The 52,230-nt window shown below is 65.1% G+C and carries 39 protein-coding genes and 1 tRNA gene; 20 read left to right on the top strand and 20 right to left on the bottom strand.

The genetic code is table 11. From position 1 onward, the window contains the following. Nucleotides 1–32 precede the first annotated feature (32 nt). Nucleotides 33–926: a DMT family transporter gene (locus GXB81_RS14695; RefSeq protein WP_167040423.1), complete on the bottom strand. Its 894-nt coding sequence runs from the start codon at nt 924–926 to the stop codon at nt 33–35. Between the two features lie 498 nt (nt 927–1,424). Between GXB81_RS14695 and acs the strand changes: the two genes are divergently transcribed. The 4 genes from acs to GXB81_RS14675 all read left to right on the top strand — a co-directional run bounded on the left by acs (nt 1,425) and on the right by GXB81_RS14675 (nt 6,215). After that, nucleotides 1,425–3,407: an acetate--CoA ligase gene (gene acs / locus GXB81_RS14690; RefSeq protein WP_205989572.1), complete on the top strand. Its 1,983-nt coding sequence runs from the start codon at nt 1,425–1,427 to the stop codon at nt 3,405–3,407. 219 nt (nt 3,408–3,626) lie between these two features. Continuing rightward, entirely contained in the window at nt 3,627–4,031 is a 405-nt protein-coding gene (locus tag GXB81_RS14685) for a DUF4212 domain-containing protein (RefSeq protein ID WP_205192726.1), read from the top strand. A gap of 4 nt (nt 4,032–4,035) precedes the next feature. Then, on the top strand, nt 4,036–6,054 hold the full coding sequence (locus GXB81_RS14680; protein ID WP_205989570.1) for a sodium:solute symporter family protein: 2,019 nt from the start codon (nt 4,036–4,038) through the stop codon (nt 6,052–6,054). A 70-nt stretch (nt 6,055–6,124) separates the two neighbouring features. Then, nucleotides 6,125–6,215, top strand: a tRNA-Ser gene (locus tag GXB81_RS14675). Nucleotides 6,216–6,371: 156 nt separating this feature from the next. On the opposite strand, the gene GXB81_RS14670 is transcribed toward GXB81_RS14675, so the two are convergent. Further along, nucleotides 6,372–7,304, bottom strand: coding sequence for a hypothetical protein (locus GXB81_RS14670; protein WP_167040417.1), 933 nt, complete (start codon nt 7,302–7,304; stop codon nt 6,372–6,374). 1,081 nt (nt 7,305–8,385) lie between these two features. Here GXB81_RS14670 and GXB81_RS14665 point away from each other — a divergent pair. Continuing rightward, on the top strand, nt 8,386–8,610 hold the full coding sequence (locus tag GXB81_RS14665; RefSeq protein WP_167040413.1) for a hypothetical protein: 225 nt from the start codon (nt 8,386–8,388) through the stop codon (nt 8,608–8,610). Here the strand turns inward: GXB81_RS14665 and GXB81_RS14660 are convergent. Next, nucleotides 8,600–9,820 (bottom strand): transglycosylase SLT domain-containing protein, encoded by a 1,221-nt coding sequence (locus tag GXB81_RS14660; RefSeq protein WP_167040411.1) that lies wholly within the window; start codon nt 9,818–9,820, stop codon nt 8,600–8,602. The two genes, GXB81_RS14665 and GXB81_RS14660, sit on opposite strands and share 11 nt — an antisense overlap. Nucleotides 9,821–11,082: 1,262 nt before the next feature. On the opposite strand from GXB81_RS14660, the gene GXB81_RS14655 reads away from it, so the two are divergent. Beyond that, complete coding sequence (locus tag GXB81_RS14655) at nt 11,083–12,690, top strand: hypothetical protein (protein ID WP_205989568.1); 1,608 nt, start codon at nt 11,083–11,085, stop codon at nt 12,688–12,690. Nucleotides 12,691–12,921: 231 nt separating this feature from the next. After that, nucleotides 12,922–13,950, top strand: coding sequence for an XdhC family protein (locus GXB81_RS14650; RefSeq protein ID WP_205989566.1), 1,029 nt, complete (start codon nt 12,922–12,924; stop codon nt 13,948–13,950). Nucleotides 13,951–14,067: 117 nt separating this feature from the next. Here GXB81_RS14650 and GXB81_RS14645 read toward each other — a convergent pair whose 3' ends face one another. The 12 genes from GXB81_RS14645 to GXB81_RS14590 form a co-directional block, all read right to left on the bottom strand. Further along, entirely contained in the window at nt 14,068–15,003 is a 936-nt protein-coding gene (locus GXB81_RS14645; RefSeq protein WP_167040405.1) for a LysR family transcriptional regulator, read from the bottom strand. A gap of 211 nt (nt 15,004–15,214) precedes the next feature. Next, nucleotides 15,215–16,780, bottom strand: coding sequence for a UbiD family decarboxylase (locus GXB81_RS14640; RefSeq protein WP_205989564.1), 1,566 nt, complete (start codon nt 16,778–16,780; stop codon nt 15,215–15,217). Nucleotides 16,781–16,835: 55 nt separating this feature from the next. After that, nucleotides 16,836–17,561 carry an enoyl-CoA hydratase/isomerase family protein gene (locus tag GXB81_RS14635; protein WP_205989562.1) on the bottom strand — a complete coding sequence of 242 codons (726 nt, stop codon included), beginning with the start codon at nt 17,559–17,561 and terminating at the stop codon, nt 16,836–16,838. Continuing rightward, nucleotides 17,551–19,902, bottom strand: coding sequence for a xanthine dehydrogenase family protein molybdopterin-binding subunit (locus GXB81_RS14630; RefSeq protein ID WP_205989560.1), 2,352 nt, complete (start codon nt 19,900–19,902; stop codon nt 17,551–17,553). Before GXB81_RS14630 ends, GXB81_RS14635 begins: the two co-directional genes overlap by 11 nt. Continuing rightward, nucleotides 19,899–20,408 carry a (2Fe-2S)-binding protein gene (locus GXB81_RS14625; RefSeq protein ID WP_205989558.1) on the bottom strand — a complete coding sequence of 170 codons (510 nt, stop codon included), beginning with the start codon at nt 20,406–20,408 and terminating at the stop codon, nt 19,899–19,901. Before GXB81_RS14625 ends, GXB81_RS14630 begins: the two co-directional genes overlap by 4 nt. Nucleotides 20,409–20,441: 33 nt before the next feature. Further along, nucleotides 20,442–20,903, bottom strand: coding sequence for a carbon monoxide dehydrogenase subunit G (locus GXB81_RS14620; RefSeq protein ID WP_167040397.1), 462 nt, complete (start codon nt 20,901–20,903; stop codon nt 20,442–20,444). 27 nt (nt 20,904–20,930) lie between these two features. Beyond that, nucleotides 20,931–21,734 (bottom strand): xanthine dehydrogenase family protein subunit M, encoded by an 804-nt coding sequence (locus GXB81_RS14615; RefSeq protein ID WP_205989556.1) that lies wholly within the window; start codon nt 21,732–21,734, stop codon nt 20,931–20,933. 111 nt (nt 21,735–21,845) lie between these two features. Beyond that, nucleotides 21,846–22,610, bottom strand: a complete 765-nt coding sequence (locus GXB81_RS14610; protein ID WP_205989554.1) for an alpha/beta hydrolase — start codon at nt 22,608–22,610, stop codon at nt 21,846–21,848. A 3-nt stretch (nt 22,611–22,613) separates the two neighbouring features. Continuing rightward, nucleotides 22,614–23,969: a fumarylacetoacetase gene (gene fahA / locus GXB81_RS14605; RefSeq protein ID WP_205989552.1), complete on the bottom strand. Its 1,356-nt coding sequence runs from the start codon at nt 23,967–23,969 to the stop codon at nt 22,614–22,616. Next, nucleotides 23,966–24,502, bottom strand: a complete 537-nt coding sequence (locus GXB81_RS14600) for a VOC family protein (protein ID WP_167040482.1) — start codon at nt 24,500–24,502, stop codon at nt 23,966–23,968. Before GXB81_RS14600 ends, fahA begins: the two co-directional genes overlap by 4 nt. Nucleotides 24,503–24,567: 65 nt before the next feature. Beyond that, nucleotides 24,568–25,755: an FAD-dependent monooxygenase gene (locus GXB81_RS14595; protein ID WP_167040389.1), complete on the bottom strand. Its 1,188-nt coding sequence runs from the start codon at nt 25,753–25,755 to the stop codon at nt 24,568–24,570. Nucleotides 25,756–25,957: 202 nt separating this feature from the next. After that, nucleotides 25,958–26,536, bottom strand: a complete 579-nt coding sequence (locus tag GXB81_RS14590) for a UbiX family flavin prenyltransferase (protein ID WP_167040387.1) — start codon at nt 26,534–26,536, stop codon at nt 25,958–25,960. Between the two features lie 79 nt (nt 26,537–26,615). On the opposite strand from GXB81_RS14590, the gene GXB81_RS14585 reads away from it, so the two are divergent. The 4 genes from GXB81_RS14585 (at nt 26,616) to GXB81_RS14570 (ending at nt 30,922) form a co-directional block, all read left to right on the top strand. Next, complete coding sequence (locus tag GXB81_RS14585; protein ID WP_205989551.1) at nt 26,616–26,873, top strand: hypothetical protein; 258 nt, start codon at nt 26,616–26,618, stop codon at nt 26,871–26,873. Next, nucleotides 26,870–27,961: a porin gene (locus tag GXB81_RS14580; RefSeq protein ID WP_167040383.1), complete on the top strand. Its 1,092-nt coding sequence runs from the start codon at nt 26,870–26,872 to the stop codon at nt 27,959–27,961. The genes GXB81_RS14585 and GXB81_RS14580 overlap by 4 nt, the downstream gene beginning before the upstream one ends. 205 nt (nt 27,962–28,166) lie before the next feature. Beyond that, the gene (locus GXB81_RS14575; RefSeq protein ID WP_167040381.1) at nt 28,167–29,555 is read left to right on the top strand and encodes an MFS transporter; all 1,389 of its coding nucleotides are present in this window, start codon (nt 28,167–28,169) and stop codon (nt 29,553–29,555) included. Further along, nucleotides 29,552–30,922: an MFS transporter gene (locus GXB81_RS14570; protein ID WP_205989549.1), complete on the top strand. Its 1,371-nt coding sequence runs from the start codon at nt 29,552–29,554 to the stop codon at nt 30,920–30,922. Before GXB81_RS14575 ends, GXB81_RS14570 begins: the two co-directional genes overlap by 4 nt. A 95-nt stretch (nt 30,923–31,017) precedes the next feature. Here the strand turns inward: GXB81_RS14570 and GXB81_RS14565 are convergent, their stop codons facing one another. Both GXB81_RS14565 and GXB81_RS14560 read right to left on the bottom strand, forming a co-directional pair. Next, complete coding sequence (locus GXB81_RS14565; RefSeq protein WP_205989547.1) at nt 31,018–31,914, bottom strand: SDR family oxidoreductase; 897 nt, start codon at nt 31,912–31,914, stop codon at nt 31,018–31,020. A 60-nt stretch (nt 31,915–31,974) separates the two neighbouring features. After that, complete coding sequence (locus tag GXB81_RS14560; RefSeq protein ID WP_205192724.1) at nt 31,975–32,718, bottom strand: SDR family oxidoreductase; 744 nt, start codon at nt 32,716–32,718, stop codon at nt 31,975–31,977. 117 nt (nt 32,719–32,835) lie between these two features. Between GXB81_RS14560 and GXB81_RS14555 the strand changes: the two genes are divergently transcribed. Further along, nucleotides 32,836–33,765 (top strand): LysR family transcriptional regulator, encoded by a 930-nt coding sequence (locus GXB81_RS14555; protein WP_167040373.1) that lies wholly within the window; start codon nt 32,836–32,838, stop codon nt 33,763–33,765. 122 nt (nt 33,766–33,887) lie between these two features. On the opposite strand, the gene GXB81_RS14550 is transcribed toward GXB81_RS14555, so the two are convergent. Further along, on the bottom strand, nt 33,888–34,820 hold the full coding sequence (locus GXB81_RS14550) for a hypothetical protein (protein ID WP_205989546.1): 933 nt from the start codon (nt 34,818–34,820) through the stop codon (nt 33,888–33,890). A 364-nt stretch (nt 34,821–35,184) separates the two neighbouring features. Between GXB81_RS14550 and GXB81_RS14545 the strand changes: the two genes are divergently transcribed. Then, a complete protein-coding gene (locus GXB81_RS14545; protein WP_167284779.1) occupies nt 35,185–36,447 on the top strand; it encodes an MFS transporter in 1,263 nt (420 codons plus the stop codon). A gap of 142 nt (nt 36,448–36,589) precedes the next feature. Then, nucleotides 36,590–37,708 carry an asparaginase gene (locus GXB81_RS14540; protein ID WP_205989544.1) on the top strand — a complete coding sequence of 373 codons (1,119 nt, stop codon included), beginning with the start codon at nt 36,590–36,592 and terminating at the stop codon, nt 37,706–37,708. Between the two features lie 39 nt (nt 37,709–37,747). Here GXB81_RS14540 and GXB81_RS14535 read toward each other — a convergent pair whose 3' ends face one another. Then, the gene (locus GXB81_RS14535; protein ID WP_167040365.1) at nt 37,748–38,737 is read right to left on the bottom strand and encodes a chemotaxis protein; all 990 of its coding nucleotides are present in this window, start codon (nt 38,735–38,737) and stop codon (nt 37,748–37,750) included. 212 nt (nt 38,738–38,949) lie between these two features. Between GXB81_RS14535 and GXB81_RS14530 the strand changes: the two genes are divergently transcribed. Together GXB81_RS14530 and GXB81_RS14525 are read left to right on the top strand one after the other, a co-directional pair. Beyond that, the gene (locus tag GXB81_RS14530; RefSeq protein WP_205989542.1) at nt 38,950–40,698 is read left to right on the top strand and encodes a tetratricopeptide repeat-containing glycosyltransferase family protein; all 1,749 of its coding nucleotides are present in this window, start codon (nt 38,950–38,952) and stop codon (nt 40,696–40,698) included. 90 nt (nt 40,699–40,788) lie between these two features. Then, a complete protein-coding gene (locus GXB81_RS14525; protein ID WP_205989540.1) occupies nt 40,789–41,814 on the top strand; it encodes an aldo/keto reductase in 1,026 nt (341 codons plus the stop codon). Nucleotides 41,815–41,890: 76 nt separating this feature from the next. On the opposite strand, the gene GXB81_RS14520 is transcribed toward GXB81_RS14525, so the two are convergent. Further along, entirely contained in the window at nt 41,891–42,634 is a 744-nt protein-coding gene (locus tag GXB81_RS14520; RefSeq protein WP_167040359.1) for an SDR family oxidoreductase, read from the bottom strand. Nucleotides 42,635–42,755: 121 nt separating this feature from the next. Here GXB81_RS14520 and GXB81_RS14515 point away from each other — a divergent pair, with 121 nt between their 5' ends. The 4 genes from GXB81_RS14515 to GXB81_RS14500 all read left to right on the top strand — a co-directional run. Then, complete coding sequence (locus tag GXB81_RS14515) at nt 42,756–43,646, top strand: LysR family transcriptional regulator (protein WP_167040357.1); 891 nt, start codon at nt 42,756–42,758, stop codon at nt 43,644–43,646. 50 nt (nt 43,647–43,696) lie between these two features. Further along, nucleotides 43,697–44,614 (top strand): LysR family transcriptional regulator, encoded by a 918-nt coding sequence (locus GXB81_RS14510; protein ID WP_167040355.1) that lies wholly within the window; start codon nt 43,697–43,699, stop codon nt 44,612–44,614. Between the two features lie 451 nt (nt 44,615–45,065). Next, nucleotides 45,066–50,951: an excinuclease ABC subunit UvrA gene (gene uvrA, locus GXB81_RS14505; RefSeq protein WP_205989573.1), complete on the top strand. Its 5,886-nt coding sequence runs from the start codon at nt 45,066–45,068 to the stop codon at nt 50,949–50,951. A gap of 834 nt (nt 50,952–51,785) precedes the next feature. Then, the coding region (locus tag GXB81_RS14500; RefSeq protein ID WP_205989538.1) for a DJ-1/PfpI family protein at nt 51,786–52,230 on the top strand (445 nt) is incomplete at its 3' end.

Here is a 52,230-nt window from a genome sequence, read left to right as displayed (position 1 = left end):
TGAGCGGCGCCGGGGCCGCCGGGCGGGCGGCGCTACGAGGCGACCGGCGGCACGCGCTTCGCCTTGAGGCTCGCGAGCCCGATGCCGGTGATCACGCAGGCGAGCGCGATGCCGTGCGCGAGCGTGGGCCGCTCGCCGAGAAACACGATGCCGTAGAGCGCCGCCGCCACCGGCAGCACCGCGCTGAAGACGCCCGCGAGACTGCCGGGCACGTGGCGGATGCCTTTCATCCAGAGCCAGAACGAGAAGATGCTGGCCGACAGCCCGTACCACAGCACCAGCATCCAGATGCTCGCCGGCACCGCGCGATAGTCGAAATGCGCGAACGTGCCGATGCCGAGCGGCAGCATCAGCAGCAGGCCGAACAGGTGGGTGTAGGCGCAGATGTCGAGCGGCGCGAGCGTTTGCGTGAGACGGCGCGACAGGATGATATAGACCGATTCGCAGCACACCGCGCCGAGCACCATCAGGTTGCCCGCGAACGAACCCGGGCTGCCCGCGCCCTTGTCGGCGTGCGCGAGATTGATCACGACGACGCCGGCGATCGCCAGCGCGATCGACGCGAGCGCGCGGCCATTGGGCCGCTCCTTGAGAATCAGCCACGACAGCAGCGCGACGACCGCCGGAATCGTGCTCGTGATGACCCCGGCCGCGACCGCGCTCGTGCGCGCGACGCCGTTGAGCATCAACAGCGTAAACCCGAAGGTGCCGAACAGTGCCTGCAAAAACAGGTTGATCCATTCATCGCGCTTGACGCGGCGCAGTTTGGCGACGCGCAGCAGCGGCCCCAGCACGGCCATTGCGATGACGAAACGCAGCAGCGCGAACAGGGGAACAGGGACGAAGGCGACGATCGATTTGCCGATACCGACATTGCTGCCGACGAGCAGCATCGAGGTAATGAGAAGCAGGGCGTAGCGATTCAAGCTGGAATCCGGGCGGCTAGTTCAGTTAGCATTGTAAGAGACCGTGCGAGCGAGCGTAAAGGGAAGGACGGGCAACCACGAGCAACTGCGGCGGGGCGCTGCGGCGGCGTGGCGGGTGCCCGGCCAAAGCGTTGCATGCCTGCGGGGCCGCGGTATGCCGCGTGCTCGTCGCATACCGCACTCGATGCGCTAACGCAGCATGCCGCGTCCGGCGTCTAAGGGTTTTCGCCTGTGTGCCGAAGCCGCGCGCGTAAGTGGCCGGTAAGTTGCAGCGCTTATGTTTGAACATCAGCGTTCAGGCGCAACGGCCGGCCTGCATGGCGCGCATGAATGCTGCGTTGCCGCACGGGTACGCGTGACGGCATCGCGGCATGGCATCGCAGCATGGCAATGCGGCATGGCAACGCAGCACACGGTCGTTCGTTGCGGCTTCAACAGGATAGGGCGCATCCGCGCGCCGGTCAGGGTTTTACGTTTATTTTCACCAAGGGGCTGTCGATGTCTGCGATTGAATCGGTTCTTCAGGAAAGCCGCGTTTTTCCGCCCTCAGCCGAAACGGCGAAGGGCGCCACGATCTCCGGCATGGATGCGTACCGGGCGCTCGCCGCCGAAGCGGAGCGCGATTACGAAGGCTTCTGGGGGCGTCTCGCGAAGGAGACGCTGAGCTGGCACAAGCCGTTCACGAAGGTGCTCGACGAATCGAAGGCACCGTTCTACGCGTGGTTCGAAGACGGCCAGCTGAACGCGTCGTACAACAGCCTCGACCGTCACGTCGAGGCTGGCCATGGCGAGCGCGTCGCGATCGTGTTCGAGGCCGACGACGGCGCCGTCACCAACGTCACCTATCGGGACCTGCTGCAACGCGTATCGCGCTTTGCGAATGCGCTGAAAAAACGCGGCGTGAAGAAAGGCGATCCGGTCGTCATCTATATGCCGATGTCGATCGAGGGCATCGTCGCGATGCAGGCCTGCGCGCGCATTGGCGCGACGCACTCGGTGGTGTTCGGCGGCTTCTCGTCGAAGTCGCTCAACGAACGGCTCGTCGATGTCGGCGCCGTCGCGCTCATCACGTCCGACGAACAGATGCGCGGCGGCAAGGCCTTGCCGCTCAAGAACATCGCCGACGAAGCGCTCGCGCTCGGCGGCTGCGAGAAGGTCACGAGCGTGATCGTGTACAGGCGCACCGGCGGCAAGGTCGCGTGGAACGAAGGGCGTGACCTGTGGATGCACGAACTCGCGCAGGCCGAGTCGGATCAGTGCGCGCCCGAGTGGGTCGACGCCGAGCATCCGCTTTTCATCCTCTATACGTCGGGCTCGACCGGCAAGCCGAAGGGCGTGCAGCACAGCACCGGCGGCTATCTGCTGTGGGCCGCGCAGACGCTGAAGTGGACCTTCGACTGGAAGCCGTCCGACGTGTTCTGGTGTACCGCCGACATCGGCTGGATCACGGGCCATAGCTACATCACGTACGGACCGCTCACGCTCGGCGGCACCCAGGTCGTGTTCGAAGGCGTGCCGACGTATCCGGACGCCGGTCGTTTCTGGCAGATGATCGCGAAGCACAAGGTCACGCTGTTCTATACGGCGCCGACCGCGATCCGTTCGCTCATCAAGTTCTCCGAGGCCGATGCGAAAGTGCATCCGAAGAGCTACGACCTGTCGACCTTGCGCATCATCGGCACGGTCGGCGAGCCGATCAATCCGGAAGCGTGGGTGTGGTACTACGAGAACGTCGGCGGTGGCCGCTGCCCGATCGTCGATACGTGGTGGCAGACCGAGACCGGCGGCCACATGATTACGCCGCTGCCGGGCGCGACGCCGCTCGTGCCGGGTTCGTGCACGCTGCCGCTGCCGGGCATCATGGCGGCGGTCGTCGACGAAACCGGCCAGGACGTGCCGAACGGGCAGGGCGGCATTCTGGTCGTGAAGCGTCCGTGGCCCTCGATGCTGCGCAACGTGTGGGGCGACCCGGACCGCTACAAGAAGAGCTATTTCCCCGAGGAACTCGGCGGCAAGCTCTACCTCGCCGGCGACGGCGCGGTGCGCGACAAGGAAACCGGCTACTTCACGATCATGGGCCGCATCGACGACGTGCTGAACGTGTCGGGCCACCGGCTCGGCACGATGGAGATCGAGTCGGCGCTCGTGTCGAATCCGCTCGTCGCCGAGGCTGCCGTGGTGGGGCGTCCCGATGCGACGACCGGCGAAGCGGTGTGCGCGTTCGTCGTGCTGAAGGGCGCGCGTCCGCAAGGCGAAGAGGCCACGAAGCTCGCCAACGAACTGCGCAACTGGGTCGGCAAGGAGATCGGTCCGATCGCGAAACCGAAGGACATCCGCTTCGGCGAGAACCTGCCGAAGACGCGCTCGGGCAAGATCATGCGCCGTCTGCTGCGCTCGCTCGCGAAGGGCGAGGCGATTACGCAGGACGTGTCGACGCTCGAGAATCCGGCGATTCTCGATCAGCTCGGCGAGTCGCTTTGACGCGGCGTTGAGGATGTCATGAGCGGGGCCGCGCAAGCGAGCGGCGGGCGGATTGTCGGTTTGCCGGTCGATCCGCTTGCGCATGCGATGCGCGGCCCCGTTCGCTGCTGATTCGAATAGCCGGGGTCAAGCGAGCCGGAGCGAACCAACCCGCTTGACCGGCATCCTCGCGCGGACAATCCCGATTGCCTCGCCGATACCTTTTTGATACATAGGCGCATGGCCGCGCCGCACCGTCCCTCTCACGCCACGCTGAACCCCGCGCCCGAACCGCCACCGGTCTCGGCGGCGATGGCGCTTGCGCATCGCAAGTACTGGCGTTTCAATCTCGCGCTGATCGCCGCGCTGATGACGCTCGGCTTCATCGTGTCGTTCGTCGTGCCGCTGCTCGCGCCCGCGCTCGAACAGGTGCGCGTCGAGGGCTTCAGGCTGCCGTTCTATTTCGGCGCGCAGGGCGCGATCCTGATCTACCTTGCGCTGATCGTCGTGTACATCGTGCTGATGCAGCGCGCCGATCGCCAGTTGCAGCGCGCGTTCGAAGCGGACGCGACGCAGCGGGCCGCCGCAGATTCCGCCGCAAACACCACGGCGGGCGCGAGCGCGCCGGCCGCGCGCGGACGCTGAGCCAATGAATCTCACGCATCGACTGATCCGCTCGTACGCGTTCTATACGCTCGGCTTCCTGCTGTTCGTCTACGTGATGTGGCGCATCGAGCGCCGCACGGGGCCCGGCGTGTGGATCGGCTATGTGTTCCTGTTCGTGCCGATCGCGGTGTATGCGGTGATCGGCGTGCTGTCGCGCACGTCCGATCTGGTCGAATACTACGTGGCGGGGCGGCGCGTGCCGTCGGCGTTCAACGGCATGGCGACCGCGGCCGACTGGCTCTCGGCCGCGTCGTTCATCGGCCTCGCCGGCTCGATCTACGCGACCGGCTACGACGGCCTCGCGTATCTGATGGGCTGGACCGGCGGCTACTGCCTCGTCGCGTTCCTGCTCGCGCCGTATGTGCGCAAGCTCGCGCGCTACACGATTCCCGATTTTCTCGGCACACGTTTTTCGAGCAACGCGGTGCGCGGCCTCGCGGCGCTCGCCGCGATCCTGTGCTCGTTCGTTTATCTGGTCGCGCAGATTCAGGGCGTGGGTTTGATCGCGACGCGCTTTATCGGCGTCGATTTCGCGGTCGGCATTTTCTGCGGACTCGCGGGCATTCTCGTGTGCTCGTTTCTCGGCGGTATGCGCGCGGTCACGTGGACCCAGGTCGCGCAGTACATCATCCTGATCGCGGCGATCCTGATCCCGGTATCGATGATCGCGCACAAGGACGGCCTCGGCTGGGTGCCGCAAGTCAGCTACGGACGCTTGATGGAGCGCATGGAAGGGCTCGAGAAACAGGTGCGCGACGCGCCGCTCGAACAGCGCGTGCGCGACGACTATCGACGCCGCGCCGCGCTGATGCAACTGCGGCTCGATATGCTGCCGCAATCGTTCGTCGACGAGAAGCAGCGGCTCACGCAGGAAGTCGCGGATCTCCGCCGCCACAATGGTCCGCTGCGCGAGATCAAGGAGCGCGAGCGCGCGCTCGAACAGTTTCCGCGCGATGCGGCGGCTGCGCAGATCGTCTGGACCCAGCAGCGCGACGACATGCTGATGCGTGCGGCCGCGCCGGTGCCGATGCACGAACCGTTTCCCGCTGTCGGCGACGAAGACCGCAGCACGCATGCGCGTAATTTTCTGTCGCTGCTGCTGTGTCTGTCGCTCGGCACGGCGAGCCTGCCGCATATTCTCACGCGCTACAACACGACGACGTCGGTTGCGTCGGCGCGCCGCTCGGTCGGCTGGACGCTCTTTTTTGTGGCGCTGTTCTATCTGACCGTGCCGGTGCTGGCCGTGCTGATCAAGTACGAGATTCTGACCAGTCTCATCGGCCATCACTTTGCCGATCTGCCGCAATGGCTTACGCAATGGCGCAAGGTCGAGCCGAGCCTGATCAGCCTCGCCGATACGAACGGCGACGGCATCGTGCGCTGGAGCGAGATTCAGATGCAGCCGGACATGGTCGTGCTGGCGGCGCCCGAGATCGCGGGGTTGCCGTATGTGATGTCGGGCTTGATCGCGGCGGGGGCGCTGGCGGCGGCGCTGTCGACCGCCGACGGTTTGCTGCTGACGATCGCGAACGCGCTGTCGCACGACGTGTACTACCACATGGTCGATCCGAATGCGTCGAGCCAGCGGCGCGTGACGATCTCGAAGATTCTGCTGCTCGGGGTGGCGCTGTTTGCGTCGTACGTGGCGTCGTTGAATACGGGGAACATCCTGTTCCTCGTCGGCGCGGCGTTTTCGCTGGCGGCGTCGAGCCTGTTCCCGGTGCTCGTGCTCGGCGTGTTCTGGAAACGCACGACGCGGCTCGGCGCGGTGGCGGGCATGGTGGCGGGGCTCGTCGTGTGCATCTACTACATCGTCTCGACCTACCCGTTCTTCACGCAGATGACGGGCTTCACGGGTGCGCGCTGGTTCGGCATCGAGCCGATCAGCTCAGGTGTGTTCGGCGTGCCGGCGGGGTTTCTGGTGGCGATCGGGGTGAGTCTGATCGATCGCAAAGCGGATGCTTATACGATCGCGCTAGTGGACTATATTCGCCATCCTTAGGCGGTTTGCGAGGACGTGGGGCGGGGGTGTAGCGGAAGGCGCGAAGTTTGCTATAATTCGGCTCCCCGCCGGAGAGATGGATGAGTGGTTTAAGTCGCACGCCTGGAAAGCGTGTATAGGTTAATAGCCTATCGGGGGTTCGAATCCCCCTCTCTCCGCCAGGAATGAATTTAAGCCCCTGATTTCAGGGGCTTTTTCATTACCACCTCTGCTTTACCCACATTTCCCCCACTTTGAATCAAAAAAACTCCACCAGTCTTTCTGATGGAGTCTGTGGCCGCATTGGCAAGAAATCGATCAAGCAGTCGGCCTCTCTACTACGTATCGCTCTCGGTAGCCGGGGACGTCGATGAATTAGTTCGCAAGGTCTTGCGCTGGAACTGCTTTATCCGGAGTTGGACGTAGTCTGCTAGAAACTCATACGTCTCTTGAGTAGGCTCTCCGCCGAAGGATAAGGTCACGTCCATGCCGTCAGGATCAATGATCTTTTCGCTTCGCGTCGAGGACGTTTGTTGCGAAGCAGAGACGGCCGGTTGCGCAGGGAAATCGTGCGTCGTCAACGCTAGCGTAGTGTTTACACCGCGATGGGGGTCAACCAATACGTGGTGATGCTGGTGTGGGTTCACGAGTGACTGGTTTGGATTCGTGAGTGCCTGGTAAGCCTCCATTCGCTCCATCATTGCACTGGCTTGCTCTGACATGCTTGGGACAACCGTACCAACAGCCGCGGTTGCTGCTGGCATATCATCGTCGAATTCATTCCGCGAAATTTTCGCAAAATGATCATTCAACCGCAAAATTTTTACGACGCGCGTCGCAGCGTCTTCTTGAAATCCGCGGTCAAACATCAAGAAGTGAGCGAGTGTATGTTCCGACGGGAGCCCAGTTGGCCACCGCTGAAAAATTTCGCTTGCTATCGGCGGGTTCAGCGCCGCTTGTCGGATAAGGCTATCTCGCTCGATTGAGTCGGGCCTTGAATCGAGCAAAATTCTCAAGGCTGACTCTGTCAGGCGCATTCGCCCCCCGTCGTCTACAAGTAATCCATAGCTTTTGAGTGCCCCGAGAGTTTGCTTGAACGCACTACTAGTCTCCGAGTATCCCCAGTGCCGCGCCGCTGACACCGGGGGGGCAGCACCACGTCGCTCATGCGAATAGAACATTTGCGCTCTCTGGAGGGCAACCTCCACGGGGATGAACGGGAAGTTAGGGCTTCGCTCTTTGTTTTTCTTGAGTTCAATAGGCTCGTTCACAGGCTCCTCCATAGGGTTCACTGAATTATACATGAGCATGTCATGAATCGAAATCACAAATTCAGTCACTTGTTCATGACTAATTCTATGACCGACTGATTGACGGGTGGCAGTGGGGTCGGGTACAGTACGTGAACTGTTAGGAATTGGGTGTGCGAAAGCACAAAACAAAAAGCCCAAGTTCACCTTTGGCGAGGCGAACTTGGGCTTTCTGAAAGCAGCACCTGTGTTGGCGCACAGGTTTTCGGCAAGGGTGATAAGGACACACCGGATGCCGCACGGCTATGCGAGACGCTATTGTATCAATAGATGGCGTGCTGTGACGACAATTGTCCTGACTTCCTTTTAGGGAGGATCGGAATGATTCCGTCCAACATCCTGAAGGACGTCTTCGTGACGGCATATACTCGTATCCGGTTCGGCCGGGTCGAGTTTGTTTGCCAGCACTGGCGTTCCTCGCCTATCCGCTAACAAGTGGCCCAAGCAGTGCGCGGCGTCTGAGGACGTCGCGCTCTACACCTATCTCGCGATAGCGGGCTAACCCGCCTCGCGTCACGCGATCCACTTCGCGCCTCTCCCCTTTTGTTAGGCGACGCGATCCAATTTCGCAACGAGGATTTCGTAAGTAAAGCCATCGATCGCTTCGTTGTGGGCCGTACAGCTTTCATCACGTTCAGCTGCCGGAACGTCTGCTTTTCAGATATTTCGTAATGAGAATCGCAGCCAATAGTCGGTGCGGTCAGAGAGCCGACTTTGCGCTAGATTTGCGATTGCTTCGCCGAGGTAAATTTTTCCCCAATGCCAAGTGCGTCTTGATGTTCGTTCAATCGACTACGGATGACTTTAGTGATAGGCGTTATCAGCGTGGCCGGTGCCTCGCCGCGCTCGATTCGCCCCCACAATTGGTCCAGTTCGTCCATTGAATGCGTTGGGTTTACGCGAGCATTGATAATATCTCGCTTCTGTTCATAGTACCCTGATACTTCCGGCATCCAGGCCAGCGCGAAACGCAACACGGGATATAAACCGAATCGACGTGATTTTCCCCATTACGTTACCGCTCGGCTAACGCCAATCGCGCATGGAACCATTCAGCGACGTTTGCCATCTCCCGCCTGCGGCGCAGCAGATCAGCCGCAGCTTGGCTCAGATTCAGGCGCACGCCAGTTTGCTGCTCGACGTGCTGCTGGTGCTGCTTGATGTGCGCCAGTGGAGTTGCTCCTGTAACCCGGGTCACGCGAACGCCGTTAGGCCGATGGCACCGCAGCACATCCGCGTTTCCGCGCTGCGGAAGGTCACTTTGTGACATACCACAGGGCGCTGGTCCCGGGAGCGGTTACTTGTGGCTTGGATGCCGGCATATGGCTGGCGTCCGTCCTTTGTGCTGCTTGCGGCGCCGTTTGCTGTGCGCTCATCGGCAAAGCCTGGGGCGTCCCCATGGTGGCCTGCGGCGCAGGCAAAGTCGCGGCAGGTATTGGGGCTGTCTTGGCCGTTGACGACGTGGTGATGTACCAGAGTGCATCCGTCGACGCCCCGGCTGCCCCGCGCGCCGCAGCGGTCTTCGAAGCAGCAACCACGCCGGCTGCCGATGCCGCCATGGCCTGCGCCTGCGCAGTCGCCGTTCCAGTTGCTGCGCCAACGGCTGTCCGTTGTGCAATAGCTTCGGCTGAGCCGATCTGGAAGATCAGCTTGCGCTCCGGCGACGAAATGATCGCGTAGGGCGGTTGCGCTTCCCAGCGCAGCACGACACGTCCGCGTGGCGTATCCGCGAAGATGGCCGGCACGTGTTTCAGGTCGCCGAACTGGACGTAGACCTTGGTTCCGTCGTCGAAAACCTGCACGGGTTTCGCCGCATCCGCTCCGGTTATGGTCCAGCCGAAGTTATAGGAGCCGGGCGTAGCCGGCGCAACGGCAGACGCCGCCGTTGCCGGAGCCGGTGCGGCTTGCACACCTCGCGGCGCGCTCATCTTGACCTGGTTGACCTCCAGGGGCGCGAAAGGGTTATAGGTTTCGGGCGGAACATAGGACGGCGGAAGAATGGGCATGGGCGAGTCCGGCGAGCTGGCGATGGATTGCGCGGTGGCGTACACCTTGCGGGCATAGGCGAGCCGCTTCTCGGGCGACGATGCGTTATAGGCGCCAATCGCGCTCCACGTCGGGCCGTACTGCCGGATATTCTCCGCGAGTATCCATGCGCCCACATACGCATTCGTACACGGATCGAACAGGCTCTGCTCCGAAATGCCCTCGCGAGCGAGCCGCGGCAGCCACGAGCTGTTGATCTGCATGAGTCCGATATCGAACGTTCCATCGCTGTTGCGGTTAATGACGTGGGTTTGCGTACCCGATTCGACCTGGGCAATGGCACGCATGAGACCCACGTTGACGTGTTGAAACGATGCCGCATCGTCTATGCAATCGGCATGGGTAATGGCGGGTATCGCATACAACATCGCGATCTGAATCAGACGCGAGCGCAGACATGGGGTGAGAAAGGCAAATTTTCGATGCTGCATGATTTTATTGGCCGGTGCGAGTGGAATAGTTCGCGATATTCACTGCGTCCATCACGTTCTATTCGCTTGAATTCTTCATCTCGCACCTGATTTCCGCAGTGGGATTTTATCGAAGAATTGAGGCACTGAATCGTGCTGGACAATAGGGATTGTTAAATGGCGGAGTATGTGCCGCGCATATCTGGCATTGAGTGCTGGAATTTCCGTCAGCGCGTTGCCGAGACGCGCCGACCACATTAACCGAATTCCGTCATGGCAATGTCGCCATTCTTTACTGCTTTCCCGATCGTCCTTATGACGGCATTTCACGACATTGCACAACTGACTAGCTGGGAGCTCGTGTGGCCGGACGAAATTCGGCTCGCTTGCGAGAGCGCTCAGGCGCCTGCGACCGTTGTTGCGAAAGTTCGTTTTAAAGCATGACAAGACCGGCCACGATGGCGTGGTGATAGACGGTATAAGGGCGCGTCATTCCGCGGACGACTTATGGCTTGTCCCGGTGCTTCGCCGATGTGTCATAGGTGCAATTTTCAGGGTGTCATCGAGGCGGACGGCGGCCCGAACCAGTGCGAGCACCTGACAGGAAGCCGAGAGAACATCGCAGGCCATGCGAGAGCTATTCTATGAATGACCTCTTCCACCGGCAGCGAATTTCTTTCACTCATTTCAATTCAATTCGATTACGAATTTCGCTGCCGCACCTACCCATCCGCCACACAAATACATTGAATAGGCCATAACAGACCGATCCTCAATTTGCATCCGCGCTGTCCGCCGCCGACTATACAGGGTCGAAGTCCGAAAGTTTCGCGCGTATCAGACTTCTGATCCTCTGTTGATAGTACGAATCTTTGCGAGCTCTTTCATTCTGAGCAAGATATAACCTTTTTGGGATGCAACTGTCGTTTTTTCTAGGCTGCTCGGCATGTTCGGGGTACGATTTACGCCGGTTGCAGCGTTTATGGGAATATTTTTCCGTAAAATGACACTTTTACTTTGTAATCGGTAAAGTTTTCGCGAGTTTGTAGTCGCGAGCACTTGCGCACCAGCACCTGTCAATCTGGACCATCGCGAAAAGCGGTTTTCGCGAGCCCCGGTCCAATCGGACATCAGAGATGTGCGTTCCCAGCACTTCAGGACAGCGCGCTTTCAAGGGTTGACGAGTTATTTCCTCAAGCCTTTTTGCACTGTCGGTCCGAATCTCAGCAAATACATTTCAGCCTTTTTATCGGGATTTTTCCCGACCTTGGACATTACTCCACATGGTAAAACGACGTCAATTTATCGGCGGCCTGACGGCACTCAGTGCAAGCTATCTTTTGAGCGCATGTGGCGGTGGCGGCGCATCCGGAGACGGTAACGGCAAGACTTCGGATGCCTCGGCTTCTCCTGGCTCATCGGGTTCTTCCAGTTCTCCCGGCACCGCGGCTAATCCGGCGACACGCGCGAACGCGGACGCCGCGAGCAGCATATCCATTCCGCCCGCCACGTCGATCACGGACAACACCGGCGCCGTCTGGACGCTGTCGCAGGGATCGGTCTATCGCAACGGCGAGAAAGCTCAGGACACCTATAACGTCACGCTCGTCCTGTGGTATGGCAGCAGTATCTATCACGAGGGAACCGGTGGTCAGTTCTACCAATGGACTGGCTCGAACTGGGTGGCCTGCAACGATCCGCGCCTTGGCGGCACCTCGGCCGACGGCACCACGCTGCCGGCGTCGCCGTACATCATCGACAAGGCGGGCGCGATCTGGACGCTCGTCAACGGTTCTATCTACCGGAACGGCTCGCCGGTCGGCAACACGTACAACGTGTCGCTCGTCCTGTGGTACGGCGGCAAGGTTTGGCATTGCGGAACCGGCGGCCAGTACTACGTCAATGCGGACGTCGCCGCCCAATGGCTGGCTTGCAGCGATCCGCGCCTCGCGGTCACGCAGTCCCCCGGCATGTTCTATGGCATGAACGGTCACCCCGACTACGCCTACACGCCGCAACAACTGGTGTCGATTCTGAAGGGCATGGGCTGCACCAGCTATCGCGTCGGCTGCAGCAGCGATCTGACCCAGTTGAATGCGGTGGTCAATCTCGCGCAGGCTTTTCAGTCGGCCGGCATCACGTTGCTCGTGATGATCAATCAGGGGGTGTACGACGCCAACAACAATCTGCTGAATGGCGAGTCGGCGGCTTATAGCCAGGGCTACACGGTGGCCCGGACGATCGCCAGCGCACTGAAGCCGTATGGCGTGACCCTCTACGAATGCGGCAACGAGCTGACGAGACAGAACGCGACCGTGGTCAGCTTCACCTATGCCGGGACGAAAGCATCCGACTTCAACAACGCGAACTGGCCGGTGATGCGCGGCGTGATGCGCGGCATGATCGACGGCGTGAAGTCGGTGCAGCCGTCCGCGCAATGCGCCATCAACTTTTGCGTGGCCGATGTCGGCGCCGCGGATGCGTTGTGGGACGGCATGCAGCCCGATGGCAGCGGCGGCTATCCGACCGTGCGCTGGGACATCACCACGTGGCACAACTACGAGGTGTACGGCGATGCGTTTTCCATCGGCACGGACGGCGCGGGTCCGGGCTTCGATCTGCCGATCTACTGCAAGGCCCGCTATGGCGTGCCGTTCATCATCAGCGAATGGAACACGGGGCCGGAGCAAACCGAGACTTATCGTGCGAACTACATCACGACGCAGCTCGGCGAGTTCTATCAGAACCGCAAGACGCACAATATCCAGGCCGTGATGTACTACGTGCTCGATAGCGGCGACGAGACGTACGGCATCATGCTCAACGGTTCTCCGCTGAATCCGGCCTACAGTGCATTTACGAGCTTCACGGCGAATCATCCGGACAACTGATCGGCGCGTGCAGGTGCAGGCAGTGTGCCCCATTCGCAGCCGATGCTGCCCGGTGTCAAGGGCAGGGCGGCTGCGTCTGGGGTGAGTGCCGGCTTGCCTGGCCGCGATCGGCAAATAGCCGGCGCCACTCTTCAGCATTTTCGATCGCCTGATCGATATTCCCCGTTTCTCCTTGCTGAAACCGACCATTAAACTACCTGTCGTCGATTCACGACGATTCAGGTATCGCTAGTGGACAGTGTCAATCTCGAAGTATTGAAATCGAGCGCGCGATGGCTCGAACAGGGGCATCGCGCGTTGCTCGTGACGGTGGTCAGGACGTGGGGGTCGTCACCGCGGCCCGAGGGGGCGATGCTCGTGGTGCGCGACGACGGCACCGTGGTGGGCTCCGTGTCCGGCGGCTGCATCGAGGACGATCTGATCGATCGCGTGCGCCGGCGCGGCATTGAGAAGACGAAGCCCGAGGTCGTCAAATATGGCATCACGGCCGACGAAGCGCATCGTTTCGGCCTGCCGTGCGGCGGGACGATTCAACTGGTGCTCGAACCGCTGACGGAGGCGAGCGGTATCGCCGAGCTGTGCTATGCCGTCGAGTCGGGGCGTCTCGTGGCGCGCACGCTCGACATGGCAACGGGCGCCGCGCGTCTCGGCCCCGCGCGGATGACCGACGGCGTGGACTGCAACGACCAGCGTCTCGTGACGATACACGGACCGCGCTACCGGATGCTCGTGATCGGCGCGGGGCAACTGTCGCGCTACCTGTGCAACATCGCGGTCGGCCTCGATTATCAGGTGACGGTGTGCGATCCGCGCGAAGAGTACACGGAAGCATGGAATCTGCCCGGCACCACGCTGATCCGTTCGATGCCCGACGATGCCGTGCTCGACATGAAGCTCGACGAACGTTGTGCGGTGATCGCGCTCACGCATGATCCGAAGCTCGACGATCTCGCGCTGATGGAAGCGTTGAAAACGCGTGCTTTCTACGTCGGCGCATTGGGCTCGCGACGCAACAACGCGGCACGGCGCGAAAGACTCGGGGAGTTCGATCTCGACGCGACGGAACTGGCGCGGCTGCGCGGGCCGGTTGGGATTTATATCGGCAGCAGGACACCACCCGAGATCGCCGTATCGATTCTGGCGGAAGTGACGGCGGTGAAGAACGGCGTAGACATGCCACCCTCGTCGCAGGTCGCGGTGGCGAAAGCGGCGCGAGGCATGGCATCGCCTGCCGAAACGGGGCCAGCGTGTTTCGCATAGGGATGCGAAGCGTCTGAGTCATGCGCGGCTCGCCGGGCGTGAGCCGCATTGTCCGGAGCACCGAGCCGGAACACCGAGCCGGAGAATCGGGTCGAAGAACCGGGTCGGCGCTCCGCGTCAATGAACCGGATCGGTGAACTGGGCTAGCGGACTCAACTGGGCCGCCGCCGCGAACATCTGCGTGAATTGATCGAGAGCGGGGAGCGTATCGCGGCCGCTGCGCGTGATCCGATAGAACGAAAATTCCACTTCCGGCCGGATCGCGTCGATACGCACCTGATAGTGACGGCAGATATGTTCGCAGAACGAAGGCATGATCGCCACGCCGAGTCCTTCGTGTGCCATGGCGATGGCGGTCTGCAAATGGCCGACGACCGTGCGCCGTCCTGTCGTCACGTCCTCTTTCGACAGCGATGCTTCGATCAGCCGTTGCAGCGGGTTGTCCTTCGGCAGCGTGATGAGCGGCAACCCTTCGAGCGCGCGCCACGGCACGCCATCGCGCGGCACGTTGCCGATGCCGTTCGCACCATGAAGCGCCGACGACACGACGACGAGCCGGGTCGGAAAAATCGGCACGCGATCGATGCCGGACAGTTGCGAGAAGAAGATCCCGAACGCTGCGTCGAGATCGCCTTCCTCGACCATCTTCAGCAACTCGCTGGGCGGCCGGTCGACGAGTTCGATCTGCGCGTGCGGCTCGATCTCGGCGAAACGCGCCAGCACTTGCGGCATCAGGCTCGCGCCGATCATCGGCGTGCAGCCGAGCAGCAGCGATGCCTTCTTTTGCCGGCCCAGCTCGTTGAGTTCGACCACGGACTTCTCGAGCGTCTCGACGATTTTCATCGCCGTCGGATAGAACAGCCGGCCCGCTTCCGTCAATGCGACAGTGCGCGTGGTGCGCTCGAACAACCGGCAATTGAGCTGCGTTTCGAGCTCGCGGATGATCGCGCTCAGCGCTGCCTGACTCAGGTGCATGCTTTGCGCGGTCTTCGTGAAGCTCGATGCGTTCGCCACGCCGAGAAAGACCTTGAGTTGTTTGAGGGAGAGATTCATCTGCGGCGATCCTTGAAGCAGGGCACGATAGGGCTGCCTGGATTTTATCGCCGCGCAGGGTTATCCGCGACCGGGACAACACCCGACTCGCGGCAGGCGTGTCTCGCGACGTGGCGCTCGGGTGTGGCGCGAACGCCGCCGCGTCGCGGTGCCGGGCGAGCCGGGTCATGAGCCACGAGTCATGACCCGGCTCCCGCAGACTCACCCCCGCTCACGCAAACGCATACCGCCCTTCCTCGTCGCGGACGATCGCGCGCGTCGCGCCGGTATCTTCGAGCCAGCGCACGACTTCGCGGCCGTCGCGGGTTCCCGTCGCCGACATCAGTTCGGTGAAGCGCTTGGGGCCGTGTTCCAGCGCGGCTTCGAGCGAATCGAAGCGCGTGCCCGTGAGCGCGGGCGGCGTCGGCACGCGATGTTCGAGATTGCGCTGTTCGCCCGGGCGCAGCAGCGGCAGCGTCAGATCGAAGCCGACTTTGGCCGTCACCGCGGCACCGGCCAGCGACGGATCGAGCGGCATCGCGCGCATGCCGCTGTGCAGCACGAGATCGCGATCGGCCTGGAAGCGCGTGGCGAGCGCCCAATCCATCTGTTCGTCGGAAAAGATATCGATGTCGGGATCGACCACGAAGACGTGCTTGACGTTGGCGAGCGACGCGAACACGGCGGCGATCGCGTTGTGCGCTTCGCCGGGCACGCGCTGCTGCATCGCGACGCGCACGTTGAACATGCCGCCCGTGGCCGGGCTCGCATACACCGCCCGGATTTCGCGCACGGCCGTTTCGAGTGCGCGCCATACCGTCACTTCGGTGCGCAGCGCGGCCAGTTGCGCCGTATCGGTGCGCGCCATCGTGCGTCCGCCGATCGTGCAGGTCTGGAACACCGCGTCCTGGCGATGCGTGATGGCCGTCAGATGAAAGACCGGGTTCGTCTTGATGCCGCCGTAGTAGCCGAGAAACTCGCCATACGGTCCTTCGGGTTCCGCGTGGCCGCGCTCGTCGAGATAGCCTTCGAGAATGAATTCCGCGTCGGCCGGCACGAGCAGATCGTTGGTCACGCATTTCACGACGCCGAGCGGCGCGCCGCGCAATGCCGCGACGAGTTCCAGTTCGTCGGCGGGAATGCGCATGGTCGCGCCGACGTGGTCGATCGGGTGTGTGCCGACCGCGAAGGCGATCGGCAGGCGCTCGCCGCGCTTCGAATGGGCCATCGAGATCGCGCGCAGATCGGACGGCGCCACGAGGTCGATGCCCGCGGTACGGCGCCCGCGCAGCATCAGCCGGCGAATGCCGACATTGGTCCAGCCCGTGTCGGGATCGACGGCGAAATCGATCGACGCCGAAATATACGGCGCGCCGTCCAGATCGTGTTGCAGATGCACGGGCAGCGCCGTGAAATCGCAGTCGTCGCCGGTCAGCACGATCTGCTGCACGGGCGCCTGCGCGCGGCTTACCTCGACGAGCTTGCCTTTGGTGCGCAGACGGTCGCGCACGGTTTCGAGCAGCCGCCCGGGCGTCGTGTCGAATGCCTGGGCGAGGCGCGAACGGCTCGCGGCCACGCTGCCCGCGAGCGAGACAGCGCCGCCCGACGGTCGTGCGAACCAGACCGCGCGCGGATTGCCTTCCATGATGCCGGCGACGTCGGCGAGATCGACCGGTTCGTCATGGCGTTCGAGTTCCGTCGCGTCGAGCGATTCGAGAAAACGCCGCAGCCGGAAGCGTTCGAGGTCGGGCAGCTCCGCGCCTTGCGCGGTTGAAGCGATGAGGGTCTTGGGTCTCAATGTCGTGTCCTTGTGCGCGAGAGGGCGCGTGGAGATCGGCAGCGATCGGCAGCGCTCAGAAGCGTGCCGACAGCGCGGTGGCCGCCAGGTGGGCGGCAAAGCCGCTCGAACCCGCGTCGGACATGTCCGGCGCGAGCTGCAGGAACTGCTTGACGGCGCGCAGCGTGACCGCGCTGCAGCCGAGCAGCGTTTCGGTCAGCGCGGTGGCTTCGGCGTCGAGCGCGGCGGCCGCGACGACGCGGCTCACGAGCCCCGCCGTCAGTGCTTCCTGCGCGGAGAGCCGCGCGCGGCTCAACACCATGTGCGCCACCGTCTTGACGGGCACGCGGCCGATCAGCGCCGACATCACGAGCGTCGGCGGAATGTCGCGTTCCATTTCGGGAATCTGGAAGACCGCGTCGTCGGCGGCGAGCGCGACGTCGCAGACCCCCGCGAGCGCGCAGCCCACGCCGATCGCCTCGCCGCGCACGACGGCCACGACCGGCACGCGCACGGCCTTCAGCGCGTCGTAGAGCGCGAGCGGCGGAGCCGCGACCACGCGGCGCAAGGTTTCCGCCGACGGCTTCGCGCCGGCGGGCGGCATCGGCGACTGGCGTCCCTTGCAGAAGTCCTTGCCGCTGCTGACGATGCGCACGAGCTTCGTCTCGTCGTCGAGCGTGGTGACGGCGGCGATGATCGCCTCGCTCATCGCCTGGTCGATCAGGTTGCCGTTCCCGGGCCTGTCGAGCACCACTTCGAGCAGCGCCCCTTCACGGCGAATAGCGATGGATTCAGTCGACATGAGCGCCTCCTTGTGCGCGATGAATGTATTCCCAGATGACCTTCGGCGTGGCCGGCATCGCGAGTTCGTCGCTGCCGTGCTCGCTGAGCGCGTCGGCCAGCGCGTTGAAGATCGTCGCCGTGGCCGGCGTGATGCCGCTTTCTCCGCCGCCTTTGACACGCAGCGGATTGCCGTGGGTCGGGTCTTCCGTCAGTTCGACGTTGAGCGGCGGGATCACGCCGGCACGCGGCATGCCGTAGTCCATGTACGAGCCGGTCAGTACCTGTCCCGTCTCGCGGTCCACGTAGAAGCCTTCGGACAGCGCCTGGCCGATGCCCTGCGCGAGACCGCCGTGCACCTGGCCCTCGACGATCAGCGGGTTGATCGGCTGGCCGACGTCGTCGACCGAGGTGTAGTTGACGAGTTGCACGATGCCGGTGTCGGGGTCCACCTCGAGTTCGCAGACGGCCGCGCCGGTCGGATGCGCGGGCACGCGCGTGTTGACCTCCGCGCAGGCGTACAGCTTTCTGAGCGACGGGTCGCCGGGCAGTCCGTGCTGCGCGACGTGCCGGGCGATGTCGGCGAGACTCGCCCGTTTGCCGCCGGATGGCGCCGTGAAGTGGGCGTCGGCGAAGGCGATGCCGGCGGCGTCCGCGTCGAGCAGCGTTGCGGCCACCTGCTTGCCGATGGCGATGATCTGCTGCGCGGTATCGACGAGCAGCATGCCGCCTAGCCGCATCGTGCGGTCGGAGTGGCTGCCGCCGCCGACGCTCACGAACGCGGTGTCGCCGGTGCGCAGCTTGACGGCTTCCATCGGTACGCCGAGATGATGCGCGATCACCTGCGCAAAGGTGGTCTCGTGGCCCTGGCCCGTCGATTGCGTGCCCGACACGATATCGACGCTGCCATCCGTGCGCACGGTCAGCTCGATGCGCTCGCGCGGCGCGCCGACCGGCGACTCGATGTAATTGGCAAGCCCGATGCCGCGCAGCCGTCCGTTCGCGCGCGACTGCGCGCGGCGCGCCTCGAAGCTGTCCCATTGCGCGAGCGTCAGGGCGCGCGCCATGTTGCGCGCGAAGTCGCCGCTGTCGTACGTGAGACCCATCGGACTGCGATAGGGCAGCTTGTCGTGCGGCACGAGATTGCGGCGGCGGATTTCCGCGCGGTCGATGCGCAGTTCGGCGGCGGCGAGATCGAGCATGCGCTCGATCACGTGCGTCGCCTCGGGGCGTCCCGCGCCGCGATACGGCGCCGTCGGCACCGTGTTGCTCAGCACCGCGCTCACGTGCACGGCGGCGACCGGCACGTCGTAGACGGTCGTCATGATGCGCGTGCCGTTCGACATCGGCACATAGGAGACCGTGTGCGCGCCGACGTTGCCGATCCATTCGTTGTCGATGGCGAGTATGCGGCCGTCTTTCGAAAAGCCGATCGTCGAGCGGATGATCGCATCGCGTCCCTGGTAATCGGCGAGGAAGGCTTCGCTGCGATCGCTGGTCCATTTGACCGGCTGTCCGATGCGGCGCGCGGCCCATAGCACGGCCAACTGCTCGACGTAGACGAACGAGCGCGGCCCGAAGCCGCCGCCGGTATCGGGACACACCACGCGCAGGCGCGCGGTGGGCACCTTCAGCGCGGCGGCGAGGCACAGTTGCTGGCGCACGGCGCCCTGGCTGCCGGAGATCAGCGTGTAGGCATCCGTGGCCGCGTCGTAAGCGCCGATTGCGCTGCGCGGCTCCATCTGGCAATTGACGAGCCGGCTGTGATGGAACTCGCGCTGCACCACGTGATCGGCCCGCGCGATGATCTCGCGGGCCGCGTTGCGCTCGCCGATCTGCGTCTGGAAGCAGAGGTTGCCGGGGGCCCCGTCCCACAGTTGCGGCGCCTCGGGCCGCAGCGCGTCGTGGCCGTTGATGACGGCGTCGAGCGGGTCGTAATCGACCTCGATCAGCTCCGATGCGTTGCGCGCCTGCTGCGGCGTTTGCGCGATCACCAGGGCGATCGCCTCGCCGACGTAGCGCACGCGATCGACCGGCAGCGGCAGATGAAGCTGGTTGAAGATGGAGCCCGTCAGCGAGGTAAGGAAAGCCTTCTTCGTCGCGTCGACCGCATCGACGGGATTCGGCACGTGGTCGATGCCCTGGAAGCCGTCGTCGAGATACTGCTGGCCGACCAGCACCGCGATCACGCCGGGCGCTTCGCTCGCCGCGCTGGTGTCGATCGAACGCAGCACCGCGTGCGCGTGCGGCGAGCGCAGAAACGCCGCGTGCAGCTGTCCGTCGACGTGGATATCGTCGGTGTACTGCCCGTTGCCGGTGACGAAGCGCTGGTCTTCGACGCGAGGTATCGGTTTGCCGATCATGACGGGTGTGCCTCCGTGCGCGCGAACGGCGCATCGGGGTACATCTCGCGCGCCGCGTGACGAACCGCCTCGATGATGTTCACGTAACCGGTGCAACGGCAGATATTGCCTTCCAGCGCGTGGCTGATGCTCGCCTGGTCGAGCGCCGGTTCCTCGCGCAGATAGAACGCGCTCGCCATGATCATGCCCGGCGTGCAGAAGCCGCATTGCAGGCCGTGGCATTGAACGAAGGCATTCTGCACCGGGTGCAGCTTGCCGCCGCACTGCGCATTGAGACCTTCCACCGTGACGACCTGCCCGCCGCTCGCCTGCGCGGCGAGCACGGTGCAGGACTTGACCGCATGACCGTCGAGATGGACCGTGCACGCGCCGCACTGGCTCGTATCGCAACCGACGTGCGTGCCGGTCAGGCGCAAGTGCTCGCGCAGGAATTCGACCAGCAACGTGTTGTCGGGCACCTCCTGCCGGACGTCCGCGCCGTTGACCTGCAATTGGACTTCAACCATGGTTCACCTGTGTTTCCTGTGCTTGAGGAGCGCTCATTGGCCGGCGTTCTGGCTGGCCGCGCTCATCGTCGCGTTGAAACGCTTGAAGAATTCGGCGGCGAGCTTGTTTGCCACCGAGGTGACGAGGCGCGAGCCGATCTGGGCCAGCTTGCCGCCGACCTGCGCTTCGGCCACGTAGGTCAGAAGCGTGCCGTCCTCGGCATCGGCGAGCGTCACGGTGGCGGTCATCTTGCCGAAGCCCGCGATGCCGCCTTCGCCCTGGCCGACGATCCGGTAGCCGTTCGGCGCGTCGCGCTCCGACAGTTCGAGCGTGCCCTTGAAGCGCGCCTTCACGGGCCCGACCGATGCCACCACGACCGCCTTGTACTGGTCTTCGCTATCGGCCTCGAACGACTCGCATCCAGGCACGCATTCCTGCAACACGGCTGCGTCGTTGAGTCCTTGCCATACCTGTTCGCGCGATGCCGCGATGGTTTGCGATCCGGTGAATTCCATCCTTGTCTCCTCGATGAGCGCGCGCCGTTACGACGCGAGCAGCGCCTGCAGTGCGCGGCGGGTATAAGTTTCGATCAGATGCGCGCGATACGGCGCGGACGCGTTGTCGTCGTCGGGCAGCGTGTCGCGCTCGACAGACAGCGGTTCGAGCGCCGCGGGCGCCAGGTTCTGCTGCAACGCGGTCTCGGCGTCGAACCAGCGGAACACCGAGGCGCCCGCGCCGGTCACGGCGACGCGCACCGCGTCGTCGTACTGCGCGATGAACACGCCGGCCACCGCGTAGCCGGACGCCGGATGCCGGTACTTCGCATAGGCGGCCCGGCGCGGAATCGCCAGCTCGATCGCGACGATCAGTTCGTCGGCGGCGAGCGCGGTCTCGAACGTGTCGATGAAAAACGCGTCGGCGGGAATGCGCCGCTGCGACGAGGTGACGACGTGCGCGTTCAGACCGAGCACGGCGGCGGGGTAGTCAGCGGCGGGATCGTTGTTGGCGACCGAGCCGCCCATCGTGCCGCGGTTGCGCACCTGCGGATCGGCGATCAGGCTCGCCAGATGAGCGAGCGCCGGAATCGCCTCGCGCACGATGTTCGAACCCGCCACTTCGGCATGCTTGGTCAGCGCGCCGATGCGCAGGACGTCGCCGCGCACCTCGATGCCGCGCAGCGCGTCGATCCGCGTGAGATCGATCAGATGCGACGGTGCCGCGAGGCGCTGCTTGAGCGTGGGAATCAGGGTCATGCCGCCCGATAGCGGCCGCGCTTCGTCATGCTCGCGCAGCCAGCCGACCGCCTCGGCCAGCGAGGTCGCGCGCAGATAGGTGGTGTCGTACATAGTGTCTCCTGCGGCATGCCCGTCGTTCGTTGGTCCGTCAGTTCGTCGCTGCGTCCGTACGGGCATGCCTGACTGCCGCATGGGCGGTCCGTTGGTTCGTTGGTTCGTTCGTTAGGGCTCGGCGAGCCAGTTCTCCAGTGCGGTGGCGAGTGCCACCGGCACTTCGTACATCGCATAGTGTCCCGCATTGGGCAAGCTTTCCAACGTGGCGTTGGGATACCACTTCAGCCACGTGCGCGTCATCAGGTCCACGGTGATGGCCGGATCGTGTTCGCCGACGAACAGCTTCACGGGCGTCGGGTTGCCCTCGACCTGCGCGGCGAAGTCGCCGGTGGCCCAGTGCGGCAGATAGGCGGCGAACGCTTCGCGCCGCGACTCGCGTTGCGATTGCTGGGCGAGATTGGCGCTCCAGCGCGCCGCGTGCCGGCTGCCCGTCGAAAAGTGGATGATGCCCGCGCGCTTCGCGATGTCGTCGACGGCGGCGGAAAACATCGCGAGACGCGTGTCGTCCATGCGCGAGCCGCACGCGGGCACCGCCGATACGCCGGCCATCTTCACGATGCGTTCCGGCGCGGCGAGCAGGACGCGCTGCATCGCCATGCCGCCCATCGAATGGCCGATCAGGCTGAAGCGCGGCCAGCCGAGATGATCGGCGAGCGCGAGCACGTCGCCGGCGACTTCGTCGAAGCTAAAGGCACCGTCGATCTCGCGCGACAGCCCGTAGCCGCGATAGTCGAAGAACGCGTAGCCGAAGCGCTCGGGATCGAGTGCCGGCGTGAGCGCGTGCCAGTCGACCGAGCTGCCGAACCAGCCGTTCAGCACGATGACTTTATGCGGACCGTCGCCGAATTGCGTGAAACCGTTGAGCGTCGTCATGATTCAGTGCGCTCCGTGCGCGGCGGCGTCTGCCGGTTGAGGGTAGGGCAAGGCCGGCGCGATGCGTCCGCGGCATTCGCCGAAGCCGATCGATACGGCGCCCGGTGCGCTCGCGCGCGCGCTCAGCACGATCTCGTCGCCGTCTTCGAGTTCGATGCGCGATTCGCCGCCCGGCAGCGCGATGGGCTGCTTGCCCGCTTCGCTCAGTTCGGTCAGGCAGGCGCGCGCGGCATCGCTCGCGCCTGAAATCGTGCCGCTGCCGAGCAGGTCGCCCGTGCGCAGATTGCAGCCGTTGCTCGTGTGATGCGCGACCATCTGCGCGAACGTCCAGTACAGATTGTCGAGGTGAGTCTGCGTGATGCGCGCCGGCGCGATGCGCTCGCGGCGCATGGCCGCCGTCGACAGATGCGCGAACAGTTCGAGATGCAGGCCGCCGTGCTGCTGGTCGTGTGCGCCGTGAAGATGCGGCAGGATCGCGGGGTCGTCGGCCGCGCGCCGAGGCGGGGCCTTGCGAAACGGCGCGAGCGCTTCCTCGGTGACGATCCACGGCGACACGCTCGAATGAAAACTCTTGCCGAGGAACGGTCCGAGCACCTGCTCGAACCATTGAATGCTCTTGGCCGACCAGTCGTTGAGCAGGCAGTAGCCGAAAATATGCGCGCGTGCCTCGTCGACCGGAATGGGTTGCGTCAGTGCGTTGCCGCGTCCGATCACGGCGGCCAGTTCGAGTTCGAAGTCGAGCATCGGCGCGGGCCCGAAGCACACGTTGCCGTGCGCGTCGCGATACTGGCCGTGGGGCCGCCGCACCTCGCCGCCGCTCGCGCGCAGCGACGAAGCGCGGCCGTGATAGGCGATCGGCAGCGACTTGAAGGCGGGCGGCAACGGCACGGCGAGGCCCTTGTAGCGGCCGTGGCGCTCGGTGTGATGCAGGGAGGTCAGAAAGTCCGTGTAGTCGCCGATCGTGCAAGGCAGCGCCGGCGTCACCTCGCTCATGCGCGGCAGTACCGCATCGAGCGACGCTTCGAGCCGCGCACGCGCGGGCGCGTCGTGTTTCAGCAGGTTCGACAATGCGCCGCGCAGGGCGCTCGCATGGCGGGCGTCGAGCGCCATCAATGCGTTGAGCGTCGCCTCGCTGGCGGATGCGCAGGCAAGCGCCGCGTCGCCGTCGAGCAGCGCCATACGCTGCAGTGCGCGCAGATCGACGACACGATCGCCGATCGCGACGCCGGTGCGCTGTTCACCGTCGCGCTCGAACGTGCCGAACGGCAGATTCTGGATCGGGAAATCGGTGTCGGCGGCATTCGCCGATTCGATCCAGCTGCGCCGCGCCGGATCATGCGTGAAATTGAGCGTGCTCATGCGCCGCGTGTCTCCGGAACGGCCTGGTTCTTTTCAGCGGTCCAGGCGTCGAGCGCCGGCCGGGCCCGCATTCTATAGCCTGCCAGTTCCTCGGCGGGCGCGACGGGCACCGTCAGTTCGACACGCAAGCCGTTCGGATCGAAAAAGTAGATCGAGCGAACGAAGTGATGGTCGGTCACGCCGAGCACGTCGATGCCGTGCTCGAGCAGGCGCGCCTTCATCGCTTCGAGCTGTTCGGGCGCGCCGAGCCGCAGGGCGATGTGATTGACCCACGCGGGCGTGTTCGGCGACGGCAGCGCGGCCGTGGCGTCGCCGAGATCGAAGAAGGCGATGTTCGAGCCATCGGCCATTTCGAAGAACAGGTGCACGTAAGGGCAGTATTCGCCCGTGCTCGGCACGTGGTCGAGCCGGATCACATGGACGAGCGGCAGGCCGAGGAGGTCTTCGTAGAAGTGACGCGTTTCCTCGGCGTCGCGGCAGCGCCAGGCGAAGTGATGCAGGCCGAGCACGGGCGCCGGGCGAGTAGGGGCGATGGACACGGTGTCTCCTTGTTGGGCGGGGTCGTACGGGGCCGCGTCGGAGGCGGCGCCCGTGCGGATCAAACTTCGAGCGTGTCGACGTTGTATTCGAACAGCCAGTTGTAGCGCTCCTTCACGCGCTCCTCGCTCCATTCGCGGTCCACATACGCGGCCGCGCCTTCCGCGTGCGCGAGCTGCGGATTGTGAAAGCGCGTCGCATTGGCCGCCGACCCGCGCACGACTTTCGCGGTGCGTTCGAGCCGCAGCGCCTCGTAGCGTTGCAGCGCCGCGGGCACGTCGCGCGCATGGCGTTCGAGGCAGCGCGCGAGCAGATAACCGTCCTCGATCGCCATGCAGGCGCCCTGCGCGAGAAACGGCAGCGTAGGGTGGCAGGCATCGCCGAGCAGCGTCGCGTGGCCGAGGCTCCAGCGCGGCATCGGCTCGCGCACCATCAGTGCCCACTTGTACGGAATGTCGATCGCGGAGATCAGCGTGCGCACGTCGTCGTGCCAGCCCGCGAAGTCGCCGAGACATTCTTCGAGCGTGCCGCGCTCCGACCACGATTCGACCTGCCAGCCCGACTTCTCGACGGCGCCGACGAAATTGATCAGGTTGTTGCCGCGCAGCGGATAGTGGATGACGTGCGCGCCCGGGCCGACCCAGTTCGCGCCGTACGGCTCGCGCAGATGCTCGGGCAGCTTGCTCGCGTCGATCACGCCGCGCCATGCCATCACGCCGGAGAAGACCGGTTCGTCGGGACCGAACAGCGCGCGCCGCACGCGCGAATGCACGCCGTCCGCGCCGACCAGCAGATCGCCTTCGCAGGTTTCGCCGCCGACGGCCTGCACGCGCACCTTGCCGTCCTGTTGCGAGAAGCTTTCCACCTTGTGATTGAGGCGGATCGCGTCGGGCTTGAGCGCGCGGACCGCATCGGCGAGCTTCTGGTGCAGGTCGGCGCGATGCAGCGTGAAGTACGGATAGCCGTAGAGTGCCCGCGATTGAGTACCGAGATCGAACAGACGCCAGCTCTGGCCGGTGTTCCACAGACGCACGCGCTTGCCGAGCGGTTCGCACGCGAGCCCGTCGAGCGCATCGCCCACGCCGAGCTGATACAGCACGCGCGTGGCATTCGGACTCAGCTGCACGCCGGCGCCGATCTCCTTGAGTTCCTGGGCCTGCTCGAACACCGTGACGTCGAAACCCTTTTTCAATAACGCGGCGGCGGCCGTCAATCCGCCGATACCGGCGCCTGCAATAACTATCTTCATTCGACGATTCGACCTTTTCGTAATGGGCGATTCTTATCGAAATTGCCTATCAGGCAATCGATAATATTTGTCAGTGGTAAATCCGCTGAAATCGGGAATTACTTTAATCCAGCGAATCGCGCGAAAGAAGCAAATTAATCCGAATGAATCATCACTGAATTTTGATAATTCGCGCACAGCCGGCGATAAGCCGGCCGCGCGCTTACATGCCCCAGCGATGCACCGTCGCGCTGTCGAGCCCGAACAGGTCGAGCACGCGGCCGAGCGTGTGGTCGACCATGTCGGTCAGCGACTCGGGGTTCGCGTAGAACGCGGGCACGGGCGGATAGACGATCGCGCCCGCTTCCGTGACGGCCGTCATGCTGCGCAGATGGCCCAGATGCAGCGGCGTTTCGCGCACCATCAGCACGAGACGGCGGCGCTCCTTCAGCGTGACGTCGGCGGCGCGCGCGAGCAGGCCGCTCGTCATGCCGGTGCTGATTTCCGCGAGGGTCTTGATGGAGCAGGGCGCGACGATCATGCCCAGCACCGGAAACGAGCCGCTCGAAATCGACGCGCCGATGTCGGTGTTCGAGTGGCAAACGCTTGCCATCGCGCGGATGTCGGCGACGTTGTAGTCCGATTCGTGGGCCAGCGTGACCTGCGCCGAGCGGCTCATCACGAGGTGGGTTTCGATTTCGAGCTTGCGCAAAAGCTGCAGCAGCCGCACGCCGTAGATGACGCCCGAGGCGCCGCTGATTCCGACCACCATGCGCCGCGGCGGCATGCCTTTCCCATTCATAGGAGTCTCCCGAACGCCAATCCATAATCTCGACGCGGCGGATGTTAGCACCGGGTTTCATCTAATAGAAGCGCGCGCATTGATTAATCGCGCTCTCCTGGTGTTTTTACCGATCGTTAAAGACTTTATTCGTTTTGTTCGATGGATTGATAAAGAATTCACGATTCAAAAGCCAGAATCCATTGGCTACACTCTCGGCAACCTCTGGCGTAAAGGTAACTCAAGGCAGCTTAAAGGCAGCCAGGCGCGCGGCGAACGGGCCCGCGCGCAGGCCAGGTGGGGATCGGTCCGCAAACAGGCGGTCGGCGATAAGAAAGACATTGGAGACATTTTTTGAAAACGACGAGCTTGTTGTTGGGTAGCTGTGCGTTCGTGCTGGGGTGTCCGGCGTTCGCGCAATCATCGGTGACGCTGTACGGCAGCGTCGATGTGGGTGTCGATTTCGTTTCGAATTCGCACGGGTCGCATCTGTATCAGCAGTCGGCGGGCAAGCGCACGCCGGACCGCTTCGGGTTCCTGATCAAGGAAGACATCGGCGGCGGCAACACGGTGTTTGCGCGGCTCGAATCGGGTTTTCTGACCAACACCGGCGCGCAGATCAATCCGACGAGCTTCTTCAACCGCGACGCGTACGTCGGCATCAGCAACGACCGCTTCGGCTCGCTGAGCCTCGGGCACATTCCCGACTACGTGTACCAGTACGTGGGCGCGCTGAACAACTCGGTGCCGGGCATCTCGTCGTTCTATACGGTCGGCAATCTGGACGGGCTCGCGAACACGCGGGCGCTCGACAATTCCGTCAGCTACGAAACGATCAATTACCGCGGCTTCCAGGCCGGCGTGATGAACAGCTTCGGCAATCAGCCGAATTTCAGCGACGGGCGTCAGTACAGCATCGGCGCGCATTACGAAAACGGCGCGGTGAAACTGGGCGCGGCGTATTCGATGTCGCACGACCGCACCGCCGATCTGAACGGTATCTTCGGCGTGACCTCGGTGCTCGGGCAGACGCTCAAGCCGGGCACGCTGTTCAACGCCGATCGTTACAGCACGATTGCGCTCGGCGGCTCCGTTGCGGTGGGCTACTTCGTGCCGCACCTTACTTTCACCGACGTGAAGCTCGAAAACTCGCAGGGCTCGATCTCGGAGCGCAACTACCAGGCCGGCGTCAACATCGACCTGAGCGGCGGCAAGCGCTTCTACATCCTCGGCATTTCGTATAACCGCTCGATGTTCGACGGGCTCACGTACAACCAGTACAACCTGTTTCTCACGCACTACCTGTCCAAGCGCACGCAGATTTACGCGGGCGTCGGCGTGCAGCGCGCGTCGGGCCCGAATGCCCACGCGCAGCAGTTCGGTTACCAGACGTCGAGTTCGAGTGCGCAGACGGTTGGGCGCATCGGTATCAATCAGATGTTTTGACGCGTCGCGCGCGCCGGCCATCTGGCGGGCAGGCCGCGCGGTGCAACGTTCTTCAGCTATTTCGATGGGATCATCGGGATTTTTTGATTCTGCCGCCCGCTCGCGGGCCGTATATTGAGGCTCCCGGCGATGGCGTCGACGGGAAGTAAGAACAGAGGGGCGGCGCGCGGCAGCGCCGCCGTCTGACCGGCATTTTGGAACGCACATGCAAGCAGACCGTACATTTAACATCTCGACACTCATCGAAGAGCAGAAGACAGGACGTTTCGCCATCGGCTTGCTGTTCTGGTGCTTCCTCATCATGCTGATGGACGGCTACGATCAGACCGCGGTCTCGTTCGCCGCGCCGGCCATCGTCAAGGAGTGGCATGTCGCGCGCGGCGGCTTCGGGGCGGTCTTCGGCGCGGGGCTGTTCGGCACGCTGATCGGCTCGTTCATCTTCGGCTATTTCGGCGACCGCTTCGGCCGCAAGCGCGCCATCGTGTCGGGCAGCCTGTTCTTCGGCGCGCTGACGCTCCTGTCCGTCTGGGCGACTTCGTTGCAGGACCTGATGCTGCTGCGTTTCATTGCCGGGCTCGGCATGGGCGGGGTGGTGCCGAATTCGGTCGCGCTGGTCGCCGAATACGCGCCCAAAAGATTGCGCGCCACCTGGGTGACCTTGATGTTCTCCGGTTTTTCGATCGGCGCGGGGTCGGGCGGCATCGTTTCGTCCGCGCTGATTCATCGCTATGGCTGGCCCGTGATGTTCGTGGTGGGCGGTATCGGCTCGCTCGCGGTCGCGCTGCTGCTGGCGGTGATGTTGCCGGAGTCGGCCAAGCTGCTGGTGGTGCGCCGGCGCAGCATCGAAACGGTGCGCCAGCTCGTTGCGCGCCTGCGTCCCGAGCTTGCGCTGCCGGCCGACGCGCTGTTCGTACCCGGCGAAGTGCAGGAAAAGAAGCGCTTCGTGCTGAAGCTGATTTTCTCCGACGGCCTGCGTGCGATCACGCCGCTCCTGTGGATCGTCTTCATCGTCAATTCGATGGCGCTGTATTTTCTGCAGAACTGGCTGCCGATCCTGATGGAAGGCGTCGGCATCAATCCGCAGAGCGCCGGTCTCATCACGACGATGTTCTCGGTGGGCGGCGTGCTCGGCGGCTTGATCCTGTGCCGTTTCGTCGACCGTCACGGTGTGCTCGCGATCATCTCCCTGCCGGCGATCGGCTGTCCTGTCGTCGCCTTCCTCGGCCATGGCATGTCCGAGGCGTGGCTGATGTTCGCCGTGTTTGCGACCGGCTTCTGCGTGGTCGGCGCGCAATATGGCCTGTATGCGGTGGCCGGCATGATCTACCCGACGTCGTTCCGCTCGGCGGGCGTCGGCAGTGCGATTTCGGTCGGCAAGATCGGCTCGGTATCGGGGCCCGTAATCGGCGGAATTCTGCTGTCGATGCATCTGCCGATTGCGCGGATGTTCTACGCCGCGTCCGGGCTGTTCCTCGTCGCGGCGATTTTCTCGGCCGTGCTCGCGGTGCTGTATCGCGCGCGATTCGGCGACGAGCACAAGCAAGAGGACGCGCGCGTCAAGGAGATGCGTTCGGCACTCGGCGATTCGCGATGAACGGCCTCTCACGAACGGTCCCGCAGACCGGGCGCGCTATCGACGTTTCGGCCCTCATCGAGCAGCAAAGATTGCGCGGCTTTGCGCTGCGCCTGATCGCATGGTGTTTTCTGATCGTGCTGATCGACGGCTACGATCAGGTTGCCGCAGCGTATGCGGCGCCGACGCTGATTCACGCGTGGCACGTCAAGCCCGCGGAATTCGGCCATGTCTTCGGCTACGGTCTCGCCGGCGTGCTGGTGGGCTCGTTACTGCTCGGCTTCATGGGCGATCGCATCGGACGACGTTTGACGATCATCTACGGCGCGCTGTGGTTTGGCATCCTGACCTTTGCGTGCAGCTTCGCGACCTCGCTCGATCAATTGACCGTACTGCGCTTTCTGGCCGGCATCGGCATGGGCGGCGTGGTGCCGAATACCGTTGCGCTGGTTTCCGAATACGCGCCCAAGGCGCGCCGCGCGACATGGATCACGCTGATGTTTTCGGGCTTCTCGATTGGCGCCGGCGGTGGCGGCGCGATCGCGTCTTGGCTGTTGCCGCGCTTCGGCTGGCCGGTTCTTTTCGAGCTTGGCGGAGTGGCGGCCGTCGCAGTGGCCGTCGTGTCGTTCGCCGTGTTGCCGGAGTCCATCCGCTTTCTGATTCTCAACGGACGCGCCCCACGGGAGATCGCCCGCATCGTGCGCCGTCTCGGTTCGGACGGTTCGGGCGCCGCCGACCCTGGTCCGCACGCGCGCTACCTCGTCCATGACGAACAGCGTATCCGGGCGACGCCGCTTGCGCTGTTCGGCAACGGCCTCGTTTCCGTGACGCCTTTGCTGTGGGCGCTTTTCATTCTGAATTCGCTAGCGTTGCAGTTTTTGCAGAACTGGCTGCCGATCCTGTTCAGCATGAGCGCGCTGCCGGCGGCTCACGCGGCGAAGGCCGCGATGATGTTTCCGGTCGGCGGCACGGTTGGCGCGCTCGCGCTGAGCCGCTACGTGGACCGCTACGGCGTTGTCGTGATCCTGCTGCTCGCGCTGCTCGGTTTGCCGGTGTGCGTATCGCTGGGCATGCCGATGCCGGCTGTCTGGCTGTATGCCGCGTCGTTCGCGAGCGGTGTCTGCGTGATCGGCAGCCAGTTCGCGCTCTATGCGGTCGCGGGCATGCTTTATCCGACCTTGCTGCGCTCGGCCGGGGTCGGCTCGGCGATCGGCGTCGGCAAGCTGGGGTCGGTCATCGGGTCCGTGCTCGGCGGCGTGCTGCTGGCGATGAATCTGCCGGTTGCGAGCCTCTTCGCGAACGTGTCCGGCGTTTTCGTCTTCATCGCTTTGCTGGCGGTGTGGCTCGGCTGGAATCGGCGGCGCGTGATGGGCCGGTCGATCGCGTGACCGGAATGCCGTGCGCTTCGGTGCGGATCACCCAAAAAAACAAAGAGGCAACGGCGCATGCCGTTGCCTCTTTGCGAGCGGTCTAAAACACAGGCTCAATACACCCGCGGCTTCAACAGCTCCGCCATCCCGACCCGCTGCAGCATCTCGGCCCTGAGGCGGTCGAGCACGGCAAAGCCAACGTCCGCGCCGTCCTGCGCCGGGTCCACGTGCACGCGGAACGGCCGCTGTCCCGCCGGCGCATCGACCACGTCGACGAGCGCCTGCGCCACGAGTCCAACATCGGCATCGGCCGGCACGATCGCGGCGAAGGCCTGCTGGATGCGCTCGCCGAGCCCGGCGTTCGGTCCGTTTTCGTACGCTTCGAGCACGCTTTCATCGGCGGGACGGCCCGCATGCGCGAAGTGGTTGGTGCCGGAAGTAAAGGCGCCCGGCACGATGATCGACGTCTCGATGCCCCAGCCCGACAGTTCGCGCGCATATTGAACCGCGATCGAATCCATCGCCGCCTTCGCCGCGAAATACGGTGCGAGATAGGGCGGCGTGCCGCCCGCCGAGCTGCTGCTCGACACCCAGGCGACGAGACCGTGCTTCTGCTTGCGCATCTGCGGCAGCACCGCGCGATTCACGCGCTGCGTGCCAAGCACGTTGACGTCGTAGAGCTGCGCGAATTGCTCCGGCGTGAACGCTTCGGCAGGACCGAAGGCCATATGGCCCGCGTTGTGGACGATGACGTCGATGCGGCCGTGTTCGGCGATGATCTGCGCAATGCCGGCGTCGACCGATTCCTGCGAGAGCACGTCGAGTTCGACGGTGCGCAGATCGACACCATGCTGTTGCGAGAATGCCGCCATCTGCGCGACGGTCGGCGCGTTGCGTCCCGTGGTGGCGCGCATCGACGCGTAGACGATATGGCCGGCCTTCGCGAGCGCTTCGGCGCTCAGGCGCCCAAAGCCGCTCGATGCACCGGTCACGACGATGATGTTTTTCATGTCGGGCTCCTTGCTTGCAATGAGTTCAGGGTGATGAGTCGAGGCGACGCGAAGGACGGCTTAGATAATGCCGCCGTTCACGCGCAGCGTCTGACCGTCGACCCAGCTGGCCGCGTCGCTGGCGAGGAACGCGACCACGGCCGAGATGTCGTCGGGCTGGCCGAGGCGTTCGAGCGGCGGCATCTTCGCGAGGCGCTCGATCTGCTCGGGCGTCTTGTCCTTGAGGAACAGCTCGGTGGCGGTCGGTCCGGGAGCGACCGCATTCACGGTGATGTTGCGGCCGCGCAGTTCCTTCGCGAAGATGTTCGTCATCGTTTCGACGGCCGACTTCGTGGCGGCGTAGACGGAATAGCCCGGCATCGCGAGTGCCGTCGCGCTGCTCGAGAAGTTGACGATGCGCCCGCCGCTGCGCAGCTTTTTCGCGGCCACGCGCAGCGTGTTGAACGTACCCTTGAGGTTGATCGCGATGAGGCGGTCGAACAGAGCGTCGTCGGTATCGACGAGCGGCACGAGACCCGGCTGCATGATGCCCGCGTTGTTCACGACGACGTCGACGCCGCCGAACAGCGTGACGGCCTGGTCGAACATCGCGGCGACCTGCGCGGGCACCGAGACGTCGGCCTGAATCGCGGTGGCGCGGCCGCCCGCGGCTTCGATCGATGCCACGACGTCCTGCGCGTCGGCCGCGCGGCCCGCGTAGTTGACGACGACCGCGAAGCCGTCCGCAGCGAGGCGCTTCGCGATCGAGGCGCCGATGCCGCGCGATGCTCCGGTAACGATGGCGACTTTGGCTTGGGTGGTCATGGTGAGGCTCCTTCTGACGGGGTGATTGATCGGTGATCGATGCGATGGGTGAATCATCGCGCCGTCCGGACCCCCACGGTAGCCGTATGACCAGTATATGGGTTATGCTTCCAGCGTATGAGCATATTCGACGACCTCAACCTGTTGCGCGCCTTCGTCGCCATCGTGGACAGCGGCAGCATCTCCGCTGCGGCGCGCAAGCTGCGCCTGAGCCAGCCCACCTTGAGCCGCCAGTTGCGCTCGCTCGAAGATCAATGCGGCGCCGTGCTGCTGCGTCGCGATACGCATCGCATGAGCCTCACCGAAGTCGGGCATCAGTTGCTGGCCGACGCGCGGGCCTTGCTGTCGCTGGCCGAAGAGTCGGCGCAGCGGCTCAGCAACGACCAGACCGAGCTGAGCGGCAATATCCGGGTGTTTTCGACGATCGATTTCGGCCAGTCCGTCATCAGCCGGCTTATCAGCAGCTTTATTCAGGCACATCCGGCCGTGCGCATGGAGCTGGGGTATTCGAACCGGCCGCTGCACATGATCGAAGAGGGATGTGACGCCGGCATTCTCGCGGGCGCACTGATCGACGAGCGCGTCGTGGCGCGCTCGCTCGGCGAGATCAGGCGCTACCTCGTCGCGTCTCCGCCGTTTCTGAAAGACCACCCGATTCCCACCCGGCCCGAAGGGCTCGACGCGCTGCCGTGGATCGCGCTCGCCAGCGACCAGTTCGGCGGTGCGCGCGAGGTCACGCTGTATTCGCGGAATTCGACGCAGATTCTGCAGGTCGAGCCCGTGTTCATCACCGAGGGCGTGACGAGCATGCGCGAGGCGGTGCGCATGGGACTCGGCATCGCGGTGCTGCCGGAATGGCTCGTCGAGGAAGACCTGGTCTCGGGGCGCCTCGTGCGGGTGCTGCCGCAATGGCGCGCGAAGTCGCTACCCGCGCAGATCATTTACCCCGTGCAGCGCAGAATGCCGCTGCGCGTGAAAGCGTTTATCGACTTCGCGACGGAGTACATGACGACCGTGCTGAGGCTGCGGCGCGACGGCAGCGATTAGGGCTTAGAGGGATGCGTTGCAGATGGCGGGCGCGACATAGCGGGCGCGTGGTGCCGCGCCCGCGTGTCCCGGCAAGCCGGGACGACGGCCCGGATACCGTGGGTCGTCCCGGCCGGTCGCGCTTAAAGATCCGCGTAATCGATTCCGGTCAGCGCGCCGAGGTGCGCGATCGTCGTGAAATGCGATTCGTGCTTCGTGTCGATGTTCAGCTCCCGCACGTTGCCGCCGAGATCGGTCACGAAGGCACGGCGCCCGCGCGGGTCGAGCGACACGCCGATGCCTTCCTGCAGATCGCGCGCGAGCACCTCGCGATCGGCGAGCCCCGCCGCGCTGATCTTCGCGCGATTCAGCGTATTGCCGTCGTGCGTGTCGTCGCCGCGATCGGTCCAGTAGAGCATGCTGTCGCGATGGTCGATGTCGAGGTCGATCGGTTCGGGCAACTGATCGAGCAGGCATTCGAGGTCGGGGCGCGCATCGGGCTGCGCGCCGGCCGGCAGATCGAGGCCGGCGCGGAAGATGCGGCCTTCGCCCGCATCGGGCGGCCCCTTCTGCGTCCAGTAGAGATGGCCGTTCGGCTTGTCGAGGGCGATGCCCACGCAATGGCGCGTCGCGTCGCCGGTATCGGCGGGGAAGTTGCCGGTGCGCACGAGTTCGGTGACTTCGCTGCCGTCCGTGCGCGCGCGCATCACGCGCATGCCTTCGCGATCGCACCAGTACAGAAAGCCGCCTTCCTTGTCGAGCACGAGTTCCTTCGGCGTGCCCGCGACGCCGGCGGGCACCAGCACGCGATGTTCGCTGCCGTCGAGCTTCGCGCTTTCGATCGTGCCGTCGTTCGGCGGCACCGCGCCGGACACCGGATCGCCGTCGATCAGATGGATGCCGCTGCCCATGTTGGTCCAATAGACGATCTGGTTCTCGACGTCGACCTTGATGCCGTCGGGCGTGCGCGTCAGATTCGCGACGACCACTTCGTGCGAACCGTCGGGCCACAGGGCGATGATCGCCGGTGGACGTGCCTGCAGGACATACAGCGAACCGCCATTCTCGGTAGCCACAGTCGATACCCTCCATCCAGATGATTGAAACTTCGTCGTCTTGCCGGAGCAAGTCCGCTTACTGCGAGGCGGCTATTGCACAAGCCGCATCCCGCAGCGTACCCGAGATTGAATGAGGACTTCGTGAATCCGCGCAGCCTCGTTGCGCGCGCCCGTTTTCGGCCGTGCCATAATCGGCGCACCTGAGTTCCGCGCGCGGCGCCGGCGGGGCAGGAAGCGGAGCGGAACGCCAGTCCGGCGGGCCCCGCCCGATCCCGCTTCCGGCACGTCATGCCGTCTTGCTCTAAACTAGCGCCGCCCCATTCAGGCCACCGCGAGCCATCGCGAGCTACCTACCGCGCATCACGTAACGAACCAGTCACCGATGTCACCCGCCCCCGTCGATCCCGCCGATTCCCCGTCTTTCAGCCTGCCGAAACACCCGCCTTTCCAGCGTTTCTGGTGCACCCGCATCCTGTCCTCGCTGTCGTTCCAGATGCTCGCCGTCGCGATGGGCTGGCACGTCTATGCGCTGACCCATAGCGCATTCGCGCTCGGCCTCGTCGGCCTCGCGCAATTCCTGCCGATGTTCCTGCTGACGCTCGTCGTCGGCCACGTCGCCGATCGCTACGATCGCCGCCGCATCGCCGCCGTCTGCCAGAGCCTCGAAGGCGTCGCCGCCTTGCTGTTCGCGCTCGGCACGTTCGGCGGCTGGATCAGCGCGCCGGTCATCTACGTGCTGGCCGCCTGCGCGGGAGCGGCGCGCGCGTTCGAATCGCCGGCGGTGTCGTCGCTGCTGCCGGCCGTGGTGCCGCGCGGCCAGTTGCCGAAGGCGACCGCGTGGTCCACCTCCGCGAATCAGACCGCGCAGATCGCCGGCCCCGCTCTCGGCGGCCTGCTGTACGGCGTCGGACCGGGCGCGGCCTATCTTGCCTGCACGCTGTCGTTCGCGGCCGCCGCCGTCGCGGTGTGGACCATTCCGCTGCAGCTCAAGCCGGCGAGCCGCGCGCCCGTCACGCTGGAATCGATCTTCTCGGGCATCGCGTTCATTCGCAAGGAGCCCGTGATTCTCGGCGCGCTCTCGCTCGATCTGTTCGCAGTGCTGTTCGGCGGCGCGACCGCGCTTTTGCCGATCTTCGCGCGCGACGTGCTGCACGCGGGGCCGATCGGCCTCGGCCTGCTGCGCTCGGGCACCGCGATCGGCGCGCTCGCGGGCACGATCTGGCTCGCGCATTTCCCGCTGCGCGAGCGGCCCGGCGCGGCGATGTTCGGCGGCGTGATCGCGTTCGGCATCGCGACGATCATGTTCGGGCTCTCGCATCAGTTCATCGTGTCGCTGATCGCGCTGATGATACTCGGCGCATCGGACACGATCAGCGTCGTCGTGCGGCTTTCGCTCGTGCAGTTGCGCACGCCCGATGAAATGCTCGGCCGCGTCAACGCGGTCAATTCGCTGTTCATCGGGACCTCGAATCAATTGGGCGAATTCGAATCGGGCCTGACCGCGGGCTGGTGGGGCGCGCAACCGGCCGTGCTGGTCGGCGGCGTCGCGACGATCGCGATCGCGTTGCTGTGGATGCGGCTTTTTCCGGAACTGCGGCGCACGCGGAAGCTGGAGCGCGAAGAGGAACTGGCGGCGAGCGCCTGAGTGTTGCGGCGTGCGCCGCGTGCTGTTGAGTATTGCTGCCCGGGCGTCGGGCTTGCGCCGCGTGTCGAGCGAAACATCGATAAAACCGCGAGTTCATCCATCGTGCCGACGCACCGGGTGAGCCAACAGGAGGAGACCACGCATGAGCCTGTCCGAGGGGCATCCCGTTGCACATGCTGCGCCGGTCGCGGCGACGATCTATCGCGGCGCGTCGGTCGAGAACACGCATCTCGCGCATGTCGCCGTCGTCGATGCGAGCGGCCGCCTGCTGTACTCGTTCGGCGATCCCGCGCGTATGACGCTCGCGCGCTCGGCGGCGAAACCGGCACAGGCGCTCGCGGTCGTCGAGACCGGCGCGCTCGAGCACTGCGGTTTCGATGACGCCGATCTCGCGCTGATGTGCGCATCGCACAGCAGCGAGCCGCGCCATATCGACCGCGCGCGCAGCATGCTCGCGAAGGCGCGCGCGAGCGAGGCGGACCTGCGCTGCGGCGGTCATCCGCCGCTGTCGGAAGCGGTGTACGCCGACTGGCTGCGGCGCGGCTTCAGGCCCAGCGGCGTGTGCAGCAACTGCTCCGGCAAGCACGCGGGCATGCTGGCCGGCGCGCGTTCGATCGGCGCGGCGCTCGCGGGTTACGAACTACCCGAACATCCGTTGCAGGTGCGCGTGAAGCAGACGGTCGCGAGCGTCTGCGATCTGCCCGACGACGGCGTGCAATGGGCGATCGACGGCTGCAATCTGCCGACGCCGGCCTTTCCGCTCGACCGGCTCGCGCGTCTGTTCGCGAAGCTCGCCGCGGCCGAAGACGAAGTCGCCTCGGGGGCAACCGCAGGGGCAACCTCGGGGTCAACTGACGTGACGCCGCGCACGGTCGCGCTCGCGCGCATTTATCGCGCGATGACGTCATACCCGGAACTGGTGGGCGGCGAGGGCCGTTTCTGCACGTTGCTGATGCAGGCCTTCGGCGGCGCGCTGGTCGGCAAGCTCGGCGCCGACGGCAGCTATGCGATCGGCGTGCGCGCGTCGCCGCAGACCGCGCGCCTCGGCGCGAACGGCGCGCTCGGTATCGCCGTGAAAATCGAGGACGGCAACGTCGCCGCGCTCTATGCGGTGAGCGCCGAACTCCTCGCGCTGCTCGATCTCGGGACGGCGGAGCAGCGCGCGAAGCTCGACGGTTTTCATGCGCCGAAGCGGCTCAATACGATGGGTGTAGAGATCGGCCGCATGGTGTTGTCGGTCGGGCTGACCGCGCACCGGTAAGTGCACCAGGGCACGCGGCGGTGCGCGCGGCGGAGGTGGTCAAGCCGCCGCTTTCGCGGCCGCGCCGCCCAGCGCATGACGGATCGCATCGGCCAGTTCGGCCGCCGCGAATTTCGCGACATAACCGTTGGCGCCCGCGTTCTTCACGTGCGCTTCATTGGCCGCGCCCGTCAGCGAGGAGTGGATGATGACCGGAATATCGCGCGTGCGCTCGTCGGCCTTGATCTGTCGCGTGAGCATGAAGCCGTCCATTTCCGGCATCTCCAGATCGGTCAGCACGAGCGCGATGCTGTCCTTCGCGCGCGTGCCGTTCTGCTGCGCCTCGCGCGCGACCTGCTGCAACGCGGCCCACGCTTCCTCGCCGGTCTTCGTCATGATGTAGTCCGCGCCGATCGCGCTGAGCGCCTGCTCGATCAGCTTGCGCGCGAAGCCGGAGTCGTCGGCGGCGAGAATCTTCGCGCCGCGGCGAATGCCGAGCACTTCGCCGACCGATTTCGGATCGACGCTCGGGTGTTGCGACGGAAACACGTCGCGCAACACCTGCTCGACGTCGATCACCTGGGCGAGCCGCGAATCGCCGGTATTGCCGTCGATGCGCGCGATGCTCGTGACGAGCTTGCCGCTCGCCGCGCCGTCGGCGGACAGCACCTGGTTCCATTCGAGCCGCACGATGTCGTCGACTTCCTCGACCGCGAACGCCTGGGTCGAGCGCGCGAACTCGGTCACGAGCAGGATGTTCAGGCCGCGCGTCGGTTCGCAGCCCATCAGGCGCGGCAGGTCGATCACCGGAATGATCTGCCCGCGAATGTCGACCGCGCCCATCACGAACGGCGAGGCGCCCGCGATCGGCGTGACGGGCGGCATCGTCGAGATTTCGCGCACCTTGAAGACGTTGATGCCATATAGCTCGTGCGCGTCGCTGCCCGGCACGCAGCCGAGGCGGTACAGCAGCAGTTCGAACTTGTTCGAACTCGTCAGGTTGCTGCGTTCGGTGTTGCGCTCGTGGTTGGCACGGTGTTCGTCTGCCATCGGATTCTCTCCAGGGTTGCGGTGCGAGTCGTGCGCCATGTTGTCGTCGGGGTGCCCTGGCGCCTGGCTTGTCTACGGGTTATCGGCGGCGCTTGCGGAAAATTCAGCGATAATCGGGCGCTTCTCGCGGTCTTGCCGTGCGCCGCGTCCAGCAAGACGCTTGCGTCGCGATACCGCTTCACGATATTGCGAACTTTCGATTCCCGTCCCGCATGAGCAAGCCCGCCAGTCTGCCGCAACAGTTGGATCACATGCTTCGGCAAGCCGTCGCGCTTCAGCGCAATGGCGCGCTCGTCGAAGCGGAAGAGCTCTATCGCGAGATCCTCGAACTCAAGCCTAAACATGGCGACGCGTTGCGCTGGCTCGGCGAGCTTGCGTTGCAGATGGGCCGCGTGCAGGAAGGCGCCGATCTGCTCAAAAAGGCGCTTGCCGTCAACCCGAAGCAGGCGCCCGTGCATTCGAATCTTGCCTACGCGCTGAATGCCTTGCAGCGTCACGGCGAAGCGCTCGCGAGCGCCGAACGCGCGCTCGCCTTGCAGCCGAAGTTCGCCGATGCGCTGAATCATCGCGGCAATGCGCTCGCCGCACTGAGCCGGCCGCTCGATGCACTGGCGAGCTTCGAGCGCGCGCTTGCGCTCGCGCCGGATTTCGCGGTGGCCTGGAACAATCGCGCGTGCGTGCTGCGCGATCTCGGCCGCGCGGCCGACGCGCTCGACAGCTGCGAACGCGCGCTTGCGTTGCAGCCGGCTTACCCCGACGCGTGGAGCAATCGCGGCAATGCGCTCGGCGATCTGAACCGGCCTCTCGAAGCGGAGCATAGCTACCGGCGCGCACTGGAACTGGCGCCGGGTTTCGTCGATGCATGGAACAACCTCGGTCTCGCGCAGATCGATCTGAACCGTCACGAAGACGCGCTGGCGAGTTATGAGCGCGCGCTCGCGCTGAATCCCGCCGCGGCGGAAACGCACTGGAATCAGGCGCTGTGTCTGTTGCAGATGGGGCGCTTCGAGGCGGGCTGGCGGGCCTACAAATGGCGCTGGGAGCGCCGCCGCATCCAGGCCGGCAAGCGCGAGTTCGCGCAGCCTTCATGGCTCGGCGATTTTCCGCTCGACGGCAAGACGATTCTGCTGCACGCGGAGCAGGGTCTCGGCGATACGCTGCAGTTCTGCCGCTATGCGTCGAGCGTCGCCCGGCTCGGCGCGAAGGTCGTGCTCGAAGTGCCGGCGCCGCTGCGGCGGCTTCTGTCGACGCTCGACGGTGTCGACCAGTTGATCGAAGCGGGGCAGCCGTTGCCGCCGTTCGATTGTCATTGTCCGCTGCTGAGCCTGCCGCTTGCGCTGCGCACCGACGAGACGAGCATTCCATCGGTCACACCTTATCTGTTCGCCGATGCTGCGGCGGTGAGTACATGGCGCGAACGCATCGATGCCGGTGCCGATGCGGCGGAGCAACCAGAGACGCAACTGAAGCACCTGAAGGTCGGCCTCGTCTGGGCTGGCGAAAACCGCGCGCATGTCGCGGAACTGCGCAAGATCGACGCGCGCCGTTCGCTCGCGTTCGAGCGTTTCGCGCCGCTTCTCGATGTGCCGAACGTGCGCTTCTTCAGCGTGCAGAAGGGCGTGGCCGCCCAGCAACTCGCAGAGAGCGCGCTTCGCGACCGTGTCGCCGATTACACGGGCCTGCTGCACGATTTCGCCGACACGGCCGCGCTCGTCGCCAATCTCGATCTCGTGATCTCGGTCGACACGTCCACCGCGCATCTGGCCGGCGCGCTCGGCCGGCCCGTGTGGATTCTGAACCGCTTCGACACCTGCTGGCGCTGGCTGCTCGAACGCAGCGACACGCCGTGGTATCCGCACGCGCGCCTCTTCAGGCAGCCGGCGCTCGGCGACTGGGACAGCGTGATCGACGCGGTGCGCGAGGCGCTGGCCGGGGTAAGCGGAGCGGGGCGCGGCGCGTAGTTGCAGCGTATGCCCGTTGGGCGCAGCGTTGCCACGCAGCGCGTAGACTGAACCTCCGTTCATCGACGGCAATGCCACGGAGATTCTTCAATGGAATACAGACATCTGGGTGCATCGGGTTTCAAGGTGCCGGTGTTGAGTTTCGGCACGGGTACGTTCGGCGGCAAGGGCGAATTTTTTCAGGCGTGGGGCGCGACCGACGTCGCCGAAGCGCGGCGTCTGATCGACATCTGCTTCGACGCGGGTGTCACGATGTTCGACAGCGCCGACAGCTATTCGAGGGGCGTGTCCGAATCGGTGCTCGGCGAGGCGCTGAAGGGCAAGCGCGACAAGGCTATCATCTCGACGAAAGCGACCTTCCGTATCGACGACGGGCCGAACAGCGTCGGCTCGTCGCGCTTCCATCTGATCGAGGCCGTCGACGCGGCGCTCAGGCGCCTGCAAACCGATTACATCGACCTGTTCCAGTTGCACGGCTTCGACGCGAAAACGCCGATCGCCGAAGTGCTGTCCACGCTCGACGACCTCGTGCGCGCGGGCAAGATCCGCTATACCGGCGTGTCGAATTTTTCCGGCTGGCATCTGATGAAGTCGCTCGATCTCGCGGACCGCTACGGCTATCCGCGCTACGTTGCGAATCAGACCTACTACTCGCTGATCGGCCGCGATTACGAGTGGGAGCTGATGCCGCTCGGCGCCGATCAGGGCGTTGGCGCGGTCGTGTGGAGCCCGCTCGGCTGGGGGCGCCTGACCGGCAAGCTCAGGCGCCCCCAGCCGCTGCCGGAAACGAGCCGGCTGCACAAGACCGCCGACATGGGGCCGCCGGTGCCGGAAGACTATCTGTTCCGCGTGCTCGATGCGCTCGACGAAGTCGCCGCCGAGACCGGCAAGACCGTGCCGCAGATCGCGCTGAACTGGCTGCTGCAACGGCCGACCGTCGCGACGGTGCTGATCGGCGCGCGCAACGAGGAACAGTTGCGGCAGAACCTCGGCGCGGTCGGCTGGAATCTGACGCCGGAGCAGGTCGCGAGGCTCGACGCGGCGAGCGCCGTGCGGCCCGCCTATCCGTACTGGCATCAGGAAGGATTCGCGGAGCGCAATCCGAAGGCGGTTTGAGCGAGGGGCGCGGCGCTCGAACCGGAGGCACCGCGCCGTCAAACCCGTTATCAAAAAACCGCTATCAACTCAGCTATCAAACCAGCCCGCCGTTCGCCCGCAACACCTGGCCGTTGACCCACGCCGCATCGGGCCCGGCCAGAAACGCCACCACCGACGCAATGTCGTCCGGCTCGCCGAGCCGTTGCAGCGGCGGCATCTTCGCGAAGTTGGCGATCTGCTCCTCGGTTTTGCCTTCGAGGAACAGCGCGGTCGCGATCGGACCCGGCGCGACCGCGTTCACCGTGATGTTGCGCCCGCGCAGTTCCTTCGCGAACACGCGCGTGAACGCCTCGACGGCCGCTTTCGTCGCGACGTAGACCCCGTAGCCCGGCAGGTTCAGCGCCAGCACGCTGGTCGAGAAATTGATCACGCGGCCGCCGTCGTTCAGGCGCGCGGCCGCTTCGCGCAGCGTGTTGAAGGTGCCGCGCACGTTGATGTCGAAAGTCTGCTCGAACATCGCGTCCTGAGCCTCGGCGATCGGCGCGAGCTTCATCACGCCCGCGTTGTTGACGAGCACGTCCACCTTGCCGAGCTGCTGCTCGGTGTGCTCGAACATGCGGCGCACGTCGTCGGGGTTCGAGACATCCGCCTTCACTGCGGCCGCCTTGCCGCCCGCGTCCCTGATCGCGGCGACGAGCGCCTCGGCTTCGCCCGCGCTCGACGCGTAATTGACGGCGACCGCAAAGCCGTCCTTCGCAAGCCGCTGCGCAATCGCGCTGCCGATGCCGCGCGAGGCGCCCGTGACGATGGCGACCCGGCTCGTGTTGCTCGTGTTCATGATGCGTGTCCTCACAGTAGGGGTGATGGAGAGGGAATCATGAGCGCTTTCGGCGCGTAGATAATCGCGCTAGACTCGCCATCATCATTCCATTTGCTTTAATAATTGGTGAGCGTCGATTATGGATCGTTTCGAGGAAATGCGGGTGTTCGTGCGGATTGCCGAGCGGCAGAGCTTCACGCGCGCGGCCGACGACCTGCGCATTCCGCGCGCGACCGTCACCAATCTGATGCAGCGCATGGAGGAGCGGCTCGGCGCGCGGCTGCTGGAGCGTACCACGCGCACGGTGCGGCTCACACCCGACGGCGCGGCGTACTACGAGCGCTGCGTGCGCCTGATCGCCGACATGGAGGAGGCCGAGGGCTCGTTTTCGAATCTCGCGCCGAAGGGGCTGTTGCGCGTGAACGTGCAGGGCACGCTCGCGCGGCACTTCGTGGTGCCGGCGCTGCCCGCGTTTCTCGAACGCTTTCCCGGCATCGAGCTCGTGATCGGCGAGGACGATCGCTTCGTCGATCTGGTGCGCGAGGGCGTCGATTGCGTGCTGCGCGCGGGCAATCTGCAAGATTCGTCGATGGTCGGGCGGCGCGTCGCGCAGCTGCAGCAGGTCACGGTCGCGAGTCCGGCCTACCTTGCCGCGTACGGCGAGCCGGCGGACCTCGCGGCGCTGTCCGCGCATCGCGCGGTCAACTACGTGTCGAGCGCGACCGGCAAGCCGGTGCCGCTCGAATTCCGCGTCGACGGACACGACCGCGCGATCATGCTGCCGTCGGCGGTCTCGGTGACGGGCGCCGATCTCTACGCGGGCGCCGCGCTCGCCGGGCTCGGCATCGTCCAGGTGCCGCGCTATCGCGTCGAGGCGGACCTCGCGGCGGGGCGTCTGCGCATCCTGCTCGCCGAGTTTCCGCCGCCGACGTTGCCGGTGTCGGTGCTGTATCCGCAGAGCCGGCAGTTGTCGTCGCGGGTGCGCGCGTTCGCGCAGTGGCTCAGGGATATTTTCGAGGCAGTGGGCTGAGCGGCTCGCGCTACCATCGTCGGCGGCGCACTCATTCGAGGGAATCGCACATGCTGTCGGAAGACGAACTGGCCCTGCTCGACGCGATCCGCGCGACCGGCAGCCTGTCGCGCGCGGCGGCGCGGCTGGGCAAGGCGCCCTCGACGGTTTCGCATGCCGCGCGGCAACTGGAAGCGCGTTTCGACGCGCTGCTGTTCGACCGGCGCCGCTACCGGCTGCAACTGACGCCGGCCGGCCAGCTGCTCGCCGACGAAGCCGCGCGTCTGCTGCTCGACATGGCGCGCATGACGCAGCGCGTGAAGCAGATCGCGAGCGGCTGGGAAGACCGGCTGTGGGTCGTGACGGACGAAGTCCTCGAATTCGAGCTGCTGATGCCGGTGGTGCGCGCGTTCGATGCGCTCGGCTCCGGCGTGCGGCTGCGCTTCACGCACGAAGTGCTCGGCGGCACATGGGAGGCGCTGCGCGACGGCCGCGCCGACCTGATCGTCGGCGCGACCAACGAGCCGCCCGCGATTGCCGGCCTGCGCTGGTTCGAACTCGGCGTGATGGAGTGGGTGTTCGCGGTGTCGCCGCGTCATCCGCTCGCGGCCGCCGAGGAGCCGCTCAGCCGCGAGCGGATCAGCGCGCATCGCGCGGTGGTGGTGGCCGATTCGTCGCGCGCGGGCGCGGGCCGCGCGTATGGCGTGATCGGCGGCCAGGCCTCGCTCGCGTTGCCGGGCATGCGCGCGAAGATTCTCGCGCAGCGCGACGGCCTCGGCGTCGGCTGGCTGCCGCGCGAGCGCGTGGCGTCGCTGTTGCAACGCGGCGAGCTGATCGAAAAGGAGACCGCCGATCCGCGTGAGCCGAACGTGCTCTATGTCGCGTGGCGCGGCGACCACGAGGGGCGCGCGCTGACGTGGTGGCTCGACCAGTTGCGGCAGCCGCGGCTTGCCGAACGGCTCGTGCGGGGGCTCGATCTGACGGCTTAGGCGGTGCGCGGGACCGGTTGTGCGCGGATGGTGTGCGCGGTTGGCTGGAAGCGGCGTCGTGTCGTGTCGTGCCCGTGCCGCGGGCAGGGTTTTGCCCGCCCGCCATCCCGATCCGGCAAGGCTCGCAAGCGGGCCGGGCCGCGTCATGGAAAACTGTATAAACATACAGTATAGTATCCCGTTGCAACCAGGCTTGCGGTGCGCCGCGCAGGCTCCCGCGTTCGGCGCGGGACTGCCCGGCGCGTGACCGGGGCCGCACCGGACTTACGTGGCCGCGAGAAGGCTGCGAGACGGTTGCGAGAAGGCTGCAATAGGGCCGTGAGAGGTGGCCCACCCATTCCACTCATTCAGACGGTCGGAAAAATTGTCATCTAACGACACAGCTCAGGAATCAGGCGTCGGTGCAAGCCACGGCACCACCGGCGGCACGCACGGCAAACCCCAGGGCACCATCCGGATTCGCGGCGCGCGCCAGCACAATCTCAAGAACGTCGATCTCGACGTGCGCACCGGCGAAATGACAGTCGTCACCGGGCCGTCCGGCTCGGGCAAGTCGAGCCTCGTGTTCGACACGCTGTACGCGGAAGGCCAGCGCCGCTACGTCGAAACCTTCAGCGCCTACGCGCGGCAGTTCCTCGACCGCATGGACCGGCCGCAGGTCGATCGCGTGGACGGCGTGCCGCCCGCGATTGCGATCGACCAGACCAACCCGGTGCGCAGCTCGCGCTCCACGGTCGGCACGATGACGGAGCTCAACGACCATCTGAAGCTGCTCTACGCGCGCGCGGCCGAGCTGTTCGACCGGCAGACCGCGCTGCCGGTGCGACACGACACGCCGGAGACGATCTACGCGGAACTGCTCGAACGCACCGCGCAAGACGAGCCGCGGCTCGTCGTCACGTTTCCGGTCGAGCTGCCGGAATCGGCGTCCGAGCAGGAAGTCGAGCAATGGCTGTCGGCGAGCGGCTATACGCGCGTGCAGGCGCAGCGCGAAGTCGAGTCGCCCACCGGCCGGCGCAAGCTGCTCGACGTGGTGGCCGACCGCTTCCGGCTGCGCTCGGTCGACAAGGCGCGCGTGGTCGAGGCGATCGAGGCGTCGCTCAAGCGCGGCGGCGGGCGCGTCAATATCTACGTGCTGCCGGCCGCGCCGGACGAGCCGCTGGGGCAGGCCGCCGAGCCGCACATCTGGCGCTTCTCGACCGGCCTGCACAGCCCCGAAAGCGATCTGCGTTATGCGGACCCGCAGCCGGCGCTGTTCTCGTTCAACTCGGCCTATGGCGCGTGCGACGTCTGCCGCGGCTTTGGCCGCGTGATCGGCGTCGACCTCGGGCTCGTGATTCCCGACGCGCGCAAGACGCTGCGCGAAGGCGCGATCAAGCCGATGCAGACGCCCGCATGGAAGGAGTGCCAGGACGATCTGATGCGCTATGCGGCGAAGGCCGACATCCGCCGCGACACGCCATGGGGCGAGCTGACCGACGCCGAGCGCCACTGGGTCATCAACGGTTCGCCGGACTGGAACGGCAAATGGCAAAGCCACTGGTACGGCGTCAAACGCTTCTTCGAGTATCTCGAATCGAAGGCGTACAAGATGCATATCCGCGTGCTGTTGTCGAAGTACCGCAGCTACACGCCATGCGAAACCTGCGGCGGCGCGCGTCTGAAAACCGAGTCGCTGCTGTGGCGTCTCGGCAGCAAGGCGAATGCCAACGACGTGCTCGCGCCCGCGCGGCGTTTCATGCCGCACGGCGTGCACTGGTCGCGCGCCCAGCTCGAAGCGCTGCCGGGCCTGACCGTGCACGACCTCATGCTGATGCCGATCGAGCGCATCCGCCGCTTCTTCGACGACATCACCTTGCCGAGCGCGCTGCTCGACGACGCGCTGAAGCTGCTGCTCGCCGAAGTGCGCACGCGCCTGAAGTATCTGTGCGACGTCGGCCTCGGCTATCTGACGCTCGACCGGCAAAGCCGCACGCTGTCGGGCGGCGAGGTGCAGCGCATCAACCTGACCACGGCGCTCGGCACCTCGCTCACCAAGACGCTGTTCGTGCTCGACGAGCCGAGCATCGGCCTGCATCCGCGCGACCTGAACCGCATCGTCGAGGCGATGCACCGGCTGCGCGACGCGGGTAATACGCTCGTCGTGGTCGAACATGATCCGTCGGTGATGCTCGCGGCCGACCGGCTGATCGACATGGGGCCGGGGCCGGGCGAGCGCGGCGGCTCGATCATCTTCGACGGCGCGCCGCAGGCCATCCGCTCGTCGGGCACGCTCACGGGCGAATACCTCGGCGGCCGCCGGCATGTTGCGGACGCCGCGCACTGGTCGCGCCGTCCGGTCGAGGCCGGCACGCCGCGCATCGTGCTCGAAGGCGCGCGCGAGCACAATCTGTGCGACGTCACCGTGGAGATTCCGCTGGAGCGGCTCGTCTGTGTGACGGGCGTGTCGGGCTCCGGCAAATCGACGCTGCTGCAGGACGTGTTGTATCCGGCCATGGCGCGGCACTTCGGCCTCGCCACCGAAGCGCCGGGCGCGTTCAAGGCGCTCAAGGGCGCGGACCAGGTCACCGACGTCGTGTTCGTCGACCAGTCGCCGATCGGCAAGACCGCGCGCTCGAATCCGGCCAGTTACGTCGGCGCGTTCGACGAAATCCGCAAGCTGTTCTCGAAGGCGCCGCTCGCGCAGCAGCGCGGCTACGGCCCTGGCATGTTCAGCTTCAACTCGGGCGACGGCCGTTGCCCGACCTGCGGCGGCTCGGGCTTCGAGCATATCGAAATGCAGTTCCTCTCCGACGTGTATCTGCGCTGCCCCGATTGCGACGGCCGGCGTTATCGCGCGGAACTGCTCGAAGTGAAGATCGAGCGAGGCGCGCCCGCGCGTGCGCTGAGCATTGCCGACGTGCTGGAGTTGACCGTCAGCGAGGCCGCCGCTTACTTCGCGAGAGATGCCGAAGTATTGCGCGTGCTGCAGCCGATCGTCGACGTGGGCCTCGAATACGTGAAGCTCGGCCAGCCGGTGCCCACGTTATCGGGCGGCGAGGCGCAGCGCCTCAAGCTGGCGGGCTTTCTCGCGGAATCGGCGCAGGCGCGTAGCGCGCGCGGCGCGAAGCAGGCATTGCCGAAGCGCCTCTTCATGTTCGACGAGCCGACCACGGGCCTGCATTTCGACGACAGCGCGAAGCTGATGCAGGCGTTCGGCAAGCTGCTCGCGAGCGGCCATTCGCTGATCGTGATCGAGCACAATCTCGACGTGATCCGCGCGGCCGACTGGATCATCGACCTCGGTCCCGAAGGCGGCGACGGCGGCGGCCGCGTGCTGTGCGCGGGCACGCCGGACGAGGTCAAGGCTTGCGCGGAATCGCATACCGGCGAGGCGCTGCTGCAATACGACCGCGCGATGGACGCAATGAGCGCCGCGGGCAGCACGGCGGACGAAGCCGGTTCGCACGGCGTGCCGCTACAGAAGGCACTGAGCGCGGCGCGCGCGCGCCGGGCCGTGGAAGGCGAGGACGTGGTGCGCATCGTCAATGCGCGCGAGCACAACCTCAAGGCGCTCGACGTCGACATTCCGCACGGCAAGTTCAACGTAATCACCGGCGTGTCGGGGTCGGGCAAATCGACGCTCGCGTTCGACATCCTGTTCCACGAAGGCCAGCGGCGTTATCTCGAATCGCTCAACGCCTATGCGCGCTCGATCGTGCAGCCGGCCGGGCGGCCCGAGGTCGATGCCGTGTACGGCATTCCGCCGACCGTCGCGATCGAGCAGCGCCTCTCGCGCGGCGGGCGCAAGAGTACCGTCGCGACGACCTCGGAGGTGTGGCACTTCCTGCGTCTCCTGTATGTGAAGCTCGGCTTGCAGCATTGCGTTCACGACGGCACGCCGGTCACGTCGCAAAGCGTCGAGTCGATTGCCGCGCAGTTGCTGCGCGATCACAAGGGGCAGCACGTCGGTTTCCTTGCGCCGCTCGTCGTGAACCGCAAGGGCGTCTATACCGATCTCGCCAAGTGGGCGAAGGCGCGCGGCAATACGCATTTGCGTGTCGACGGCGAGTTCGTGCCGGTCGATCCGTGGCCGAAGCTCGACCGCTTCCGCGAGCATACGATCGAATTGCCGGTGACCGATCTCGTCGTGTCGGCCGATCACGAAGCCGAACTGCGCGCGGCGCTCGACCAGACGCTCGACATCGGCAAGGGCGTCATGCATCTGCTTGCGCCGCTCGACGGCTTGCACGATGCGATCGCCGGCGGCCGCTCCACCGCGAAGCTCGGCGACGTGAAGGTGCTGTCCACCAGGCGCGCGTGCCCGGTGTGCGGCACGAGCTACCCCGAACTCGATCCGCGCATGTTCTCGTATAACAGCAAGCATGGCTGGTGCACGAGCTGTGTCGGCACGGGCCTGTCGCTCACGCGCGAGCAGCGTGCTGCCTACGACGACACGATCGTCGTCGACGACAATCGCGGCCGCGAGCAGAGCTTGCCGTCCGAGGAGCAGGAGCCGGAAGGGCTCGCCGACGAACCGTGTCCCGATTGCGCGGGCACGCGTCTGAACCCGGTCGCGCGCGCGGTCACGTTCGACTCGCACGCGATCGTCGACGTCGCGCAATGGACCGTGTCCGACACGCGCGCGTGGATCGGCACGCTCGAAATGACGGGGCGCGACGCGGAAATCGCGCGCGACGTGGTCAGCGAAATCGGCAGCCGTCTGCAGTTTCTCGAAGAGGTCGGGCTCGGCTATCTGAGCCTCGACCGCGCGGCGCCGAGCCTGTCGGGCGGCGAAGCGCAGCGCATCCGGCTCGCCGCGCAGCTCGGCAGCAACCTGCAGGGCGTCTGCTATGTGCTCGACGAGCCGACCATCGGCCTGCATCCGCGCGACAACCAGATTCTGCTCAACGCGCTGCGCAAGCTCGGCGAGAAGGGCAATACACTCGTCGTCGTCGAGCATGACGAGGACACGATCCGGCGCGCCGATCACATCATCGATATCGGGCCGGGCGCGGGCAAGCGCGGCGGGTCGCTGATCGCGCAGGGCAGCGTCGCGGACCTGTCCGCGCAAGCCGATTCGCTGACCGGGCGTTTCCTCGCGCAGCCGATCGTGCATCCGTTGCAGCCGCGCCGCGAAGTCGTTGCGCCGGGCAAGCGCGCGGCGGCCGTGCCCGGGAGCTGGCTGACCGTGCACGGCGGCAAGCTGCACAACCTGCGCGACATCACGGTCGGCATTCCGCTTGCGCGGCTCGTCGCGGTGACGGGCGTCAGCGGCTCCGGCAAATCGACGCTCGCGCGCGACGTGCTGATGACCAATCTGCTCGACGCAGTGGGGCGTTCGGTGCTGTCGTCGCCGGCTACGCGCCGGGCGCGCGCCGCGGCCGAGCAGAAGCCCGCCGCGAACCGGCGTTCGAGCGTGCTTGCGCGCTCGGCGCCGCGCGCGCCGCTCGACGTCACGCATACGTGGCAGGGCTGCGATTCGGTCACCGGCTGGGAGAGCATCGACCGCGTGCTCGAAGTCGATCAGACGCCGATTGGCAAGACACCGCGCTCGTGTCCGGCGACCTACATCGGCGTGTGGGACGCGATCCGCAAGCTGTTCGCGGGCACGCTCGAGGCGCGCGCGCGGGGCTATACGGCGTCGCGCTTCTCGTTCAATACCGGCGAGGGGCGTTGTCCCGCGTGCGAGGGGCAGGGCGTGCGCACGATCGGCATGAGCTTCCTGCCCGACGTGAAGGTGCCGTGCGACGTCTGTCATGGGCAGCGCTTCAATCCCGAGACGCTCGCGGTTACGTGGCGCGGCAAGAATATCGGCGACGTGCTGACGATGGAAATCGACGAAGCGGTCGAGTTCTTCGCGTCGATCACGAGCATTGGGCATCCGCTGCAACTGATGAAAGACGTCGGGCTCGGCTATCTGACGCTCGGCCAGCCGTCGCCCACCTTGTCGGGCGGCGAGGCGCAGCGCATCAAGCTCGTCACCGAGTTGAGCAAGGTACGCGACGACATCACGCGGCGCGGCCAGAAGCCGCCGCACACGCTGTACGTGCTCGACGAGCCCACGGTCGGTCTGCATATGGCCGACGTCGCGAAGCTGATCCGCGTGCTGCATCGTCTCGTCGACGGCGGGCATAGTGTCGTCGTCATCGAGCACGATCTCGACGTGATTGCCGAAGCGGACTGGATCATCGATCTGGGCCCGGAAGGCGGCGTGGGCGGCGGAACGATCGTCGCCGCGACGGACCCCGAAGGCCTGTCGCGCATTGCGGCGAGTCACACGGGCGCCGCGCTCAGGCCTGTGCTGGCGCGCACGCGAAGCGCAGCGGAACTGGCCGGCGAAGGGACGAACGGCTGATCCCGAAGCCGGGCGGGGTGGCGCGGTTCGTGGGCAGGCGGCCGGGATGGTCTCGCCCGCCCGCGGCCTAAGCTGTTTTTTGCGGCGGCGCCCCTGGTTTTTCCGGCGGTCATGCTGTGTGCGGTTGCAAGTTTCGAGGTTGCAACCGCACTTTTTCACGCGTCAACCGGCGTCTTTTGCTGCATTGCAGCTAATCATCTGATTATTAAGTACGTTAGTGTATTCATCCGTTCAGATCAGACGAAAAAGCGCCATGATGTTTCAGAATTGAAACATTTCCAGACATCTAATAAATCCGAATTGAAATGCCAATTGACGATGAGCGGATATATCGGCGATACGGACCATTGCTCGGGCTATTAATTCCCGATTTGCGAATAAAAATGCAGATTGGACAGTCATTATCGAGTCATTTTTCGATTCATGTTTGAAACAATTTCGCGCCGTTCGGTAAGAGGGCGACCGTGCGCGAATCGGTCGGCTTCGCATTATCGGCAAGTTTGTCCGAATCCGCGAAAATGCCTTGTGTAAAGGCTTTACGCCAGAATATGGGAATCCGTCACGGTGCTGCAATGCCTCGATCAGGCTGGCTGGCCGTGGCGGCGCGGCTGCGCGGCGTACTCATATCGAACGATCAATAGCGTATTTCCTCATACATTGCCTTTCATGAGGAAATTAGATTTTTCAAATTTACTATAGCGGTCTATTCCGCTAACATTACCATAATCGTTTAAGCGGCATCGTTGCTGATTCGGGCCGTGATAATTCATTCTCTCGTTCCGTCCGGTTACGGGGCATCGGGGTCCACCACGTATGACCGTTTAGGGAAAGATCATGCCGCAAATGCACCTTGATACAACGAGAATTACATGGCTTCACACGCCGGCCTTGAATGTCCGTACTGCAGCGCGGCGAATCGGCATTCTGCTGTTCGACGGTTTCTGGCTGCTCGGGCCCGGCACCGTGGTCGAGATGTTCCAGAGCGCGAATGAACTGGCGGATACGCGCAGCGGCGAAGACCCGCCCTACGAAGTGCAGTTTCTGTCGATGGAGGGCGGCAACGTCGCGAGTTCCTCGTCGGCGCGAATCTGGACCGACCGCATCGACACGCGCTTCGGCAGCGGCTTCGACGTGCTGTTCATCGCGGGCGGCTACGGCGCGCATGCGGCCGCGCGCGACGAGCGCCTGCTCAACTGGTTGCGCGCGGTGCAGTCGCGCACGCGGGCGATCGAGACGATCGGCGAAGGCCGCCTCGTGCTCGAAGCCGCCGGGCCGACCG

The sequence above is a fragment of the Paraburkholderia sp. Ac-20336 genome (assembly GCF_017105025.1).
Lineage (GTDB): Bacteria > Pseudomonadota > Gammaproteobacteria > Burkholderiales > Burkholderiaceae > Paraburkholderia.
This window is presented reverse-complemented; position numbering and strand designations above follow the sequence as displayed.

What these genes read in the sequence shown, in the direction of transcription:
- acs (WP_205989572.1), top strand. Translation starts at nt 1,425, where the DNA reads ATGTCTGCGATTGAATCGGTTCTTCAGGAAAGCCGCGTTTTTCCGCCC.
- GXB81_RS14685 (WP_205192726.1), top strand. Translation starts at nt 3,627, where the DNA reads ATGGCCGCGCCGCACCGTCCCTCTCACGCCACGCTGAACCCCGCGCCC.
- GXB81_RS14680 (WP_205989570.1), top strand. Translation starts at nt 4,036, where the DNA reads ATGAATCTCACGCATCGACTGATCCGCTCGTACGCGTTCTATACGCTC.
- GXB81_RS14665 (WP_167040413.1), top strand. Translation starts at nt 8,386, where the DNA reads ATGGAACCATTCAGCGACGTTTGCCATCTCCCGCCTGCGGCGCAGCAG.
- GXB81_RS14660 (WP_167040411.1), bottom strand. Translation starts at nt 9,820, where the DNA reads ATGCAGCATCGAAAATTTGCCTTTCTCACCCCATGTCTGCGCTCGCGT.
- GXB81_RS14655 (WP_205989568.1), top strand. Translation starts at nt 11,083, where the DNA reads ATGGTAAAACGACGTCAATTTATCGGCGGCCTGACGGCACTCAGTGCA.
- GXB81_RS14645 (WP_167040405.1), bottom strand. Translation starts at nt 15,003, where the DNA reads ATGAATCTCTCCCTCAAACAACTCAAGGTCTTTCTCGGCGTGGCGAAC.
- GXB81_RS14635 (WP_205989562.1), bottom strand. Translation starts at nt 17,561, where the DNA reads ATGTCGACTGAATCCATCGCTATTCGCCGTGAAGGGGCGCTGCTCGAA.
- GXB81_RS14630 (WP_205989560.1), bottom strand. Translation starts at nt 19,902, where the DNA reads ATGATCGGCAAACCGATACCTCGCGTCGAAGACCAGCGCTTCGTCACC.
- GXB81_RS14625 (WP_205989558.1), bottom strand. Translation starts at nt 20,408, where the DNA reads ATGGTTGAAGTCCAATTGCAGGTCAACGGCGCGGACGTCCGGCAGGAG.
- GXB81_RS14620 (WP_167040397.1), bottom strand. Translation starts at nt 20,903, where the DNA reads ATGGAATTCACCGGATCGCAAACCATCGCGGCATCGCGCGAACAGGTA.
- GXB81_RS14615 (WP_205989556.1), bottom strand. Translation starts at nt 21,734, where the DNA reads ATGTACGACACCACCTATCTGCGCGCGACCTCGCTGGCCGAGGCGGTC.
- GXB81_RS14610 (WP_205989554.1), bottom strand. Translation starts at nt 22,610, where the DNA reads ATGACGACGCTCAACGGTTTCACGCAATTCGGCGACGGTCCGCATAAA.
- fahA (WP_205989552.1), bottom strand. Translation starts at nt 23,969, where the DNA reads ATGAGCACGCTCAATTTCACGCATGATCCGGCGCGGCGCAGCTGGATC.
- GXB81_RS14595 (WP_167040389.1), bottom strand. Translation starts at nt 25,755, where the DNA reads ATGAAGATAGTTATTGCAGGCGCCGGTATCGGCGGATTGACGGCCGCC.
- GXB81_RS14590 (WP_167040387.1), bottom strand. Translation starts at nt 26,536, where the DNA reads ATGAATGGGAAAGGCATGCCGCCGCGGCGCATGGTGGTCGGAATCAGC.
- GXB81_RS14575 (WP_167040381.1), top strand. Translation starts at nt 28,167, where the DNA reads ATGCAAGCAGACCGTACATTTAACATCTCGACACTCATCGAAGAGCAG.
- GXB81_RS14570 (WP_205989549.1), top strand. Translation starts at nt 29,552, where the DNA reads ATGAACGGCCTCTCACGAACGGTCCCGCAGACCGGGCGCGCTATCGAC.
- GXB81_RS14565 (WP_205989547.1), bottom strand. Translation starts at nt 31,914, where the DNA reads ATGAAAAACATCATCGTCGTGACCGGTGCATCGAGCGGCTTTGGGCGC.
- GXB81_RS14560 (WP_205192724.1), bottom strand. Translation starts at nt 32,718, where the DNA reads ATGACCACCCAAGCCAAAGTCGCCATCGTTACCGGAGCATCGCGCGGC.
- GXB81_RS14555 (WP_167040373.1), top strand. Translation starts at nt 32,836, where the DNA reads ATGAGCATATTCGACGACCTCAACCTGTTGCGCGCCTTCGTCGCCATC.
- GXB81_RS14545 (WP_167284779.1), top strand. Translation starts at nt 35,185, where the DNA reads ATGTCACCCGCCCCCGTCGATCCCGCCGATTCCCCGTCTTTCAGCCTG.
- GXB81_RS14540 (WP_205989544.1), top strand. Translation starts at nt 36,590, where the DNA reads ATGAGCCTGTCCGAGGGGCATCCCGTTGCACATGCTGCGCCGGTCGCG.
- GXB81_RS14535 (WP_167040365.1), bottom strand. Translation starts at nt 38,737, where the DNA reads ATGGCAGACGAACACCGTGCCAACCACGAGCGCAACACCGAACGCAGC.
- GXB81_RS14530 (WP_205989542.1), top strand. Translation starts at nt 38,950, where the DNA reads ATGAGCAAGCCCGCCAGTCTGCCGCAACAGTTGGATCACATGCTTCGG.
- GXB81_RS14525 (WP_205989540.1), top strand. Translation starts at nt 40,789, where the DNA reads ATGGAATACAGACATCTGGGTGCATCGGGTTTCAAGGTGCCGGTGTTG.
- GXB81_RS14520 (WP_167040359.1), bottom strand. Translation starts at nt 42,634, where the DNA reads ATGAACACGAGCAACACGAGCCGGGTCGCCATCGTCACGGGCGCCTCG.
- GXB81_RS14515 (WP_167040357.1), top strand. Translation starts at nt 42,756, where the DNA reads ATGGATCGTTTCGAGGAAATGCGGGTGTTCGTGCGGATTGCCGAGCGG.
- GXB81_RS14510 (WP_167040355.1), top strand. Translation starts at nt 43,697, where the DNA reads ATGCTGTCGGAAGACGAACTGGCCCTGCTCGACGCGATCCGCGCGACC.